Source organism: Kribbella sp. NPDC051586 (assembly GCF_044453965.1).
Taxonomy (GTDB): Bacteria; Actinomycetota; Actinomycetes; order Propionibacteriales; family Kribbellaceae; genus Kribbella.
The window spans coordinates 1,489,697-1,545,544 of the sequence record NZ_JBITDF010000001.1 but is presented as its reverse complement, the minus strand read 5'-3'; the positions used below and the strand labels follow the sequence as shown (position 1 = coordinate 1,545,544).

Below are 55,848 nucleotides of genomic sequence, written 5' to 3'. Positions count from 1 at the left end.
CGCGCCGCCAGGCCCTTCCCGTCCTCGGACGACCCGGCCTGCACGATCAGCGGATGACCCTGTGGCGACCGCGGCAGGTTGAGCGGCCCGCGGACCTGGAAGTGCCGTCCGACGTGATCGATCGGAACCACGCGCTCGTCCAGCGCCCATACGCCCGCGGCCTTGTCCGCGATCGCCGCGTCGTCCTGCCACGAGTCCCACAGCTTGTACGCGACCTCGAGGAACTCGGCCGCCCGCTCGTACCGCTCCGCGTGCGCCGGCTGGTCCGCGAGGTTGAAGTTGCGCGCCGCGTCCGGACCGGCCGTCGTCACCACGTTCCAGCCCGCGCGCCCGCCGCTCACGTGGTCCACGCTGGCGAACCGTCGCGCCAGGTTGTACGGCTCGTTGTACGTCGTCGACGCGGTGGCGATCAGCCCGATCCGCGACGTCACCGCGGCGATCGCGGTCAGCAGCACGGTCGGCTCCAGCGAACCGGCCGGCCGCCGGCCGACGGTGCCGAGCAGGACCGGCGAGTCGGCGAAGAAGATCGAGTCGAACTTCCCGCGCTCGGCCAGCTGCGCCAAGGCCTGGTAGTGCGCCACCGAGGTGTTCGCGAACGGATCGCTGTCCGGCAGCCGCCACGACGCCTCGTGGTGCCCGGTGCTCATCAGGAACGCGTTCAGATGCAATTGCCTACTCACAGCGAGACCCCCAAAGCGTCGAGAAGCCGCGACCGGATCGCGGCGAATCCTGGATCGGCCGAACTCCGCGGCGCGGCCAGTTCGACCACTTCCGCCGCGACGATCCCGCCCTGGTCGAGCACGATCACCCGATCGGCCAGCACGATTGCCTCGTCGACGTCGTGCGTCACCAGCAGTACGGCGGGCTGGTGCGCGGCGCACAACTTCCGCAGCAACACGTGCATCTTCAACCGGGTCAGCGCGTCCAACGCACCGAACGGCTCGTCCGCGAGCAACAGCTCCGGCTCCCGCACCAACGACCGCGCCAGTGCGACCCGCTGCTGCTCACCACCGGACAGCTCGTTCGGCCAGGCCTTCTCGCGGCCCGCGAGCCCGACCTCCGCCAAACTGCGCAGACCGTGGTCGTCCGCGCCGTTCAGTCCGAGTACGACGTTGTCGAGCACCCTTGCCCACGGCAACAACCGCGAGTCCTGGAAGACGACCGAGACGTTCTCCGGTACGGCGAGCTCGCCCGATCCGTCGACGTCGTAGTCAAGGCCGGCCAACGCCCGCAACAGCGTGCTCTTCCCGGAACCGCTCTTGCCCAGCAGCGCAACGAATTCACCCGGAGCGATGTCCAGATCCAGTCCGTCCAGTACGGCGCGATCGTCGTACCGGCGGACCAGCTCCCGGACCTGGACCGTGCTTACGAGGCCAGCGTTCGGCGCCACGACAGGGCCCTCCTCTGGATCAGGCGGACGACGGCGTCGGAGATCAGGCCGAGCGCGCCGTACACGACCAAGCCGACGATGATGATGTCGGTCTGTCCGTACGTGCGGGCCAGTTCCATCATGTAGCCGATACCGCTGGTGGAGTTGATCTGCTCGACGACGACCAGCGACAGCCACGCGCCGGTCACCGCGAACCGCAGCCCGAGGAGGAACCCGGGCAGGGCGCCCGGCAGGACCACGCGCCGGATGAACTCCCACCGGGACAGGCCGACCGTCTGCGCGAGCTCGACGTACTTGCTGTCGATGGTGCGCAGGCCGTTGTGGGTGTGGATGTAGATCGGGATGAACACCCCGAGCAGGATGGTGACGACCTTCATCGACTCGCCGATGCCCAGCCAGAGGATCAACAGCGGTAGCAGCGCCAAAGACGGGATCGCGCGCTTGATCTGGATCGGTCCGTCGAGGACGGCCTCGCCGAGGCGGGACAGGCCGGAGAGCAGCGCCAGTACGACGCCGAGCACGATCCCGAGCGCGAGCCCGAGCAGCGCCCGCTGGGCCGACGTCCACAGGTTCGACTGGAGCCGGCCGTCGGCGATCAGCTCGCCGGCCGTGCTGACCACGGTCCACGGCGCGGACAGGATCCGTTGGTCGATCCAACCAGCCGCGGATCCGATGCTCCAGATCACCAGCAGCAGCACCGGCCCGATCGCCGCCCCGAACCGGATCGGCTTCCCCGGTCCGAGCCGACGACGGCGTACGACAGGACCCGCGGCCGCTCGCGTACGGAGCCCGGGCAGGGTGGTCGCACTCATTTGGCACCCGCCTTGATCGCGTCCGCGGCGACGGTCTGGAACCGCAGGTCGTAGAGATCCTTCGCCTGGATGACCTTGTTGCCGGTCTCCTTGGCGAGGAGCTCGATGGTTGCCTGCTGACGCTGGATCGCGTCGGTCCAGTCGGCCGGGATGTCCGGGTGGCCGGCGTTGTCGACCAGCCACTGGCCGTCGGACCCGGTCAGGCCCTGGTTCTTGACGTAGTACCCCTGGATCCATTCCTTGGGGTGCTTGTCGATCCACTCCTGCGCGACGGCCCAGGCCGCGACGTACGCGCGGATCGCGGCCGCCTTGGCAGGATCCTCGAGCGAGCCGACCGGTCCGTAGAGGTGTCCGGCGTCGTCGCGCAGACCGTGGTCGATCGCGCTCGCACCGTCCTGGCCGTACTTGGCCAGGTACCGCTTGATCTGCACGCCGCCGATCGGGGCGACGTCCACCTGCTTGGACGAGAGCGCGTTCGAGTAGACGTCGCCGGTCGAAGGCAGCTCGATCAGCTTCACGTCGTCCTTGGTCAGCCCGGCCTTCTGCAGCACCTTCAGGACCAGCGCCCCTTGCGCCTGGCCCGGGCTGTACGCGATCTTCTTGCCGCGCAGATCGCTGAGCGTCTTCACCGACACCCCGGGCGCGATGCCGAGCTGGTAGATCGGGTGGGTGAGTGGATCCAGCCGGAACTTGGAGGCGACGATCTTCACGTCCAGACCCGTCCAGGTCGCGTTGATCGGCGGGATCTCGGCGACCGATCCGAGGTCGAGAGCGTGCGCCCGGAACGCCTCGGTGGTCTGCGGACCGCCGCTGAGGTTCGCGAACTGCACGTACCTCGAGACCTGGTCGTACTGGCCCGAGAGCTTCAGTGCGACTTCCGTGGTGGGATCGCCGACGACGATCTTGGCGCCGGCGGGGACCGTGGTCGGCAGCGCGGCGTCCAGCGAGAGCTTGGCGTCGGCGTCCGCCTTACCGCTGCAGCCGGTGACCGTGACAGCGAGCAGGACGACGAGGGTGGAGAGGCGTTTTCTAAACATGGTGTGCTTTCGCGTAGTTGCCGTCGTGGTAGAGCAGCGGCTCGTGCTCACGTCGTTCGGTGTGGGTGGCGAGGCGGGCGACGACCAGGTAGTGGTCGCCGACGGCGAATCGATGCTCGACCTGCGCACGCAGGTAGCTCGGCGCCTCGTCGAGCACGGGCTCGCCGGAGGCCAGCCGGGACCAGCGGGTCGGCTCGGCGAACCGGTCGATCCCACTGGTCGCGAACCGGCCCGCGATCGCGTGCTGGTCGGCGGACAGGAAGTTGATCACCAGGCTGGTCGCCGTACTCACGGTCGGCCAGCTGGACGCGCTGGTGGCGATCGCGAACGACACGAGCGGCGGCAGCAGGCTGATCGAGACCAGCGAGGTCGCGGTGAATCCGACTGGGCCGTAGCCCGCGTCCGCGGTGATCACCACGACACCGGCGGCGTGGCGACGGAAGACGGAGCGGTAGACATCGGCGTCCACCACCCGCTCTTCGGGTCGGTTGGGTACGACGGACAGGGCAGGTCGATGCAATGCGGGAACAGACATGTCACTCCCTTGGGAGGAAGGTGAGCGGCGAGAGTTCGCCGGAGGAGACAGGAGGAGCGCGTCACCGACAGGTGGCGCTCGCCGTCCGCAGCAGATCGATGACGCGACGGCGGGTGAGGAGTGTCGTCGTCATGTCAGCTATCTTCGCACCATTGTCTATCAGCTAACTAGACAATCTCGTGATCTGGACCGGGCACCCTCACAGGCCGGCCGGCGCGTGCGTTCTACTGTCGTGATGACTCGGGAGAAGGTCGAGCTGCCGCCGTTCCAGGCGCTGATCGACGCGCACTGGCGGGACGTTGCCCGGCTGGCGCGGGCGATGGCCGGGCCGGTCGACGGCGACGACGCGGCGCAGCGCGCCTGGGAGAAGGCGTACGCGGCGTACCCGGCGCTGACGTCGGCGAAGAACCTGCGCAGCTGGCTCCTCACCATCACGGCCCGGTGCGCGACCGACGTCCACCGGGCGCGGAAACCGCAGCGTCCGCTGGAGGAGGCGCCGCCGGTCGCGGTCGAAGGCCCGGACGCCGCCACCTGGCCGGATCCCGATCTCTGGCGGGCGGTCAACGAGCTCCCGGAGCGGCAACGCTTCGCGGTCACGCTCAAATACGTCGGCGACCTGGACCACCACGGCGTGGCCGCCGCTCTGGACACCACGCCCGCCGCATCGCGCCGGCTCGTCAGCGACGCGCTCGCGACATTGCGCAGCAAACTCGGAGTAGATGATGACTGATCTCGAGAGCCGGCTGAACCGGCTCGCCATGCCCGACCTGAGCCAGACCGAACCGAAGCGGCCCGTCCTTCCCGACGCCGACGTCGCCTACACACTGCACGACACCCCGATCGGGACGATGCTGCTCGCGATCGCAGGTGGCCGGGTCGTCGCCAGCTCGTTCGGCGACGAGGAAACCATGACCACCCGCCTCGCCCGCGCCGTGTCCCCGCGGGTACTGCGGCAGGCCCGCCCGCTGGACGAGGTCCGGCGACAGCTCGACGAATACCTCGTCGGCCGCCGGCAGGCCTTCGACCTGGAGGTGGACCTCGCGCTGGCGACGCCGTTCCAGCGCCTCGTGCTCACGGACCTGCCGACCCACACGTCGTACGGCGCGACCACGACGTACGGAACCGTTGCCGCTGACATCGACAAGCCCAAGGCGGCCCGCGCGGTCGGTACGGCGCTGGGCGCGAACCCGGTCTGCGTCGTACTCCCGTGCCACCGGGTCGTCGGTGCGAACGGCGCCCTTGCCGGGTACGCCGGGGGGTTGGACGCAAAACGATTCTTGCTGAATCTCGAAGCAAAAAGCTGAGTTTTCCGGAATTGCCCGGAGCGGATTTAGACTCGGAAATACAAGGAGCAGATCCCCAATGTGGAGTGGGGATCTGCTCCTGTTGACATGTCAGGAAGTTGCGGGGGCGTGAATCTCCAGGATGAGCCGCCGCCGGCCGCCCCAGTCGCGTTTGTAGACCTTGTAGTCGTCGATTCCGGCGGCCGCGCAGAGCCGCCCGTAGCTGATCTCGTCGTGGATGAAGTGCACGCCGCTGCGGTTGTCGCTGAACTCGGTCGTGACGATCCGGTGCTCCGGTCCCTGCCGCATCCCGTTCGCGATCTCGGCCGCGGTCGCCGGTCCCCAGGCCGGGCCTTCGATGATCGCGATCCCGCCCGGCTTCAGCACCCGGGAGATCTCGCAGATCGTCGAGATCTGCTCGTCCTCGGCGAACAGTTCGTGGAACGCCGTCCAGAGACAGATCACCGCGTCGAACGAGTCCCACTTGTAGGGCAGATCGGTCATCGAGCCGATCGCCCAGTCGATCGCGAGGTCCTCCTCGGCGGCCTTCGCCTGGCCGGCCTCGACCAGGTTCGGCGAGATGTCCAGCCCGCGGACCACCTTCCCGGCCTTGCGCAGCGGCAGCGCGATCCGGCCGTACCCGCAGCACAGGTCGAGCACCGACTCGCGACCGTCCAGCAACTCCTCGACGGCCTTGACGATCAGCGCGTCCCGTTCGGGCGTGGTACGCGCGGCCAACCCGTCGGCCCCCAGTTCCGCGTACTCGGCCCGGCTGCGCAGTGCGGAATTCAGCATGCCGCAAGTATTCCGGTTACTCCGGGTCAGTGACCAGGGCCCTCCCTTTTTCGAAGAACGCGAGTACGTCGGTCTGCTCGGACAGCGGTCGCGCCGCGCCGAACGACGTGTTCCAGAAATCACCGGTCCGCGGTGTCCACGGACCGACGTACGCGTACGGCTCCGGAATGGCGTCGTCACCCGGCGACACGCCGTAGTTGACCTCGTCGAGGGTGATGCCGACGTCGAAATGCTCCGGCCAGAGGACCGGCGTCTGGTCGGGGGCGAGCTGCCGTAGGGCCACATCGCCACGCGCGAACGCGTCCGCCAGCAGGCGCGCGGCCGCCTGGTCGACCTCCAACTCCTCGTCAGGCAGTACGCCGGGGCCGCCGCCGTACACGTCGTCGAGGCGGGACGCCTCCAGCCCGGCCGCGGCGGCCAGTTCGGCGTAGGTGCCGGTCAGCGGGAGCGGCCCGGCCGGCGTGACCAGGCGGTCGCCGTCCACCCGCAGTGCGGGGTCGGCCAGCGTGGCGAAACCACCCGGTACTACGCGCAGCCTGATGCCACCACCACTGCGGTACTGCGGTCCGGCCAGCACCAGCTCGGCGACGCCGTGCAGGGAACGACGGGTTACGGCAAGCGAACGTTCATCCATGGCTGCAGTTTCCTCCTGTAACGGCTGGCCGCGGAACGGCACTGTTCATCCAAAGGGTTGGTGTCGCGACGGGTGGGAGGCGTTACATGTCGGGCAACTGGCATCGGGTGGACGAGAACGACGTGCCGGCGGACGGTCGGGTCCGCAGTGTCGTCGTCGATGGCCGGAGCGTCGCGCTCGCACGCTGCGGCGCGCGGCTCGGAGCGCTGGAGAACAAGTGCCCGCACCAGGGCGGTCCGTTGGGCGAGGGCTCGATCGAGAAGGGTCTGCTGCGTTGCCCCTGGCACGGGTACGACTACGACCCGATCACCGGGCAGCCACCGGAAGGATTCTCCGACGGTGTTCCGTCGTATCCGGTGGACGAGCGGCCGGACGGCGTCTACGTGCAGCTTCCGGACCCGCCGGCGCCGGTCCGGACGGTAGCCGACGTGCTGGTCGAGACATTGGTTGCCCATGGCATCAGTCATGTCTTCGGCATGGTCGGTCACTCCAACCTGGGGTTCGCCGAGGCGATGCGCCGGGCGGAGGAGCGCGGCGAGCTGACCTACGTCGGCATCCGGCACGAAGGGGCCGCGTCGTTCGCGGCATCGGCGTACGGCAAGCTCACCGGCCGTCCGGCGGCCTGCTTCGCGATCGCCGGACCGGGCTCGACCAACCTGCTCACCGGGCTGTACGACGCCAAGCTCGACGGCTCGCCCGTCATCGCGATCTCCGGGCAGGTGCCGTCCAAGGTCCTCGGCCGCGGCGCTTTCCAGGACCTCGACCTGACCGCGGTCTTCAAGGACGTCGCGGTGTCGAGCACCGCGGTCCAGGCTGGCAGCGATCACGCGGAGCTCGCCGCGCTGGCGGTCAAGCATGCGATCGACGGGCGTGGAGTCGCCCATCTGGTGCTGCCCGACGAGGTGCAGGTGCTGCCGTCCGACGCGGCCGCGAAGACCCCGGCCGGCCGGCTGTCCCGGCGGTGCATCCAGCCCGACTCGGAGACGCTCACCCGCGCCGCCGCTGTGATTCGGGACGCCCGGCGACCGGTGCTGATCGTCGGCCACGGGGCGCGCGGTGCCGAGGCCGAAGTACGCGAGCTGGCAGAGCGTCTGAACGCACCGGTACTGACGACTTTCAAGGCCAAGGGCCTGGTCCCGGACACGCATCCGCTCGGCGCCGGCGTGCTCGGTCGCAGCGGTACGCCGGTCGCGAGCTGGCTGATGAACGAGTCGGACCTGCTGATCGTGGTCGGCGCATCGTTCTCGAACCACGCCGGGATCGCGAACTACAAGCAGATCGTGCAGATCGACGACCACCACGCCGCGATCGGGAGGTTCGACGCGGTCACCGTCGACGTCCTCGGCGACGGCGCACTCACACTTCGTGCCCTGACCGACAGGCTCACCGACACCAAGGCCACCGACCAGCGACCCGACGTCGCCGACCGATGGGCCATCTGGCGTGCGGAGAAGGCGCGCCGGGTCCAGGACGACCGCGGTCGCGGGGTGTCCGCGGCTGCCGTCTTCGATGCCCTCGGCAATCACTTGCCGACGGAGGCCGTCGTCACCGTTGACGTCGGCAACCATGCGTACTCACTCGGCCGGTACCTGGAGTCCAAGGGACAGCCGGTGCTGATGTCGGGGTACCTCGGCTCGATCGGCTTCGGCTACCCGGCCGCTCTCGGCGCCTGGGCGGCCGCACCGGATCGGCCGGTCGTCGCGGTCACCGGCGACGGCGGGTTCGGGCAGTACGCCGCCGAGCTCACGACCGCGGTGAAGTACGGCATCGGAATCAAGCACGTCCTGCTCGACAACCATTCGCTCGGCAAGATCAGCAAGGAACAACTCGCCGCCGACTACCCGGTCTGGCACACGTCGCTGCACAACCCCGACTGGGCCGCGTACGCCGAGCTGTGCGGCGCGGCCGGGATCCGGGTCACCCGCCGCGAGGACCTCGACGATGCGATGACCGAACTCTTCGCCACCACCGGCCCGGCCCTGCTCTGCATCGAGCAGGACGCCGAACTTCTCTAGGAGGAACCGTGCCCGAGTACGACGACCTGCGCGCGCTGTATCTGAACTGCACCCTGAAGCGGTCGCCCGCGATCAGCCACACCGAGGGTCTCATCGACATCAGCCGCAAGATCATGGAGAAGCAGGGCGTCCAGGTCGACGTGATCCGCGCGATCGACCACGACATCGCGACCGGCGTGTGGCCGGACATGACCGAGCACGGCTGGGCGACCGACGCCTGGCCGGCGATCCAGGAACAGGTGATGGCCGCCGACATTCTGGTCATCGCCGGGCCGATCTGGCTGGGCGACAACAGCTCGGTGACCAAGCAGGTGATCGAGCGCTTGTACGGCAACTCCTCGATCCTCAACGAGCACGGGCAGTACGCGTACTACGGCCGGGTCGGCGGCTGCCTGATCACCGGCAACGAGGACGGCGTGAAGCACTGCGCGATGAACGTCCTGTACTCGTTGCAGCACCTCGGGTACACGATTCCGCCGCAGTCCGATGCCGGCTGGATCGGCGAGGCCGGGCCCGGTCCGTCGTACCTCGACGAGGGCTCCGGTGGGCCGGACAACGACTTCACCAACCGGAACACGACGTTCATGACCTGGAACCTGATGCATCTGGCCCGGATCGTCCGGGACGCCGGCGGGATCCCGGCGCACGGCAACCAGCGGTCGGAGTGGGACGCCGGCTGCCGCTACGACTTCGAGAACCCGGAGTACCGCTGACCATCCTGTTGTACCGTCAGCCTGTGGGGGCGGCGGTACTGCCGACGGACGACATCCTCGTCGCCGGGCTCCGGGCCGGGGACGAGGACATGTTCGCCTGCCTGCTGAACAGCTGGTCGGGCTCGATGCTGCGGCTGGCGAGGTCGTTCGTGTCGACCACGGCCAGCGCGGAGGAAGTCGTGCAGGACACCTGGCTGGCGGTCCTGCAGGGCATCGAGCGGTTCGAGGGACGAGCGTCGCTGCAGACCTGGGTCTACCGGATCCTGGTCAACATCGCCCGCAAGCGCGGTTCGCGCGAGCATCGCACCGTGCCGTGGACGAGCCTGGGCCCGGATCACGAGCCGACCGTCGACCCGGCCCGTTTCCGCGGAGCCGACGACCAGTATCCGGGCGGCTGGCGGGCGTTCCCGGAGCGCTGGCCGACCACCGAGGGCGAGGTCCTCGCCAACGAGGTACGGGCCGCCGTGGCCACCGCGATCGAGAATCTCCCTACGCGCCAGCAGGTGGTGCTGACCTTGCGTGACATCGACGGACAGGACGCCGGCGCGGTCTGTTCGCTGCTCGGCCTCTCGGCGGCGAACCAGCGGGTTCTGCTGCACCGGGCCCGCGCCACCGTCCGCGGAGAGCTCGAGCGGTACTTCGCGAGCACCGGAGTCGGCTCATGACCTGCGCGGAGCTGGTCGAGCTCGTCACCGCCTTCCTGGACGGAGCGCTGGATCCAGAGACCGAACGGCGCTTCGTGGACCACCTCGCGGTCTGCGACGGATGCGACATCTACGTCGAGCAACTGCGCCGTACCATCGCCGAGGCCGGACAGGTCGAGCCCGAGAAGCTCAGCGCCGAGACCCGCGACCGCCTGCTGGAGGCGTTCCGCGCGTTCCCGAGGGAGCTGTAACGCCGGGCGGGCTTGCCGGCACTGACCTGGTATGCCGGAAGTCCACTTCACCAGTCTGTTCGTGCTGCTCAGGCAGCCTGCCGACGACCGATCCGGCCGAGCAGAACCGCGGCCAGCATCGAGATGACGATCGACGTGTACGTCGCGCCGAGCCAGCCGGGGACGGCCTGGTGGTCGAAGATCGCCTGCTGCAGCTTGGTCCAGAACGGCGACCAGCCGGAGACTGTGCCGGGGTTGACCAACTGGTACGCGACGAATCCGATCAGCCAGGCGAGCGTCGGTTGCCAGCGGAACTTCGCCGTACCGGAGACGTCCCAGTTCATCTTGCTGACCACGAAGAAGTCCGCGATCGCGACCGCGAACAACGGGATGAAGACCGAGCCGATCAGGTACAGGAACTGCGTGTAGTTGCCCAGGTCAACCACCAGCGCGATGCCGGTGGCGATGACGCCGATCGCGACCGAGATCCACCGCCGGTCGATGTGGCCGATCAGGTTGTGCGCGGCCATCGTGGTCGAGTAGACGTTCGCGTACGCCTCGTCGACCTCGTCGACCAGCAGTACGAACAGCGCTATCGCGCCGGCGGGCAGGGTGACCAGTGCCGTGATCACGTCGTCGCTGTTGGTCTGCAAGGTCGCCACTGCCACGACGCCGAGGGCGTAGTACCCGATCGCTGCCAGGCCGTAGCCGAGCGCGGACCCCGCGAACGCAGCCTTGTTGGTGCGCGAGTGCCGCGTGTAGTCGGCAGCCAGCGGCGCGAACGACACGACACCGGCGGCGGCGAGGTCGACAGCTGGCCAGAAGCCGAAGACGCTGTCCTGCGGCAGTGCATGCACCGGCTTGCTGAGCACCTGCACGAACAGGTAGACCGACGCGATCAGCACCAGCCAGACCATGAACTTCCGCAGGATCTTCACGCTGCCCAGCGGACGGACCGCCATCGTCGTCGCGATGATCCCGGCCAGTACGACGAACAGCCAGCGCCAGCGCTCACTCGTCACCGCGACAGCGGCCTGCGAGATCACGATGATCTCCATCGTGGCCCAGCCGACGTTCTGCGCGATGTTCAGCACGGTTGGCGCGATCGAGCCGCGACGGCCGAAGAGGCCGCGCAGACTCGCCATCGCCGGCGCCCCGGTGTGCGAGCCGAACACGGCCGCACCACCCAGCACGAGCGCCCCGATCCCGCAGCCGACGACGACCGCGAGCAGCCCCTGCCACAGCGAGCCCGTGTACGCCGCCACGAGCGCACCGGTCACCGGGCCGAACAGCGAGATGCCGAAGTTGCCCCAGAGCGTGAACTGGTCGAAGAAGCCGAGCGTCCGCGGCGCGTCCGTGGTGAGGACGAGCGGTGCCTCGGTCGAGCTGGCAGGACGAACAGCGGTATCGGTCATGAGTGACCCCAATCCCTACGCCGGCATTACCCGGTCAGGTTCAGGCGGTCGGCGACCCTGCTGTCGCCCTCTCAGCCCGCGCGTCTCGGTGCGAGCTCCCGCATAGGTTTGTGCCTCGGAGTCTAACGCGTCAGCTGGTTTCGGGGAGGGCCGCTGCCCGTTCTATGAGAGCGGCCAGCTCCGGGCCGTTGGTGACGACCGGCATGTGAGCGCCGGTGTCGAGCGTCCGGGCTTCCCCGTGGCTGAGCTCGGCGAGACGCTCGACCCACTCCGCCGTCGCGAGCAGGTCATGCTTGCCGCGGACGATCAGCACCGGCGCCTTGACCCGGGTGATGACACCGGCCAGGTCGTGGTGGCGGGAGGCCTCTCCCGCCCGGGCGATGGTCGGCAGGGTCGTACGCGCGTACTGCGGGGTGACTGTGCGGACCAGCTTCGGCGCGTCCGGGATGGCGGAGCCGAAGAGGCGGACCGCTCGATCGACCCAGCTCGACATCCGGACGTCGCCGGACGGAGCGGCCAGGACCAGAGCGTGGGTCAGCTCGGGGTACCGGACCGCGAGCTCGACGATGATCTGGCAGCTGGCCGAGTGGCCGACGAGGACGGAGCGCTCGCGGATCTTCCCGGCGAGGGCGACCGCGAGCGCCGTCGGGTGCAGGTCCTCGCGGGCACCGGCCGGTTCGCCGTACCCGGGAAGAGTGACCACGTGGTACGAGGTGACAAGGTGCTCGACGGTCCGGGCGTACGACTCGGGGCCGAGGCCCAGGCCGGGCACCAGGACGACAGGTGCGCTCACTCCCACGGTGCCTTGGCCGGTGGACCCTGGACGACCGGGTTCGGTACGTCGGGCTTCAGTTCGCGGTACCCGAGGAACAGGCCGACGGCGAGGATCAGCAGCCCGGCGCCGCCCCAGCCGTACGCCGTGGGCAGCCGGTGGACCGAGTCGTCGATGGAGCCCAGGCCGGTGGACAGCACCATGATCAGCCAGATGAGGATCGGCACCGCGGACACCGCGACGAAGAGCAGACCGACCAGCTCGGTCGGCTCGGGCCGGCGACCAGCCTTGCGGCGCGCGAGAACGTCGCGGAGCCACATGAACAGCGCAGCGGCGCCGACGACCACGAGCAGCAACTGGCCGATCGCGTCGATCACGTCGGTGCGGAGCGGGTGGTTGAGCGGGGAGCCCGGCGCCTGCGAGATGTCGCGCAGCGAGACCCGCTGGACGGAGATGACGAGCAGTCCGTAGAACCCGGCGACCACGGTGGCCAGGCCGACGACCCGGGCAGCGCGGGGGTCGCGCGGCTGCTCCCGTCCGTACACAGGGAGCTCGTGCGGCTCGGGGCTCGCCGGAGCGCCGTACGGGTGACCGGGACGGTATGTGGGCGGCTGAGGGTGGTGCGCGCTCTGGGGCGGCGGGCCGCCGTACTGACCCGGGGTGGTGCCGTAGGGCTGCGGCTGGGCGTAGGGGCCTTCGGCCGGCGGAGTGCCGGGGCCGACGCCGTAGGTGCCACCGCCGTACGGCGTGGGCGGGGCGTAGTGGTGGTCCTGCTCCTGGGCCTGCTGGTGCTCGGGCTGATCGGGCTGCTCGCCCCGGCCGTACGTCGGGAAGTCCTGTGACGACATCGCTGTGCTCCTTCCCGTCGTACCTAGTTTCTCAGGTGGCCTTGATCGTCGGCCAGGCGTTCGGTAGACAGCCTGCCAGGCCCTTGGTCTGCTGCATCATCACCGGCGCGGGGGTCTTCGGCTTGGTGCAGGTCGAGTGGCCGTGCCCGAGCGCGTGGCCGACCTCGTGGTTGACCAGGTAGCTGCGGTACAGCTCGACGTTCCCGCCGTACGACGGGATCCCGTACATCCAGCGCTTCGCGTTGAGCACCACGCGGTCGTCGACGCGGCAGGACACCTCACCGCCGGTGTCGAGCGGCAGGCAGAGTTTGTCGGTGAGCGCCGGCGTCGCGAGGATGATCCGGAGATCGGCGTCGACCTTGTCGGTCCGCTCGAAACTCACCGGATGCAGCGCCTGCCAACCACGCGGGTCTGTCAGCGTCTTGTGGATCGCCGCGGCGACGGCGGCGCCATTGACCGACAGCCCTTGCTCGATCTCCACGCGGTACGTCAGCTTGTCGCGCACCCCGCTCGCCTTGTTGAACCCCGGCACCACCGAAAGCTTCCCGGTCGACACCAGGACGTTGGGCTTGGCCCCCTTCGGCTTCCGCGTCAAGGTCGGTGCCGGCCGCAACGGAGTGGTGAACTTCTGCGTCGGAGTAGTCACCGGCTTCGGCACAGGCGTCTCCACGGACGGCTCCGCACTCACCGTTTCGCCGGCCCCCGCAACCACCTCAGCCGCCAGGCTGGCCCGATGCGCGACATCCGGATGCGCCACCACCACAGTCCCCAACACGGCCAGCGCAGTAACCGCAAACCACTGCCCTCGATAGGACTTCCGCCGACTGTGCCGCCCACGCGTCCCCACACGCTGGCCGCTCCGCCGGGTGGTCATGACAATCGACCCTATCCAGTACCTGCCACCTCACGAAACCCCAGTTCCGTTAAGCCGTGCGGGTGCGGAGGAATTTTCCGAAGTGGGGGACGGTGAAGGCTACGGTGCCTCGTTCGGCGGAGAAGACGAGGCCTTTTTTGATCAGGCCGTCTCGGGCTGGGGAGAGGGACTGGGGTTTGCGGTTGAGGGTGCTGGCTACCTCGGCGGTGGGGACGGAGCCGTCGTCGACGCCGATGCCCAGCTCGGCCATGGCGCGCATGTACTCGCGTTCGGCCGGGGTGGCCCGCTCGTAGCGGGAGCCGAAGAACCCGACGGTGAGTTCCGCAGAGGCCTCGGGGGCGGCTACGGCAACGTCTTTGATGGTGATGGGAGACGTCGGCGCATGGTCCCAGGTGGAGTGCGCGAAGGCCTGCACGAAGTACGGGTAGCCGTCGGTCTGTGCGTACAGCTCGTCCAGCGCCTCCTCGTCGTACTGCACGCCTTCGCTCTCCGCCGGCACCATCAGCGCCCGGTCGCACGCGTCACGCGCGAGCCGGTCGACGCGGACATACCGGAAGAGCCGCTCGGAGTACGACTTGCTGGCTGACAGTACGGCGGGCAGGTGCGGCAGTCCGGCGCCGACGACCACCAGCGGCGCGCTCTGCTGCGAGATCTCGTGACATGCGGCGCACAGCGCGGACAGGTCGTCCGCACTGATGTCCTGCATCTCGTCGATGAACAGCCCGACCCCGACCGACAGGTCACCGGCCAGATCGGCAGCGTCGGTGAACAGCTCGATCAGGTCCATCTCCAGGTCGCCGGAGTCGGCGCGCCCCTTCGCCGCGGCCACGTCCACCGGCGGATGCCACCGGATGCCCTTGCGGTCCTCGGCCCCGGTCCGCAGCGCGAAAGCCTTGAGTACGGCGCTGAACTGGTCGACCCGCTCATCGTCGCGATGCCGATGCCCCAGCTCCCGCATCGCGGTGTGCAGGGCCTGCGCGATCGGCAGCCGGATGCTCTGCTCCGGCCTCGCCTCGATCTTCCCGGTGCCCCAGGCCCGCTTGATCGCCTGGGAACGCAGCGTGTTGAGCAGCACCGTCTTGCCCACGCCCCGGAGTCCGCTGAGCACCAGGCTCCGCTCCGGTCTGCCTGCCGCGACCCGCTCGAGGACCACCTCGAACTGCCGCACCTCGATGTCGCGTCCGGCCAGCTCAGGCGGCCGCTGACCGGCGCCGGGCGCATAGGGATTCCGGATCGGATCCATGCTTTCACTGTATGAGCCCGTATAGCGTTTTCCGTAGATTGACCAATCAACGGCGAGAGCGTGTCGTGACAGGTCTCTACAGCTTTCTAGCAAAATGACTAGAAAACGATAGACACCACGAGCGACCCGAAGAGCACTATCGTTCCGGCATGCAGGTGGAGTGGGCTCGCCAGGCGGGGACGTTGTACGAGCGGGTGCACCAGCAGTACGTCGGTGGCGCCCGCAAGCTCGAGGCGCTGATCAACGAGCTGATCGGTGAAGAAGAGGGCATCAACTACCTGACCGCGACCGCGCGCGCCAAGGAGCCGGAGTCGTTCCTCGCGAAGGCGTCGAAGTCGCACCCGGACGATCCGGGCCGTCCGAAGTACGACGACCCGCTGAACCAGATCACCGACCTGGTGGCGGCGCGGGTGATCACGTTCCTGGTCGAGGCGGTGGACCGGGTGTGCGAGGTGATCGAGGAAGAGTTCGAGATCGTCGAGCACACCGACATGGGCGCGCACACCCGGGCGCAGGGCGTGTTCGGGTACGCGAGCAAGCACTATCTGGTCCGGTTGAACGCGCACCGCCGCGAGCTGCCGGAGTACGCCGTACTGAAGAACCTGGTGATGGAGATCCAGGTCCGTACCGCGGTCCAGCACGCGTGGGCCGAGTTCGAGCACGACATCCGGTACAAGCTGGACATCCCGCCGGACCGCAAGCCGGAGTTCGACCGGCGGTTCCTGCTCGCCGCGGCACTGATGGAGCTGGCCGACAACGAGTTCACCGAGATCGACCGGCTGTACCGCGAGCTGGCGGCGACCGCGGAGGACAAGGCTCCGCTGGACCTCACCACCGGGACGCTGACGACGTACCTGACCCGCCGCTACCCGGACGCGCCGCACGCCAAGACCACGCACTACGCCTGGATCCTCGGCGTGCTGCACCGCCTCGGCGTCGCCACGGAGGAGCAGCTGACCGACCTCCTCACCGGCATCGACAGCGAAGCAGTCCAGTCCGCCATGACCCACAGGGCCCCGGCCGGCACGGTACGACGCCTCGACGACGACCTCCTCGCCGCCAAGGGCCCCGCCTACCTGGAGCTCTTCCCCGACGAAGAACGCCGGCAAAAGATCCTCCGCGGCCGCCTCAAGGCCCTGACCCGCGCCGGAATTATCCAGTCTTGACGAGAGCGTCCGCGGTGCTCAGTGCCCAGCGGCTCGTCGTGATCAGCCCAAGCACCAACACCAGCAGTCCGCAGGCGGCGATGATGTACCAGCACAGGCGGGCCGCGTCGACGAAGCCTGTCTCCAGTGGTCCCACCAGGCGGGCGGTGAGGACGGTGCCTGCGATCGCCACGCCGAGTGAGGCACCTACCTGGCGGCTGGTCGAGGCGATGGCGGCTGCGACGCCGGCCTGGGCGCGTGGCATGCCGGAGACCGCCGCGTTGGTGATCGGGGCGTTCAGCATGCCGAAACCGAGTCCGAAGACCAGATAGCCGATCAGCAACTGCGCAGTCGAGGTAGACGTCCCCAGCCGGGACAGGATCAGGCCGGACGCCGTCAGCATGGTCCCGGCGACCACCAGCGGTACGCGCGGTCCACGGTGGCCGACCAACCAGCCGGAGATCGGTGCGAACACCACGGTCATCGCCGCCATCGGGAGCGTCAGCAAACCGGCATGCAATGCGCTGAACCCACGCGCCGACTGCAGATAGAGCGAGTTGAGGAAGAGGAACCCCGACAACGCCGAGAACCCACACACCGCGATCAGCGTGGCGCCCGAGAACGGCGCACTCCGGAAGAACCGCGGCTCGAGCAACGGCTCCTCCCGACGGCGTTCGTAGTACACCAGCGTCACCGCGGCCGCCACGCACACCGCGAAACACCCGATGATCAGCGGCGAGCCCCACCTAGCCGCACGCCCCTCGATGATCCCGTACGTCAGCCCGCCGAGCAGCAGTACGACGAGCACCTGTCCGACCGGATCCATCCGACGCGGCACTGCGGCCCGCGACTCCGGTACGAAGAACGCCGTCATCAGTACGGCGGCCACCGTCACCGGCACGTTGATCCAGAAGATGAACCGCCAGCCGGCCGCGTCGACCAGCGTCCCGCCCACCACCGGCCCGACCGCCATGCTCAGCCCGACCACGCCGCCCCAGACGCCGATCGCCTGCGCCCGCTCGCGCGGATTGGTGAACGTGTTGGTGATGATCGACATCGCGACCGGGTTCAGCATCGAGCCGCCGACGGCCTGCAACACCCGGAACGCGATCAACAGGTCGATGGTCGGCGCGATCCCGCACAGCAACGACCCGATCCCGAACAGCACGAGACCCGCCTGGAACGTCCGCCGTCGCCCGATCCGGTCCGCCGTCGATCCGGACACCATGAGCAGACTGGCCAGCACCAGCGTGTAGGCGTCGATCGTCCACTGCAGCTTCTCGACCGAGGCCCCGAACTCGGACCGGATCGCCGGAAGCGCCAGGTTCACGATCGTCGAGTCCAGCCCGACGATGAACAGACTGGAACAGCAGATCCCCAGCACCAGCAGCCGTCGCCGGCGACTCAGCTCCTCCACCCGGCTCCCTTCATGCTTGAAGACTGTACTACCGGCCGGGAAAACGGTTTGACGGACTGTCGGCGGGGCCACCTAGGCTTGTTCTGTTCGCCTGGTCAGGCGCCTCTTTCATCCCTCTATGCCTTGTTTGTGAGACGTCATGTCTTTGCGCCTCCTTCCGTTCGCCGACCCGGGTGTGCCGGACACCCGGTCCGGTCTCCGACTCATTGTCTGGCTGGAGCACCAGCAGCTGCGCGGGCAGGCCCTCGCGGTGTTCTGGGGTCTGGTCTACTTCGGCGGCATCGCCGCCGCTCCGGTTGCCGTCGGCATCGCCGTGCAGGCGGCGATCGATCTGTCCTGGCCCAAACTGATCCTCGCCGGTGCGCTGCTGCTCGCGTTCGGCGCGGCCAAGGCCGCCGCCGACTCGTTCTTCCACCGCGCCGTGGTGACGAACTGGATCAGTACTGCGGCGCGCCTGCAGCAGCTGCTGATGCGCAAGGCCGCGGAGCTCGGCTCGCTGCTGACCCGCCGGATCGCCGCCGGCGAGGTGGTGGCCGTGAGCAGCGGTGACGTCGAGAAGATCGGCTGGTTCGTCGAGGTGCTGGGCCGCTTCGCCGCCGCGCTGCTGACCTGCTTCGCGGTCGTGATCGGTCTGCTGTTCTACGAGCCGCAGCTCGGTCTGGTCGTCGCCGTCGCCGTGCCGGTGCTGGCGTTCTCGATCGTGCCGCTGATGGGTCCCGCGGAGCGCCGTGCGGACGAGCAGCGGGCCAAGGGCGGCCGCGCCACCGAGCTGGCCGCCGACACCGTCGCCGGTCTGCGCGTGCTGCGCGGCATCGGCGGTGAGCAGCTGTTCCTGGAGCGGTACCGCGAGGCCTCACAGCAGTACCGGAGCAGCGCGGTCCGCAGTGCGCGGATGTGGTCGCTGATCGCGGCGCTGCAGGTGCTGCTGTTCGGACTGTTCCTGGTCGTCGTGGTCTGGATGGGCGTCCGGCTGGTGACGTCCGGGCGGATCTCGGTCGGCGAGCTCGTCACGACGTACGGGCTCATCACGTTCATGCTCGTGCCGCTGCACACGTTCGAGGAGACGGCGAGCGCGTTCATCTTCTCGAAGGTGTCGGCCCGCCGGGCCGCGCGCGTGCTGTCGCTGCGGCGGACCGACGAGACCAAGGGCACCGCCGAGGCGCAGCTGCCGCAGGGTGACCTGCTCGACCCGGTCACCGGCCTGCACATCCCGGCTGGGAGCTTCACAGCGGTCGTCTCGGGCGACCCGGATGCCGGTGGTCTGCTGGCCGACCGGCTGGGTGGTCACAGCCCGACAGCTGACGGCGAGGCGTCGGTGCTGCTTGGCGGCGTCGGACTGGACGACATCCCGCTGGAGTCCGCGCGGACCGTGGTACTCGTGCAGGACAAGGACCCAGTGCTGTTGTCCGGGACGGTGCGCGAGCTCTTCGATGTGCCTGCCACTGGTGCGGTCTCTCCGGAGACGGCGCTGGACGCTGCGCAGTGCGCCGACATTCTCGACGTACTGCGGCAGACGCTGCCCGCTGGTGAGTCCGACGCCATGAATGCAGTGCTGACCGAGCGCGGGCGTTCCTTGTCCGGTGGTCAGCGCCAGCGCGTCGCACTGGCCCGCTCGCTGTACGTCGACCCGCAGGTGCTCGTGCTGGACGAGCCGACCAGTGCGGTGGATGCGCACACCGAGGCGCGTATCGCCGACGGTCTGCAGCTGCTGCGCGCCGGCCGGACCACCGTGGTGTTCACGTCGAGCCCGCTGATGCTGGACCGGGCGGAGCGGGTGGTGTTCGTGCCGGACGGCCACGTCGACGCCGTCGGTACTCACCACGAGCTGCTGCACACCAACAGGCGGTACCGCGCCGCCGTAACCCGTGAAGACGAACAAACCGTTGAGGAGTTGGCGTGAAGCGCCCTCTGTACGACCCGGCAGCCCCGCAGGAAGTAGTGCGGCTCCCGGTGGCGGGCAGCGCGACCGTGCGCGCCTACCTGAAGACGCTGTTCCGCCGGCACCGCCGTGCGTTCGGCTGGCTGACGCTGGTGAACGCGGTGGCGGCGCTGAGCGGCATGGTCGGGCCCTGGCTGCTCGGCAACGTGGTCGAGAAGCTCTCGCAGGGCAAGACCGATGTCCAGCTCCCGTACGTCGTGACGGGCTTCCTCATCGCCCTGGTCGTCCAGACCATCTTCGTGCGGATGACCCGGCTGCGCGGTGCGGTCATGGGCGAGGAGATGCTCGCGGACCTGCGCGAGGACTTCCTGGTCCGGTCGGTCGGGCTGCCGCCCGGCGTGCTGGAGCGCGCCGGGACCGGTGACCTGCTGTCGCGGATCACCACCGACATCGACCGGCTGTCGCACGCCATGCGCGACGCCGTGCCGCAGCTGACGATCGCGGTCATCTGGGCGGGTCTGCTGATCGGTGCGCTCGTCGTCACCGCGCCGCCGCTGGCCGTGGCGGTGGTGATCGCCGCGCCGATCCTGATCGTCGGCGGCCGCTGGTACTTCCGGCGCGCACCATCGGGGTACCGGTCGGAAGCGGCCGGGTACGCCGCGGTCGCGTCCGCGCTGGCCGAGACCGTCGACGCCGGCAGGACCGTGGAGTCGCACCGGCTCGGCGATCGCCGGATCAAGCTGGGTGACACCCGGATAGGTCAGTGGGTCGCCTGGGAGCGGTACACGCTGTACCTGCGGATGATCCTGTTCCCGGTGATCAACATGACCCACACGGTCGCGCTGGCGGCCGTGCTGGTGATCGGCGGCGGTTTCGCCATCCAGGGCTGGATCACCGTCGGCGCACTCACCACAGGTGCGCTGTACATCCAGATGCTGGTCGAGCCGGTCAACATGATGATCCGCTGGTACGACGAGCTGCAGGTCGCCCAGGTGTCGCTGGCCCGGCTGGTCGGCGTCCGTGAGGTGGAGACCGAGGCGACGGAGAGCGACGCGGAGCCGGACGGCCGGACCGTGCTCGCCGACGACGTCCGGTTCGGTTACCTCGAGGGTCGCGACGTCCTGCACGGTGTGACGCTGACGGTCGAGCCGGGTGCCCGCGTGGCGCTCGTCGGGCCTTCTGGTGCGGGGAAATCGACACTGGGCCGGTTGCTGGCGGGCATCTACTCACCACGCGTGGGTGACATCACCCTCGGTGGTGCGGCGCTCGACCAGATGTCTGCCGAGCAGGTCCGCAGTCACGTGGCCCTGGTCAACCAGGAGCACCACGTGTTCGTGGGCAGCGTCCGGGACAACCTGCGGCTGGCCAGGCAGGCGGCGACCGACACCGACCTGTGGGCGGCGCTGCGGTCAGTGGACGCCGACGGCTGGGTCGCCGGGTTCGACGACGGGCTGGACACCGAGGTGGGCTCCGGTGGGGTCTCGCTGACGCCGGCCCAGGCGCAGCAGGTCGCTCTGGCTCGGTTGGTGCTCGCTGACCCGCACACGCTCGTCCTGGACGAGGCGACCTCGTTGATGGACCCGCGCGCGGCCCGGCACCTGGAGCGGTCCCTGGCGACCGTTCTGGAGGGCAGGACCGTGGTGGCGATCGCGCACCGGCTGCACACCGCGCACGACGCCGACGTGATCGCCGTGGTCGAGGACGGCAAGATCGTCGAGCTGGGCGGCCACGACGAGCTCGTCGACGCCCAGGGCCCGTACGCCGCGCTCTGGCACTCCTGGCACGGCGAGCGCTGACGCACCGGATGGGTGGATCCAGGGTTATCCACAGGATCTCCTGCGATCCCCGCGGGTCCACCCATCCCCGTGTGAGGATGAACGCGTGCTGCTGACGACGCTGTTCTCACTGCCCACCACGATGGCCCTCGACGTGGACGACGAGGGCCGGATGCTCGTGCTGTACGACGGCACCGGCACCCGCCAGGTCAACGAGGTCGCCCCGGACGGGTCCTGGCGTGCACTCACCGATCTCGGCGACACCTGCCGCGGCGCCCGGTTCGTCCCCGGCAGCAGCCAGGTCGTCATCGAACACGACACCGGCGGCGACGAGCGCAGTCAGCTCTCCGTGGTCGACCTCGACGAGCCCGGCCTACCCACACTGACCCCGCTCGTGCACGACTCGGAGTACATCCACAGCCTGGTCGCCGCCCGGACCGGACGGCTGCTCTACACGACGAACCGGCGCAACGGCGTCGACTTCGACCTGGTCACTCGCGACCTGGCCACCGGTCGCGAGACCGTCCTCTACGACGAGGGCGGCTGGGTCATGGGCGTCAGCCCCTCCCCGGACGACAAGTGGGTCGTCCTGGCCAAGGCGAGCACCCCGGCGAACTCGATGCAGCTGCTGCTGGTCGAGACGTCGAGCCGATCCGTCACCGAGCTCACGGCGGAGGACGCGCACAACGACCAGGGCGCTGTCGCCTGGCTGGAGGACTCGTCCGCGTTCCTCGTGTCGACCAACGCGGACCGCGACCGGATGGCGCTGCGCCGCTACGACGTGGTCGACGCGGCGTGGAGCGACGTACTCGTGGACGAGGCGCGCGACCTGGCCGGATGGCCATCACCGGATGGCGAGCACCTGCTGGTCGCCGCGCTGGAGGACGGTGAGGTCGCGCTGGCGTTGCACCGGCTGGAGGACGGCTCGCTCATCGCACCGCTCGACCTGCCCGGCGGTGGCGTCGCGGCGCTGTCGATGGCAACCCCGGATCCGATCTGGTCGTCGGACGGCTCGTTCGCGGCCATCACCTACAACTCGCCGGTGACGCCGCCGACGGTGTTCCGGTTCGTGCCGAGCGGTGAGGTGACCGCGATCCAGCCGCCGGAGACGTCGGAGGTGCCGCCCCAGCTACAGCATCCGGAGAGTCTGCGCGTGCCGTCGTTCGACGGGGAGCAGGTGCCGGTGTTCGTGTTCCGGCCGACCGCTGCGGACCTGGGTTCGACCGTGGTTCATGTGCACGGCGGTCCGGAGGGTGCGGCGCTGCGGATCTGGAGTCCGATCATCTCCGCGCTGGCCGGTGAGGGGCACACGGTCGTCGTGCCGAACGTCCGCGGCTCGGCCGGCTACGGCAAGCGCTGGTACACGCTCGACGACCGAGAGCTGCGCCTGGACTCGGTGAAGGACCTGGCCGCGATCAACACCTGGCTGCCGACCATCGGCGGCGACCCGAAGAGGGCTGCGCTGTGGGGTGGCTCGTACGGCGGCTACATGGTGCTGGCCGGTGTCTCGTTCCAGCCGGACCTGTGGGCGGCCGGAGTGGACATCGTCGGCATCGCTTCCCTGGTGACGTTCCTGGAGAACACCTCCGACTACCGGCGGTCCATGCGTGAGCGCGAGTACGGCTACCTGGCCACGGACCGCGCGTTCCTGGAGTCGGCGAGCCCGCTCAGCCGGGTCGACGACATCCGTGCGCCGCTGTTCGTCATCCATGGCGCCAACGACCCGCGTGTGCCGTTGTCCGAGGCCGAGCAGATCACAGCCGCCCTGACGAAGCGCGGCGTACCGTGCCAGCTGCTGGTCTACCCCGACGAGGGCCACGGTCTCGCCAAACTCAAGAACCGCCTCGACGCGTACCCGCAGGCGTTCAACTTCCTGCGAGAGCACTTGGTGTGAGGGTTACGGCGGTGGCGTCCAGCCGGACCGGCAGGCCCAGCGGTACGGCGAGGTTCAGCGCCTGGTGGCCGATCGCCGCGCCCTCGACCATCGGTACGCCGAGGGGCTCGAGCCGCTCGCGGACCACATCGACTGGATCCTGGACGCCGCTGAAGTCGCCGATCACCAGACCCGTCACCGCATCGAACCACCCGGCGCGCAGCAGCTGGGTCAGCATCCGGTCCACTCGATAGCCGGCCTCGTCGACCTCCTCCAGCACGACGACACCCGCGGGCGGCACATAGGTCGGCGTACCGAGGCTTGAGGCGAGTAGTGCGAGGTTGCCGCCGAGCAGCCGACCCTCAGCGACCCCACCGACGACCGTGCGGCCGCCATGCGGTGCCAGCAAGTCGGTCACACGCGACGGCTCGAACAGCAACGCCCGCAGCCGCTCCCGGCCCTCCGTGTTCCCCAACTGCTCCACAGCCGCAGCCATCGGACCGTGCAGCGTCACCAGACCACGTGCGTTCAGCGGCTCGTGCAGCGCGGTGATGTCGCTGAACCCGAGGAACCACTTCGGTACGGCGACCAGCTCGTCGAAGTCGACGTACTCGAGCATTCGCTGCACGCCGTACCCACCACGCGCGCAGAACACCGCGGCGTACCGCTCGTCCAGCCACGCGTTCCGCAGGTCCTCCGCGCGGGCCTTGTCGTCCGCGGCGAGGTACTCGAACCGCTCGTGCCCGGCCAGTACGGACGGCATCACGTCCACCTCGACGCCCCACGACCTGAGGTGCTCCAGGCCGATCTCGAGGCGTGCACCGTCCACCCGACCCGACGGCGCCACCACAGCAACCCGATCACCAGTCCGCAGCCGCTGCGGCACCACCACGTCAGTCACGCCGAGGACGCTACCAATCCACTCGCAGCATCGTGCTCTTGGAGACTCCGTTCACCGTCACGCCCAGCTGTGCGGTACCCGGGCGGAGAGCGGTGAGCTGGCCCGTCGCCGGGTCGTACGACGCGACTGCCCAGAAGGGCGCCGCCTTTGCCGGACCGATGTACAGGAAGGTCGAGCCCCACCAGTCCGCAGAGACAGGGAAGGTGACTGGCACCCTCCGGTCCTCCTGGATGACCGTGGCGGATGCTGTCGCGGACTGGCCGCGGCGGAGCGACGCGGGGGCGGTCAACTCGAGTGAGTCGACGTGCGGGCGCAGCTCGACCTGGAACCAGGACCGCTCGGGAGCCGACCAGTTCCGCTCGCCAGCCGGCGCAGCCGTCACATGCGGGTCGATCCCGACCAGCGCCCAGCCGGTGAAGCCGCCCGCGTCCGGCGCGGCCGCCGGGCTCTTACCCGAGTTGCCCGTCAGCGGCAGCAGGACACCATCGGTCCGCGTCGCCGCGAACGTCCCGGCGTGCCCCGCCATGTACGCCGCGCCCTTGCCGGTCGAGGCTCTGAAGTTGGCCAGCCATTGGACGATCATCGCGGCTTCCTTGCGGTCACCGAGCTGCGAGTTCTGTGTCGGCGACGGGTCGTCGATCGGGTGGTGCGCCATGACGACCACGTTCTTGATCGACCGATCGGCAGCCGCTGAGTCGAGCTGCTTGCGCAGATCGAGGATCTGGTCGAACCCACCGGCCCGCAGCGACCCGAGCGACGAGTCGCGCAGGATGAACCGGGTGCCCTTGTGGTCGAACGTGCTGGTCGCCGCCCCGAAGACCTTCTTCCACTCCGACAGGTCACCCGGTCCGTAGGTCTCGTGGTTGCCTGGTACGTAGTGCACCGGCACCTTGCCGGCCACCTCTTCGTCGATGATCTGCTTGGCCAGCGCGATGTCCGGCCCGAAGGCGCGGTCGACGAAGTCGCCGTTGATCACCAGGAAGTCGGGATTCTGCGCGAGCGCCTCGCGGATCGTCCGCCGGGCCTGCTTCACGTAGTCGGAGTTCGGGTCGTCGGAGGTGAACTGCGCGTCCGACATCACCGCGAACCGCCAGCGGCCGTTGCCCGTCACGGTCCCGTCGGTGACGACCATCGGGTCGATCACCTTGGCCGGCGGGTCCACCGTCACCGGCGGCGCGCTGCGGATGGTCAGGTCGTCGACGATGATCCGGCCCGAGTACTGCCGGGTCGGCGAGGTCTCCACGACGTAGATCCGCCAGAACCGCAGCGGGTACGCCAGCCCCGGCGGGATGTCCGCCTCGACATACTTCCAGCCGGTCCAGTCGACCGTGGCGGCGAGGTTCAGCGTCTGCGCCGTACCGCCGGCCGCGTCGTACGCGTTCGCCCGCAGCCATGCGCCCTTGCCGTCGCCGTAGATCCAGGCGCCGAGCTTCTGCGGCTGACCGGGCAGCGTCTGCTGCGGAGTCTGCGACAGGTACGCCGCCCGCGTGGCCGTGCTGCCCGTCAGCGAATAGTCGAGCGCGATCGCCGGCCCGCCGTCATGTCCTTCCGCAGCGGACCTCGACGCCGTCGCCGCACCGACCGGTACGGCGTTCGCCGCCCACTTGGTCAGATCGTCCAGCTTGTCGACCACCGTGCTGGTCAGCCCCGACGTCACGCTCAACTGGGTGCTCAGGGCACCGACCTTCGCGGTGATGACGGTCGAGACCGCGTCGTCGGTGAGCGCGTTCACCTCGAAGCCGTTGCGCTTGGCAACGACCTTGACAGCGGCCGGGTCGTAGTCGAGCTTGACGTCGCTCGGCTCGACCCAGGTGGAGAACCCGTCGGCGTCGTACCCGTCGACCTCGAAGAAGCCCTTGGCGGTCGAGTCGGCGAGCGAGACCTGGCGGGTCGAGGGCGCGAGGCGGGTCGGCGTACCGAGCACTGTCATCGGGAACCTTCCGTTCGCTGCGCCGCGGGTCGCGGTGACGATCACGTCGCCGGCTCGGCGGCCCGTGACGACACCGTGCTGGTCGACGCGGACATTGCTGCCGGCGTACCAGGACGGCGTACCCGTTGCGGGCGCGTAGGTCTCGTCGTAGCCGGTGGCGCTCAGCACCCGGCTGAGGCCGGTGAGCACGCGGGAGCTGCGGGAGATGTCCGCGTCGGGGCCTTCTTCGGAGGTGCCGACAGACTCGACGCGAAAGCCCTTCAGCTTGCCGGAGCCCTTGACCGGGAGGAGTCCCAGACCGTTCGGGATCAGCCGCTCGCCGCCGTCGGACGGGTCGTTCACCACGTCCGGCGCGGCCTTGCCCGGTGTCCGGGCCAGCATCGTGGAGGAGCCGCCGCCGTCCAGGTTGAGCGCGTCGTCAGCCCCGAGGCTGATCATCAGCTCGCCCATCTCCTTCAGCGACAACCCACGCGATCCGGTCGCCCGGCCGTCAACGGTGAGCAGGATCATCCGGCTGCCGTCGGCGTCGAACCCGACCGCGGTCCGCGGCGCGAGATCCGCGTCCGGCACGTCGTCGGGGACCTTGCCGTCCTTGGCCAGCTGGTAGTTGCCGCTGATGCCGACCGCGACATCGGCCGCGTCCGGGCGCAGGCCGTACTGCAGGTCGACCTTGTCGCCGATCGCGAAGGCTGCGAGCGCGTCGGCGCCGGCCTCGCGGCCGATCAGCGCCTGCTCGTTGGCGGCCAACGGGGTGGTTGCCGGAGTGGTGGCCGAGGAGACGACCACACCGTCCCGAAGGATCACCTCGCGTACGGTCGGCAGGCCGTCCACGGTCCGGGTCCGGGCCGCGTCGCCCCACTCCGGGGTGTAGAGGCCGATGCCGCCGGTGTTGACGGCCGGCGAATTGAGGTTGGTGAGCTCCAGCTTCGTCGCACCGTCGACAGCCGTCCCCTGGAGGAACAGCTGGGCGATCGAGCCGAGGCCGTCCTTGCCGATCACCGCGGTGTCGTTGTGGCCCGCGGCCGGCGCGTTGAGCAGCTTGCCGCTCTGCTCGACGCCGACGCCGAGCGGCGCGGTGGTGTCGTTGATGTCGAAGAAGTCGCCGTTCACGCCGGCGATCGCGCCCTTGCGGGCGAGCTGCTGACTGAGGGGCTGACCGCCGGACACCTTGCCGCCGTTGTTGACCAGGTCCACGGTCACGCCGTGCTTGTCCAGGTCGGTGTCGAGGATGTCGCCCCGCTGCCACCCTTTCGGGTCGAGCCGCTCGAACGACGTGTAGTTCACGCCCGGCGCGACCGGGCTGTCCACACGCGACGTCAGCACGCCGTCCTGGGCGATCTCGGCGTCGGTGATGCCTTTGGCGGTCTGCCCGAGGGCCGGATTGACGAGGACGCCGGCAAGTAGGCCGCCGACGCCCACCGTAGTGGTCAACACACGAACGATCGACACAGGAGCCTCCCCAACGGACGGACAGCTGTGACAAACTAACCTTTCGCGGACCGAACCGGAAGGTCTTTCACCTACCGTTCGCCTCGAATGCAGCTCAATGCCGGTTGACGAATCCGGTCTCGTAGGCCACCACGACGGCCTGCACCCGGTCGCGGACCCCGAGCTTGGTGAGCAGCCGCGCGACGTGCGTCTTCACGGTCGTCTCGGCCACCACGAGCTCGGCCGCGATCTCGGCGTTGGACAGCCCCCGCGCGATCAACCGCAGTACGTCGAGCTCTCGCTCGGTCAGCGCGGCCAGCTCGGCCGGCATCCCCTTCGGCTCGACCGGCTCGACGAAGCGCTCGACCAGCCGCCGGGTGATCGCCGGCTCGATCAGTGAGTCGCCGGTCGCCGCTGCCCGGACGGCCGCGATCAGGCGGGTCGACGGGGAGTCCTTGAGCAGGAACCCGGCCGCGCCCGCCCGCAGCGCGCGGTAGACGTACTCGTTCTGGTCGAAGGTGGTCAGCACGATGATCGTCGGCGGGTCCGGCTGCCGGCGGATCTCCTCGGTCGCGGACAGCCCGTCGAGCTCGGGCATCCGGATGTCCATCAGGATCACGTCCGGCGCGGCGAGCTGGGCCTGTCGGATGGCCGCCGTACCCGTGTCGGCCTCGGCGACCACCTCGATGTCGCCCTCGGCCTCCAGGATCACCCGGAAACCGGTGCGCACCAGGGTCTGATCGTCGGCAACCAGCACACGGATCTTTTCGGACACAGCCTGATTGTGCCGGATGCGGGTCATCCGTACGGACGACGCGAATCATCCTTGCGCCAGACGTGGACGACAGAAGCCGGAATCTACCTTCGCGACATGGGGTCAGAAGACCCGGGGACGAAGGGACAAAGCAATGAACGAGATCTTCAAAGGGGTCAGGCCTCTCGACTACGCGCTGGCCGGTCTGGCGACCGCTGCGGGGGTGCTGCTGATGATCGAGAACATCACCGCCGCCGACGCCGACCTGCCGCACCCGCTGTCGACGACCACGTGGGCGATGCTGCCGGTGTTCCTGCTGGTCACGCTGCCGATCCTGTGGCGCCGGCGCAACATCCTCGCGGTGGTCGGCTTCACGGCCGTGGCCACGCTGGCGCACGTGGTCGCGTTCGGCTGGCTGACTCGCTGTGGCGTGCTCATCCCGCTGGGCTTCGCGCTCGCGTACGCCGTTGCGCGGTACGCCGGCTCGTGGGCGAACCAGCTGATCGGTCTCGCGGGAATCGTCGCCGGCCAGCTCGTGATGCTGTGGCGGGACGCGTCGATCGACACCGTCGCCGGCGCGCTGGTGATCGCACTGCCGGGGATCGCGCTCTTCTACGGGATCGGCGTACTCGTGCAGAATCGAGTCACCAAGCAGTCCGCCGCGGTGGCGACGGTCCACGAGCACACGGCCGCTTGAGTAGGAGCTGGTCATGGGTGGGGTCTTCAGAGGGGTCAAGCTCCGCGATTGGGGGATCGCGGGCGGCCTCACCGTGCTCGGTGTCCTGCTGATGGTCGAGAACATCCAGACCTCCGACGCCCAGGTGCGCAACGCCATCGCGGAGGGATCGATGGTGCACGCACAGAGCTCGCACTCGTTCTGGATGATTCCGGTGTTCGCGGCGGCGACGGTTCCGGTGCTGTGGTGGCGGCGAGGCATCCTCGCCGTCGCCACGGTCTCCACGCTGGCGCTGGCCGCGCACGACCTGTTGTTCGGATGGGTGACCCGCTGCGGCGCGGGTCTCCCGCTCGCGTTCGTGCTCGCGTTCCTCGGGGCGCTGGCGGCCAACCGGACGATCGCCTGGATGGTGGGCGGGCTCAGCGTCGTACTGACCGTGCTCGTGGTGGTGGTCGACGCGACCACCGGCCCGAGTGCGGCCCTGCTCGCGCTGCCGATCGTGTGCATCGTGTTCGGGGTCGGACTGGCGGCTCGCCGTCGTACGGCGCTGAACCTGGAGCTCGCGCACCGCGAAGCGGAGCTGCGGCAACTGCGGGACGACCGGGCGGCGGTCGAGGTCGCGGACGACCGGGCCCGGCTGTCGCGGCAGCTCGACGGACTGCTGCAGGAGCGGCTCGCCGACCTGACCACGGCGGCCGAGTCCGCGGACGGGTTGCCGCCCGCGGAGGCGAGGGCGGTGCTGGAGTCGATCGAGTCGGACAGCCGGCGGACGCTCGACGACATGCGGGAGATCGTCGGGCTGCTGCGCGGTGACGACGTCGCGTTCGCGCCGACCCCGACAGTGGCGCATCTCGACACGTTGCTCGCACGGCTGCGTACGGCGCACTCGCAGCTGGTGGTGACGGGCGACCCGCGGGCCTTGCCCGCGACGGTCGAGCTTTCGGCGTACCGGATCGTCGAGCATCTCGTGACCGCGCTGGCCGATCAGGCCGATGCGCCGATCGTCGTGTCGGTGCGCTTCGAGGCCGATGCGCTCGAGATCCGGGTGAACGGGCAGGTCGGCGAGGCGGCCGATCTGAAGGCGGCCGTGGCCCGGGCGAAGGAGCGCGCGAAGTTGCTCGGCGGTTCGGTCGAGGTGAAGGTCACCAAGGGCCGGGCGGGTGCCGTCGCTCAGCTGCCGGTGGTTGGTTGAGCGAGATGAACGCCGCGCGCAGGCTCGAAGCAGTGGGGATCGTGGCGCTGGTCGCCGCGGTCATCGCCCTGCCGACGGCGATCCACGGCTGGCCTACGTCCGTCGTCGGGAACCTCTTCACGGCGGCCCTGATCGGGAGCGGGCTCACGCTGTTGTGGTGGCGGAGCCGTCCCCGGCTGGTCGCCGTACTGGGCGGCGCGCTCGTGCTGGTGCCGGTCGTGCTCAACGCGTACGGGTGGTTCCCGGATACGGCGTTCGCGATCCTCGCGCTGCTCACGCTCGTGGCGGCGCTCGGGTGGTCCGGGCGGGCCTCGTGGGCGGTCGCGGGCGCGCTGGCGGCGTACTTGGCGGTGCTCTGGATGATCCTCGGGGACAACATCGAGGTTCCGTTGATCATGTTCAGCGTGCCGAGTTTCCTGGCCGGGACGGTACTGCGGTTGCACTGGGAGTCGGCAGAGGCGCTCGCGCGGCGTGGGCGCGAGCTCGAGGAGGAGCGCGAGCTGTTCGCGGAGCTCGCCGTACGGCATGAGCGGGCGCGGATCGCGTCGGAGCTGCACGACATCGTCGGGCATGCGATCAGCGTGATGGTGATCCAGGCGGCGGCCGGGCAGCGGCTGGTCGACCGGGATCCGGTCGGTACGTCGCAGGTGTTCGCCGGGCTCGCGGAGTCGGCTCGGCAGGGGCACGAGGACCTGCGCCGGCTGGTCGAGCTGCTCGGTGGGATGGAGGTCGGCGGGCCGGACCTGTCGCTGATCGAGGAGATCGTCACGCGGGCGGCGCGGAGCGGGCTCGACGTGTCGTGCCGGTTCGAGGGTTCGCGCGACGGGGTGTCGGCGCCGGTCGCGCATGCGGCGTTCCGGGTCGTGCAGGAGAGCCTGACGAACGCGCTGCGCTACGCACCCGGTGCTGCGGTCCGGGTCCTGGTCCGTGGATCAGGCCGGGACCTGAGGGTGCGGGTGGAGAACGGCGACGCGGTCCCGCAGCAGTCGCTGCTGTCCGGGACAGGCCATGGGTTGGCGGGACTGCGGGAACGCGTGCAGGACCTGGGTGGTCAGCTGGTCGCGGGACCGGTCGCCGGGGGCTGGCTGGTCGAAGCGACGATGCCCGGCGGCGACCGCCGACGCGCCAGGCGGGCAGTCGGCCGCCGCGGCTGAACGTCAGTTGGTGCTGACCGGGCGGCCGGAGGTCTGCCAGGCGTGCATGCCGCCGTCGAGGTTGATGGCCTCGCGGCCGACCTGGTTGAGGAACTGGGTGGCCATGCCGGAGCGGCCGCCGACCGCGCAGACGCAGAGCACCTTCTGGTCCAGCGGAACCTCGCCGACCCGGTCCTGGAGCTGACCGAGCGGAATGTGCACGGCCCCGTCGATGTGCCCACGGTCCCACTCGTCCGGCTCGCGCACGTCCAGCACGAATGCCTCGGCGAGCAGCTCGTCGTCGAGCTCGGCCACGACCACCGCGGGGATCTCCTGGTTCCGGAACATGCCCCAAGCATGGCAGACCGGTGGTACCCGCACGTGGCCGGTTCCGGAAGGCGGTTGCCCGGAGTCCGGAAAGCTATTGACACCGGGCGGGGGATTTCGGACCGTGGCTCGAAGGGAGGCTGCGGTGGCGCTGATTCAGGGGATCCCGGGAGAGTTCGAACCGCAACCCTGGGGTGAGGCGATCCTGCGGAGTCGTGAGCTCCTGCTGCTCCGGATCGCACGCCGTCCGCCGGACCACGAAGTACGCCTGCCAGGTCTCGCTACGAGTCCACTGCACGTCGTCGAGGACCACACCGGCCGCGCGCTGACCTGGCGCCACGACGGTGACGAACTGGTTGTCCGGCTGCCCGACTCGGCCGAGTCCCCGGTCGTCCGCGTCGCGTTGCAGGGGAAGCTGCGGATCGTCCCACCGGACACGGTCACCGCCAACGCGGACGGCGTCTGGGACCTCACGCCGATCGGCAGAACCGCCCACCTCGTCGCGCGTCGCGCCGCGGATGTCGCCGTGCGGTTCGTCGGGATGGCGGAGCCGGACAGCATGCACCACATCCGCCTGGCGGGTCGTCGGTACGGCGTGAGGGGTCAGCAGCTCACGCGGACCACCGTCGGCCCGTTCCCGATGCCTGCGCTTCGAGTGGTGCCGCTCGCGATTCCCATCGGCGTACGGCGGGTGCTCGTCGCGCCGGTCGGCGCCGTACTGGCCTCGATCCATCCGGGCCGCGACGAGGTCACCGTGGTGGTGACGAACTTCGGCCGGACGCCGGCGCGTGGTGAGGTCGAGCTCGCGCTGCCGCCGGGATGGTCCGCGACCGAGCAGGCCTGGAGCTTCGACGGGCTCGAACCGGGCCGGTCCGTCGGGTGGGCGACGCGGGTCGCCGGCTCGCCCGGCCGGCACGAGCTGCGGGTGCGGTTGGAGGCGGGTCGACGGTCGGCTTCATCACCGTACGTCGTTGCGCTGTGACCGCTTGCATTCTGAGAGCGCTTCACCTGTACTGATCGGGAATCGATCTACCGCCCCGATCGAGGAGTCACGCATGCGCAGAACCACTGTCCGCCTGCTCGCCGCCGGAATCCTGCTCGTCACCGGCGCCGCCGGCGCTCCGGCCGCGGCCGCCTCTGAAGTCATCGCACCGACGACCGCCGTACGCGCGCCTGCACTGCCGCCCAAGGCGCCGGCCGGTGCGTTGGACGCGACCGGATACTGGACCGCGGAGAAGCTGCGGAACGCCATCCCGGCCGATCTGCCGACGGGAACCCCTTCAAAACAAGGGACTTCGACCTCGAGTGGAGTCGCCTCGAAGCCCGTCGCGCCGCGCGGGACGAAGCTCGCGAACGACGCAGTGCCCAGTACGGCGGGCAAGTTGTTCTTCACGGACAACGGGCTGAACTACGTCTGCTCCGCGTCCACGATCAACAACAACTACAAGAACCTGATCATCACCGCGGGACACTGCGTGCACAGCGGCGCCGGTGGTGCGTGGCACTCGAACATCGTTTTCGCGCCGGCGTACTACAACGGGCAGTCCGGGTACGGCCTGTGGAACTGGAGTCAGGCGCGCGCGTTCGACTCCTGGATCAACAGCAGCGACTTCACCCACGACCAGGCGTTCGTCACGCTGCAGCAGCGCAACGGCGCGAACCTGATCGACGCGGTAGGCGGGAACGGACTGGTCTGGGGCAACAGCCAGAGCCAGCCCGGCACGCGGATCTGGGGCTGGCCGGCCGAGCCGCCGTACAACGGCGAGGTGCCGTACTACTGCGACGGCGACACGTACGCGTGGGGCGCGGACGCGGCCCTGACCTGCTCGATGAACGGCGGCGCCAGCGGCGGCCCCTGGCTCAAGGACCGCATCGACGCCAACCTCGGCTACGTCTTCGCGGTGACTTCACGCCGCACGACAAGCGGCACCCCGACCCTGCTGTCGACCCCGAACACGCCCGACGTGAAGACCATGTTCGACCAGATGACTACTTGAGCAGCTTGGACAACCGGCGGTCGGCGAGGGGCTTGCCGCCGGTTTGGCAGGTGGCGCAGTACTGCAGGGAGGAGTCGGCGAAGCTGACCTCGCGGACGATGTCGCCGCAGATCGGGCATTTCTCGCCCTTGCGGCCGTGGACGCGCAGGCCGGACTTCTTCTCCGACTTCAGGTCCTGTACGGCGAGGCCGGCGGAGCGGTCGACCGCGTCCTGGAGGGTCTCGCGCATCGCGTCGTACAGGGTCCTGAGCTCGTCCTCGGACAAGTTCGACGCCGGTTTGAACGGGCTCATCTTCGCGACGTGCAGGATCTCGTCGGAGTACGCGTTGCCGATGCCGGCGATCACCGACTGGCTCCGCAGGACGCCCTTGAGCTGGACCCGGCCCTGGCGCTTGAGGATGTCGCTGAAGTCCTCGAGCGACAGCGTGAACGGATCCGGCCCGAGCCGCGCGATCCCGGGGACCTCGTCGACGTCGCGCACGACGTACACCGCGAGCTTCTTCTGCGTCCCGGCCTCGGTCAGGTCGAACCCTGACCCGTCGTCGAGCACGGTCCGGAGCGCGATCGGGCCCTTCCCCGGTCGCACGAGTCCGGTGTTCTGCTCGTCTTTCCACCGGAGCCAGCCGGCGCGGGCCAGATGGATCACCAGGTGCACGCCCTGCGCGGAGATATCCAGGAACTTCCCGTGCCGCTGCACGTCGTCGATCAGCAACCCGACCATCGCAGACACCGGCGGGTCATACGTCTTCAGCGCACTGATAGCCGTGATGTCAGCGCGCACGAACGCATGCCCCACCGCCCGCTCCCGCAAAAACGCGGCCAGCGACTCCACCTCCGGCAACTCAGGCACCCTCCTAGTGTGCCTGACGCCAGGGACAGTTCCGGCGGATCACCCATGGAAGGGGGTTGTGGCGGACGGTAGCGTCGGGGGCAACAGAGTTTGGGAGGCCCTGATGGGGTTTGTTAAGACGTTGGTGAAGGGCGCTGTCGTCGCCAAGTTGGTGCAGGTTGCGCAGCGTGAGCTGAGCAAGCCGGAGAACCAGCAGAAGATCAAGGAAGCATTCCAGAAGGTCCAGCAGCGCCGCGCTCACTGAGCCTGGTTACCGGGCAGGTTTGTGCGCCTGGAGGGTGTAGGTGGCGGCCAGATGGTGCGGATTCTCCGTGAGGCGCCACTCACCGTCGCCGTCCTCGGTCATGAGGCCGGGGAGGGCGTTCCAGGGTGCGCTGTCGTGTTCGGTGAGTGAGTCGAACACGAGCCCGGCCTGCTGTACCGCGGTGATGATCTCGCCGAGCCCGTGGTTCCACTCGTGCGTGACAGTGGTGGCGAACTCGACCTCGGTCTCGACGTACGTGCCGCCCTCGTCCCACACGATCGCCTCCGCGGTCTCGAAGTACGGGAAGCGCACCTCGGGGACCTCCGTGCCGGCGTCCAGCGCCCACAGCATCGGATGCCCCTCACGGAGGAAGAGCCGTCCGCCAGGCTTCAGCAATCCGGCGACCACCTGCGCCCACCGCTGGATATCGGGCAGCCAGCACAGCGCCCCGATCCCGGTGTAAACGAAGTCGTACGACGCCGCGCCGAGCACCTCCACCGCGTCGTACACGTCGGCCACCTGGAAGTCCATCGCCAACCCGAGCCGCTCCGCCATCGACTGAGCCTGCTCGACCGCCGCCGGTGAGAAGTCGAGCCCGCTCATACGCGCACCCAGCCGCGCCAACGACACGGTGTCCGTGCCGATGTGGCACTGCAGGTGTACGCCGCGCAGTCCGCTGACGTCGCCGAGCCGCGGCCGGTCGAACCGGACCACCTCACTCAGGTACGAGGGGTCCGAGAGGAACTGCTCCACGTGGTAGCTGGGCGACGCCACGTGCGCCGGCACCCGCTCGTCCCAGTTGGCCCGGTTGACGTCCCGATAGTCAGTCACGGGTCCGAGGGTATTCGGGGTAGGGCTAGCTCTACCCCCGGACGGGATTCAGCGCGACTGTGCCCGGGGGGCTGTGCTGGTGTGCTGGAGGGCATGAGCCAGGTACTGGATCGGACGCGCATTCAGGACATCGACGCGCTGCGTGGTTTCGCCCTCCTGGGCATCTTGGTCGTGAACATCACCTTCGCCGCATCCGGGTTCCCGATCCACGTCGCGGACGACCCGGCGTACAACTCCTGGCTCGACCAGACGCTGCGCTGGCTCTCCATGGCCTTCGTGGACATGAAGTTCTACCTGCTGTTCTCGTTCCTGTTCGGGTACAGCTTCCAACTGCAGATGGAGGCGGCGCAGCGAGCGGGCGCAGCGTTCCGGCCGCGGATGCTGCGGCGGCTGGGCGGCCTGTTCGTGATCGGCGTACTGCACGGCGTCTTCCTGATCACCGGCGACATCCTCAGCGTGTACGCGATCATCGGCCTGGTCCTGCTCGGCATGCGCCGCGTCAAGGACCGTACGGCGCTCCTGGTCGCCGGAGCGATCTACGCGTACCTGTTCGTCACGCTGGCAGTCGCAGCGCTGTTCCTGGACACCTCAGCGATCCTCGACCCGAGTACTGCGGTCGCCGCCGCGCAGCAGACCACCGCGAACCTGGCCGGCTCGTTCAGCGAGGTCATCGGCGAGCACGTACGCGCACTGCCGACGTACGGCCTGTCGCTGCTGACGGTGCAAGGCCCGACCACCCTGGCCGCGTTCCTGGTCGGCATGGTGGTCGGACGGCGCCGCCTGCTGAAGAACCTCAACGGCACCGAGGCGGCACTACGGCTCATCCAACTCGTCGGCTTCACCGTAGGGATCACCGGCGGCTTGTACTACGCGTCGCTCGGCGGCAACGGCGACACCAGCGGCGTACTGATCAGCGTGATGACCGCACCGTTCCTGACGGCCGCGTACGTCGCATCGCTGCTGCGGTTCATGCACACCGATCGCGGCGAGGACATCCGCCGGCTACTGGCACCGGCCGGCCGCATGGCGTTGTCGAACTACCTGGGACAGTCAGTGGCGACACTGCTGATCTTCACCGGCGTCGGGTTCGGCCTGGTGGGTCAGGTGTCGCCACTGGAGACCATCGGCTTCGCGGTCGGGATCTTCGTCCTGCAGGTGATCCTGAGCCACTTCTGGCTCAGCACCTTCCGCTACGGCCCGGTCGAAGGAGCACTGCGGGCGGCCACGAACGCGACCGCCCCCAGCTGGCGAAAGGTCGATCAGGCCGCGTGACGGCCGTGGGTGCTGTGCAGCCGGATCGCGTGCACGGATCCGGTGGTCGAAAGGGGCTTGTGGGCAAAGGGCTTGGCCGCTGCGCCGAGCGCGAGCAGGTCGAGCTTGGTCCGGGCCACGTCGCGGTCGTCGGCGACCCAGGTGCCCTTCGGGCCGGCCGCCGGACCGGTCGAGTGGCGCCTGTTGCTGATCTCCAGAGCTGCGATCACAGCCAGCACGAGTACTACGAGAACTACGTATCCGGTCATGGCAGTAATGATTCTACCATTCAGATCCTGCCACCAGTGGCACTATTGACATAGTTCGACAAATTCCTGCCATACTGGCGGCATGCTGCAAAAGGTCGCGGTTGTGCTGATGGAGGACGTCGCCCTGTTCGAGTTCGGCGTACTGGCCGAGGTCTTCGGACTGGATCGCACCGACGACGGTGTGCCACCGTTCGACTTCAAGGTGTGCTCGACCACGCCGGGGAAGTCGATGGAGACGAGCACCCATTCGCAAGTGATCGCGCCGTACGGGCTGGAGGAGCTCGAGGACGCCGACCTGATCGGCATCCCGGCCACCACCCGGCGGCTCGAGTACGACGAGCGTGTGCTGGACGCACTCCGACGGGCCGAGGCCCGCGGGGCGATCCTGCTGACCGTGTGTTCCGGGGTGTACGTCCTCGGCGCGGCCGGACTGCTCGACGGCCGGCCGTGCACTACGCACTGGCGCTACACCGAGGGGTTCCAGCAGCAGTACCCAACCGCGAAGGTCGACCCGGACGTGCTGTTCGTCGACGACGGCAACATCATCACCAGCGCCGGTACGGCGGCCGGCATCGACGCCTGCCTGCACCTGGTCCGGCGCGAGCTCGGCAGCGCGGTCGCGACCCGGATCGCCCGCCGGATGGTGGTCCCGCCGCAACGCGACGGCGGCCAGCGGCAGTACGTCGACGTACCGGTGCCGGAGTCGTCCGGGGAGAGCCTGCAGCCGGTGCTCGACTGGATGGTCGACAACATCAGCATCGATCACACCGTGCCCGCGCTGGCCCGGCGCGCGCAGATGTCCGAGCGCACCTTCGCCCGCCGTTTCGTGGCCGAGACCGGGACCACGCCGCTGAAGTGGGTCACCACCCAGCGCGTACTGCGCGCCCGCACCCTGCTCGAGCAGACCCGGATGGGCATCGAGCAGATCGCGTCCGAGTCAGGATTCGGGACGGCAGCGCTGCTGCGGCATCACTTCCGCAGAGTGGTGGGCGTGCCGCCACAGGATTACCGCCGTACGTTCCAGACCGCCAGCTGATGGTTGCCTACCGCAACGCCGTACTGCGGCTGATCGGCCGCGAGCTGGTCATCCGGGCCGGGGCACGCTTCGCTTCGTACGGCGGGACGCGCGCCGACGCGATGGTGCTCGACGACAACGAGCCGGCCCACCGGGTCTGGTCGACCGCCGGATACGCGCCGCAGCCCGCGTGGTCCCGCTGGGTCAAGCCGCTCTGACCGGAGAACGTGACACCGCACACGTGCGGCCCGTTCGATTTGCGTCCGCACCCCACGCCCTGGCTAGGGTCGGGAGCAGTGAGTGACTCGAAACGCAGGTTGAGCTGGGACGTGGTTCGCGTCGTGTCGGTGCTCGCGGTGATCTTCACCCACGTCACGTACCAGGGCCCGTTCCTCCACCCAGAGCTCGGCGCACCGCTCGGTCGGTACCCGTTCCAGGTCGGGGCCAGCATCCTGCTGGTGATCAGCGCGTACTTCGTCTGCGTGACGATCCGGAAGGGATCGACCTCGCGCTGGTTGTGGCGGCGCGTCTGCCGGGTGCTCCCGCCGTACCTGGTCGCTGTGCTGTTCACGTACACGGCCGTGGTGCTGTTCGGGCCCAGCAATTGGATCCTGCCGACTCGGCGCGACCTGTGGGGCAACCTGACGCTGGCGGCGTCGTTCGACTCGAGCATCCAGCTCATCGACGGCTCGTACTGGACGCTGCCGCTCCAACTGATGGCCTTCGCCGCGGCCGCTCTGCTGTGGCCGCGCGGCATCGGACCGCGGATCACCACGATGCTCTGGATCATGATCATCGCCCCGGTGGCACTGCAGTGGAACGACCGGATCGGCCACAGCCCGCTCTGGGTCCAGCAGACCTGGAACGGTCTCGGGCTGCATCGCCTGCAACTGTTCGCGATCGGCATCGCGATCTGGCTCTGGTCGCAGCGGCGGATCGGCGTACTGCACCTCGGCGCGCTGCTCGCGGCGACGGTCTTCGCCCAGCACGCCCACACCGCAGACCTCCCGTCCTCGTTGGGCATCGGACTGCTGCTCGTCTTCGTCGCCGGCGCGGCGCGAGGGCCGGACTGGACTGCGTTCACCCGGTTCCAGCGTCCGATCCAGTTCCTGGCCCGGATCTCGTTCGGGCTGTACCTGCTCAACCAGGTGGTCGGCTACCTGATCGCGTACCGCCTGATGGAGCTCGGAGCGGACCGGCTCACCCAGATGGCCGGCGCGGTCATCGGTGTGGTCGCGCTGGCCTGGCTGCTGACGAAGTACGTCGAGGAACCGGCGTACCGCGCGTTGGCGGCGCTCGGGGTGCGTGGGCTCCGGGTGCGTGGGCTCGGGGCTCGCGCATTTGCCTGGCTGAATACTTGACACCGGATATTCGGCATCTAATACTCGATTTCGAGTAATCGAGATCGAGGAGGCTCCATGGCCAGGCGCAAGGTCGGCAATCCGCTGGCGTTTGCCGTGCTCGGGAGTCTCAGCGAGCGGCCGATGCACCCCTACGAGATCTCCACGATGCTCCGCGCCCGCGGCAAGGACCAGAGCATCAAGGTCAACTACGGCTCGCTCTACTCGGTCGTGTCGGCGCTGGAGAAGCACGGCTTCATCGAGGCGCTGGAGACGGTCCGGGAGGGCAACCGGCCGGAGCGGACCGTGTACCAGATCACCGACGCCGGGTCGGCCGAGTTCGGCGACTGGCTGAGCGAGCTGGTCGGTACGCCGTCGCGCGAGTTCCATCCGCTGGAGGCCGGCCTCGCGTATCTGCCCGGCCTGCCGCCGGATCGTGCCATCGAGCTGCTCGAGCAGCGGCTGGCGGCGGTCGATGCGGAGATCAAGGAGATGACCGCGCTGCACGAGCACATGACGGCGATGGAGTTCCCGCGGATCTTCTGGGTCGAGTCGGAGTTCCGGCTGGCTCTGCTCCAGGCGGAGTCGGCGTACGTCCACCAGCTGACCGAGGAGATCCGGACGGACTCGCTCGGCGGCGCCGTGTTCTGGCGACGGGCCTGGAAGCACTTCCTGGAGGAGGGGGTCAGTCCGGCCGAGCAGTTGAAGGATCCGGTCAAGTACTTCGGTCAGGAGTTCGCCTGGATGAAGGCGATTCCACCGGAAGCCCAATAGATGCGGCCCTCGACCCACGGTGCGGCAACACCAGGAGTCGAGGGCCGCGGTTCCTCGAGTCGGTCCGAAGACCTGGCACCCAAGGCGCATCCATCAGGATAGCCAGCCCGGACCGGCTCCCAGCACACAAGGGAGTCACCTGAATGGCTACGCATGCCCTCGAAGCGGTCGATCTGGTCAAGACGTACCCGGCCGGCCGGAAGAACCCTCCACTCCGCGCGCTCGACGGTCTGAGCGTCAGCGTCCCGGAGGGGGTCGTCCTCGGCCTACTCGGACCGAACGGCGCCGGCAAGTCCACCACCGTCAAGATCCTCACCACGCTGTCCCGGGCCGACTCCGGTACGGCGCGCGTCGCCGGGTACGACGTTGGTCGCGAGCAGGACCGCGTTCGGCACGCGATCGGGTACGTCCCGCAGAAGCCCAGCTCGGACCCGATGGCGACCGGTCTCGAGAACCTGGTCCTGAGCGGGCGGATCTTCGGTCTGTCCCGGCAGGCGGCGGTTCGCCGGGCGACGGAGTTGCTGGAGCGGTTCGGCCTGGCCGAGCACGGCGGCCGAGCGGTGAAGACGTACTCCGGCGGCATGCAGCGCAAGCTGGACGTCGCGCTCGGTCTGGTCCACCAGCCTCGCGTGCTGTTCCTCGACGAGCCGACGACCGGACTCGACCCGGACGCACGCGCCGATCTGTGGAACGAAGTACTGCGACTGTCCGGCCAGGAGGGTCTGACCGTGTTGCTCACGACGCACTACCTGGAGGAGGCTGATCGGCTGGCGGGTCAGCTCGCGATCGTCGACCACGGCAAGGTCGTTGCCGAGGGCACCCCGGAAGCCTTGAAGTCCGCTTTGCGCGGTGACTCGGTGCAGGTGGAGCTGGTCGATCCCGATACCGACGGCGATGTGCGCGCGTTGTTGCGGCAGTTGTCCGGTGTCGGCGAGATCGTTGTCGAGGGCAACACTTTGCGGGCCCGGGTGGATCACGGTGCGACTGCGGTTCCCGCCGTACTGGGAGTCCTTGAAGACAAGGCGATTCCGGTGGTTGCGGTGACGGTGTCGCGTCCTTCGCTGGATGATGTGTACCTGCAGCACACCGGTCGCTCGTTCAAGGTTGCCGAGGAGGCTGCGTGATGTCCTTTTCACACACGGGATTGGTATTTGGCCGGTGGACGCGGGCGTCGTACCGGCAGCCGGCGTTGATCGCGTTCACGTTGATCCAGCCGGCGATCTGGTTGCTGTTGTTCGGGCAGCTGTTCCAGGGTGTCGTGCACATCCCGGGGTTCGGCGACTCGTCGTACATCGCCTTCCTGACGCCGGGGATCGTGATGATGACCGCGTTGATGACCAGCGGCTGGAGCGGTACGGCGTTCATCCAGGACATGGAGCGCGGCGTGATGGACCGGCTGCTGGCCTCGCCGGTGAGCCGCGGTGGGCTGATGGCGGGGCAGTTGCTCAGCAATGCGTCGACGACGTTGATCCAGACGATCCTGGTGTTCGCGATCGGGATCGCCGCGGGCGCGCGGTACGACGGTGGCGCCGGCGGTTACCTGATCACGATCGTCGCGTCGATGCTGGTCGGGACCGCGTTCGGATCGCTGTCGAACGCCGTCGCCCTGCTCACCCGTCAGCAGGAGGCGCTGATCGGCATCTCGCAGTTCGTCTCGCTGCCGCTGACGTTCATGTCCTCGATCATGATCGACCCCGCGGTGGCGCCGCACTGGGTCAACGTCGCGGCCCGCTTCAACCCGGTCGACTGGGCGACGATCGCCGCCCGCGAGTCCTTGGCAGCGGCCCCGGACTGGTCCTCGGTGGGACGGCATTGCGCGTATTTAGTGGCCTTCACGCTGATCGTCGGCTGGCTTTCTACCCGGGCCTTCCGGACGTACCAGCGATCAGTTTGATGCGGACTCCGCCCCTCCTTCTCTGTCCTTCCTTCAGTTTGCTGCGTACCAAGGCTTGATCACGTTGTCGATGATCGCGAGGCGTTCGTCGAAGGGGATGAAGGCGGACTTCATCGCGTTGATCGCGAACCAGCGGAAGTCCGCCAGCCCGTAGTCGAACGCCTCCGCGAGCAGGGCGAGCTCGCGGCTCATCGACGTACCGCTCATCAGGCGGTTGTCGGTGTTGACGGTGACGCGGAAGCGGAGCTTGGCGAGCAGGCCGATCGGGTGCTCGGCGATCGACGTGGCCGCGCCGGTCTGCAGGTTGGAGCTCGGGCACATCTCGAGGGGGATCCGCCGGTCCCGGACATACGCCGCGAGCCGGCCGAGCTCGATCTTGTCGCCCTCGTGCGTGATGTCGTCGATGATCCGTACGCCGTGACCGAGCCGGTCCGCGCCGCACCACTGGATCGCCTGCCAGATCGACGGGAGGCCGAACGCCTCGCCCGCGTGGATGGTGAAGTGGGCGTTCTCGCGCTGCAGGTACTCGAACGCGTCCAGGTGCCGGGTGGGAGGGTAGCCCGCCTCGGCACCGGCGATGTCGAACCCGACCACGCCGGCATCGCGGTACGCGACTGCCAGCTCGGCGATCTCCATCGACCGCGCCTTGTGCCGCATCGCGGTCAACAGCTGCCGAGCCACGATCGGCCGCTCAGCCACCGCCATCCCGTGCTCGAACCCTTCCCGCACCGCATCCACAACCTGCTCGAGCGTGAGCCCCAGCGTCAGATGCTGCTCCGGCGCGTACCGAACCTCGGCGTACACCACACCGTCCGCCGCCAGATCCTGCACGCACTCACTGGCCACCCGCTTGATCGCCTCAGCCGTCTGCATCACCGCGACCGTGTGATCAAACGTCTCCAAATACCGCTCCAGCGACCCGGAGTCCGCCGACTCGACGAACCACGCCCCCAGCTCAGGCGCTTCCGCCCGCGGCAACGCATGCCCGATCTCCCCCGCCAACTCCAACACCGTCTCCGGCCTCAGGCCCCCATCAAGATGATCATGCAAAAGAACCTTAGGCGCCGCATTCACCAGCTCCGGAGTCATCATCCAGCCATCTTCGCAGCGCCCGGACCGAATCTGCCCCACGCTGCCCCGAGATGCCCCAGGTTGCCCCGCGATGCCCCGGAAAGGCCCTCGGTTTTCGGGGTGTCGCCGCGAAAGCGTTGCTGCCATGAACGACAAGCCGCGCTTCGAGAGCGCCCCCGCCCGATCCTCCCTCCCCGACTGGTACCCGGACCTGCTCGACCGCATCTCCACGCACGTAGCCACTGGGCACCGACGTGCCGTCACCGCCGCGAACCAGGAGATGCTCGCGAGTTACTGGTCGATCGGCCAGGAGATCCTCAACCGCCAGCACGAGGAAGGCTGGGGCAGCAAGGTGGTCGACCGGCTCTCCACCGACCTCAAGTCCCGCTTCCCTGGCACGACCGGCTACTCACCCCGCAACCTCAAATACATGCGAGCCTTCGCCGCCGCCTGGCCCGACCCGGCATTTGTGCAACGCACCGTTGCACAATTGCCCTGGCGTCACCATGTCGCCTTGCTCGACAAGCTCGACGAGGCCGAGCTCCGGCTTTGGTACGCCGCAGCCGCGGTCGAGCGTGGGTGGAGCCGTGACGTGCTCGCGTTGCACATCGACGCTCGGTTCCACGAGCGCGCCGGGAAAGCCGTGACCAACTTCGCCACCGCGATGCCGCCGGAGCGGTCGGATCTCGCCCAGCAGGCGACCTGCGATCCGTACCTCTTCGACTTCCTCGGCAGCACCGAAGGCTGGCGCGAACGCGAGCTGGAACAGAAGCTTGTCGAGCACGTCGGAAAGTTCTTGATCGAGCTCGGCCAAGGTTTCGCGTTCGTCGGCCAGCAGGTCCGGCTCGAACTGGACGGCGAGGAGTTCTTCTGCGACCTGCTCTTCTACCACCTCGAACTGCGTTGCTATGTCGTCGTCGAGCTGAAAGCGGTGAAGTTCAACGCGGCGTTCCTGGGTCAGCTCGGTCTCTACATGGCCGTGGTGGACGACGTACTCGCGAAGGAGGGCGACAAGCCGACCATCGGTCTTCTGCTCTGCCGGAACAAGAAGAAGGTTGTCGCGGAGTACGCGCTGAAGGGATTCAAGGCGCCGATCGGTGTGGCGGAGTGGACGGACGCGATCAACAGCTCACTCCCCGACGAATTCCAGTCCGCGCTGCCGAGCGTCGCCGAGCTGGAGGCAGAGCTCACCACCGAGGAGTGATCCGGCAAATGTTCAAGAAATTGGTCGGCGGGTGGTGACATGGTGAGGGGATGGTGAAACGGCTGCGGCGGCGACCTGAGTGGCAGTTCTTCGGGGTGCTGCCGCGGGCTGATTCGCGGTTGGCCGCGGCTTGGTGGGTGCTGCTGCTGGCGCGCGGGGCCTTGCCGGCGGTGTTCGCGATCGCGATGGGGTTGGTGGTCGGCGCGGTGCAGCATGGTGATGCGCTGGCGGGGCCGTTGAGTTTGATGGGCGTGACGTTCATCTTGCTGCAGGTGTTGACGCCGGTGCATCAGGCGGTCAGCGCCAACCTGGGGAATCGCGTGTCGGCGTACCTGAACGACCGGCTCGCCGAGGCGTGCGTCGGGCCGCCCGGTATCGGGCATCTCGAGGATCCGGAGCTGAGTGAGGATCTGACCGTTGCCCGGGAGTTCGACCACGGGCAGACCGGGCCGCCGATGTATCTGAACGTCGACTTCGTCGCGGGCAGTCTGGTCGAGCTGGTCGGCGGTTTCGCGTCCGCCGTGGTGCTGTTCGGGTTCAGCTGGTGGGCGCCGTTGCTGCTGCTCGTCGCGTGGACGGCGACGCACTGGCTGCTCCGGGAGAGCGGCGTCTGGAAGGACCGGAACACGGCCGAGGTCCGATCGGCGCAGCGGCACGCCAAGTACGCGTACGAGTTGGCCGTCGAGCCGGACCCCGCGAAGGAGCTACGGCTGTTCGGCCTCGCCGACTGGACCGTGCAGCGTTTCACCGAGCGACGCCGCCGGCTGTTCGAGTTGCAGTACGCCGCTACCCGTTTGCGGGAGCGGCCAATGATCTGGAGCCTCCTGATCATCGCCGTGGCCAACGGCGTCGTCTTCTGGTCTCTCGGTGCAGCGGCGATCGACGGCCGGTTGGAGCTCGACCGGCTGGTGGTGTTCGCGCAGGTCGCGATCGGCGTCGGCATGATCGCGTTCGGCGGGCTGAACTGGGCGCTCGACGGAGCAGCCGCCCCGGTCGCCGCCGTCCAGCGCCTGGAGCCCGCGATGGCGCCGGCCGGCGCGCTGTCACCGGGCCACCAAGAGGTACGCCGCGGCGCGGTCGGGATCGATCTCCGCGGGCTGAGATTCCGTTATCCACAGGCTGCGCGGCCGGTCTTCGACGGGCTCGATCTGACCGTTCCGGCCGGGTCGTCGCTGGCTGTGGTCGGGCAGAACGGCGCAGGCAAGACCACGCTGGCCAAGCTGCTGTGCCGGTTGTACGACCCCGACGACGGCACGATCCGGGTCGACGGCGCCGACCTGCGGGACCTCGATGTCGATGCCTGGCGGACGCGGGTCGCCGCGGTCTTCCAGGACTTCCTGAAGCTCGAGCTGCCCTTGCGCGACAACGTCGCCCCGGGCGGTGCTCCCGACGACGACATCCGGGCCGCCCTCGTGGACGCCGGCGCCGCCGACCTGGCCGACCTGGACACCCGACTGGCGACCGGGTACGGCGACGGCACCGATCTCTCCGGCGGGCAATGGCAGCGCGTCGCGTTGGCGCGGGCGCTCTGCGCAGTGCGGCAGGGCGCCGGCCTCGTGCTCCTCGACGAACCGACGGCCCAGCTGGATGTTCGCGGTGAGGCGGCGATCTTCGACCGGATCCTGACCGCGACCCGCGACGTCACCACGATCCTCATCTCGCACCGGTTCTCGACGGTCCGGCATGCCGACCGGATCTGCGTCCTGGAGCAGGGCCGCGTCGTCGAGCTCGGCAGCCACGACGAGCTGATGGCCCTCGGCGGGCGGTATCGGACGATGTTCGACCTGCAGGCCAAGCGCTTCACGGCTGAGGTCGACGAGGAAGGGATGAGCTATGACACGCTCTGACGATCTCCCCAGGGCAATCCCCGCGATGTGGCGGCTCTGCAAGCTCGGCTATCAGCACGAGCCGTGGCTGCTGCTCGCGGCCTTCCTGATGACACTGATCGCTGCGGTCCCCGACGCCTTGCTGGCGTTGTGGCTCAAGGTCCTCGCCGACGGCGTACTGCAGGACGACCGCAGAGCCACTTTGCTCGCCGCCGGCGGATTGGCCCTGTCCGTGACGGCGACCTGGTTCCTGCGGACGCTGTCGACCCGCATCTCCCGGCGGTTCCGGGATCGGGTGACGATCATGCTCGAGGCCCATGTCGCGCGACTGCAGGCGTCCGTCGCCACCGTCGAGCACCACGAACGCCGCGACTACCTGGACCGCCTGTCCGTACTGCGCAAACAGGTGTTCGTGCTCGACCACATGTACATGTCGCTGTTCTCGACCTGCGGCTGGATCCTCCGGCTCGTCGTGACCGTCCTGCTGCTGATGTCGATCCAGCCGATCCTTGCGCTCCTGCTGGTCTTCGCGCTGCCGACGGTCATCAGCTCCAGCTGGCGTCCCGGCGTCGAGCGGCAGGTCGAGGAGCAGTACGCCGCCCACTATCGCCTCGCCGAGCACCTGTTCAAGACTGCAACCACGAGCGCCCCCGGCAAGGAGGTCCGGGTCATCGGGATCGGGGCCGACCTCGTCGCGAACCGGCGCCGCGAGTGGGAGCAGTGGTACAAGCCGATGGCCACCGCCCGATGGGTCAGCGCGGCCTGGCATGCCGTGGCCTGGGCGATCTTCGGCACGGCGTACGTCGGCGCGGTGCTGTTCGTCGCGGCCGGACCGCACGGCTCGGTCGGCAACGTGCTGCTCATCCTCGCGGCCGGCGCGCGCCTGTCGTCGTACATCGGGGCGACCGTCGGCGAGATCGGCTTCCTGCGCGGGATCTGGCTGGACGGATCGCGGCGGCTGGTCTGGCTGGAGAACTACGCGGCCTCGTTCGACCGCGCCACCGATCTCCCCGCGCCCGAGCGGCTCACCGACGGCATCCGGTTGGAGCACGTCTCGTTCACGTACGCCGGGTCCGACCGGCCGGCGCTGGAGGACGTCAACCTGCGGCTGCCGGCAGGCAAGGTGATCGCGGTCGTCGGCGAGAACGGTGCCGGCAAGTCGACCCTGGTGAAGCTGATCTGCAAGCTGTACGAGCCGACCAGCGGACGCGTGCTGCTGGACGATCAGCCGCTGGACCGGATACCGGCCGAAGCGTGGCGGCAGAAGATCGCGGGCGCGTTCCAGGACTTCTTCCGGTTCGAGTTCCGCGCGGCGCACAGCGTCGGGCTGGGGGATCTGCCGCGGCTGGACGACGTACCGGCTGTCACGACTGCGGTCGGGCGGGCCGGTGCCGAGGACGTTCTGGAGCGGCTCGAGTCCGGGCTGGACACCCAGCTCGGTTCCACCTGGCCCGACGGAGCGGAGATCAGCTTCGGGCAGTGGCAGAAGCTCGCGCTGGCGCGTGGCTTCATGCGGGACCGGCCGCTGCTGCTCGTGCTCGACGAGCCGACCGCTGCGCTGGACGCCGAGACCGAGCACGCGCTCTTCGAGCGGTACGCCGCGGCGGCCAAGGACAGCACAGACGGCACGGACGGCCGGGTCACGATCCTGGTCTCACACCGGTTCTCGACGGTGCGGATGGCCGACCTGATCGTGGTCCTGGACGGCGCCCGCATGGTCGAGACCGGGACCCACGACGAGCTGATCGCCCGCGGCGGGCAGTACGCCGAGCTGTACCGCATCCAGGCTGCGTCGTACCACTAGCTGATCTTGAAGACGGGGACGCCGGGAGCGATGTGGTGCAGGACCTCGTCGGGGGAGTTCTTCGAGACGTCGCCGCCGAAGAAGGCGCCGACCTCCCAGGCCCACTTCTTCAGGTACATCCGGAGGGCGGGGATCTTGTCGGCGTCGGCGAGCTCCTCGGCGTGGAAGGTCCCGACCTTGCCGCCGAGCTGCAGGCGACCGGTGCCGCTGGCGCGGAGGTTCTTCACCCACTGGGTGTGGCCGCGCGGTGCGACCAGGTAGCGCCGGCCGTCGACGATCAGCAGGTTCACCGGGGTGCTGCGCCACTCGCCGGACTTGCGGCCCTGGACCGAGAGGACCCGGCTGCCCATCAGGCTCAGACCCAGCTTCGTCAGGCGGGCGACGATCTTGTTGAAGACCCGCATGCTGCCCTCGGAGGCGGTGATGACGCGCTTGCTGTCGTAGGTCTGCTTGTACTCGGTCATCTGAGACTCCTGGTCGTTTGCGAGAGCGGTGCTCTCTGTTGTGATCAGTGAACATCAGATCGATGCTCACTGTCAAGAGCACTGCTCTCGATTCTGTGGCACACTGGCTGCATGAACGCCGGACGTACTGCCCGTGAACGCGCCCGGGCCGAGCTGACCGAGGAGATCAAGAGCGCCGCTCGCCGGCAGCTCGCGACCGTCGGGGCGGAGGCGCTGTCGCTGCGCGCGGTCTCTCGCGAGCTCGGCATGGTCTCCTCGGCGCTGTACCGGTACTTCCCGAGCCGCGACGACCTGCTGACCGCGCTGATCATCGACGCGTACGACGCCCTCGGCACGGCCGCGGAGGGTGCGGCCGACGGGGACGATCTGCTCGCGGAATGGGTCGCGATCTACGCGGCCGTCCGGGACTGGGCGCGCGCTCATCCGCACGAGTACGCGCTGATCTACGGGTCACCGATCAGCGGCTACAAGGCGCCCCAAACGACGGTGGAGCCTGCCGTGCGGGTCCCGCTACTGCTCCTCGGCCTGTTGCAGCGCGCCCAGGCATCGGGTCGTCTGAGGCCGCCGTCCGACGCACCGGAGCCTTCGGGACTACTGGGCCAGCAGGTGGGTGTCCTCGTCGAACTGGCGCCCGGGGTCCCGACGGCGGTCCTGCTCCGGACCGTGATCGTGTGGACCCAGCTCTTCGGCATGATCAGCTTCGAGCTGTTCGGTCAGCTGGTCGGCTCGATGGACCCCGCGGACGAGTTCTACGAGTCGACGTCACGCCAGATGGCCGCGTTCGTGGGGCTCACATGAACGCCTTCGGCAGCGGTACGTCGACCGCGCGCGCGATCCGGCGTACGTAGGTCTCCCGGGGGATCGACACCGCGCCGAGGGTGGCCAGGTGGTCGGTGACCCACTGGATGTCGAAGACCCGGTCCGCGGCGTACTCGTCGTCGAGCAACTCGATCGTCCCGGCGACGGCCGCCTTCGACCCGTCGGTCTTGTGGTGGAACATCGACTCGCCCGCGAACAGCCCGCCGATCGCGACGCCGTACAGTCCACCGGCCAGCTCGTCGCCGTCCCAGGCCTCGACCGAATGCACCCAGCCGAGCCGGTGCAGCTCGGTGTACGACGCGATGATGTCGCGGTCGATCCACGAACCGGGCCGGCGCGGATCCGCACAGGCACGGATGACCTGGTCGAACGCCGTGTTCACCCGGATCTCGAACTTCGCCCGGGCCCGCCGCAGCGACCGGGACGGCTCGTAGCCGGCCACGTCGATCACGCCCCGATCGACCGGCGACCACCACAACACCGAGCCGCGGTGGTCCGGCATCGGGAACAGCCCCCGCCGGTACGCCGCCAGCACGGTCCCCGGCGCCAGGTCCGCACCGCCCGCGACCACATCACTCGCCCCCGCAACTCCCACGGGCGGGAAGTCCCACTGGGACGGGACAGGTTCAACTGGCACAGGACCATCCTGGACCATGCGGATCGCCAGGCCATCACAATGTGCCCATCGGCGCCGAGTCACGCGGCGCGCGGCCAGGGGCGTCGATTGTGATGGCCTGGCGATCCACCTAGGGGACACCAAGGGTTTCTCCCGAGTGGCGAGGATCTACCGGGCACGTACAGTTGAAGCACGTCCGGGTTCTGACGCGTGGGCCGGGCGGGAAGGAGCACCGTGGCCGGAGTAGCCAGGTTCGTCGCCAGTAGTCTCGCGCCCGCCGCCCAGAGGTTCGCCCCGGCAGCAGCGGGCGGTGTGCTGCGCCAGATCCTCGAGATCGCGATCGACGGGTACCAGCGGTTCCCGGGCGCGGAGCGGATCGCGGACAACAAGCTCGAGCGGTGCGGCGGTGACCCACAGCTCGCCATCGAGGCGGTGATCGACCAGCACATCCGCTTGGCCGGCGTGCAGGGCTTCGCCACCGGCCTCGGCGGTCTCGTCACGCTCCCCGTCTCCCTGCCGGCGAACCTGACCGGCATCGCGATCGTCCAGGCCCGGATGGTGGCCGCGATCGCACACCTGCGTGGGTACGACCTGGACGATCCGCGCGTCCGGACCGCGGTCATCACCTGCCTGCTCGGCGAGGAAGGCGTCGCCGACCGGCTGAAGAAGTCGAGCCTGCCGACGTCGCCGCTCGCGATCGCGACCGCCCCGGTGTTCGACCCGGATCTCGACCGGCACGTCTCGAACGAGGTCGTCGCCGAGCTGATCGCACGCATCAGCGGCAAGAAGATGGCGCTCACCATCACCCGCCGGATCCCGCTGCTCGGCGGCGCGGTTGGCGCCGGCGTGGACGGCTGGTCGACGTACCGGGTGGGTCAGTTCGCGGACAAGAGCCTGATCCGGAGGATCCGCCGCCCGATCGAGCCGGGACCCGGGCGGTCCTAGGCTGACTGGCCGGCCGGCTGGCGGCGGGTGAGCGGCAGCTTGGCGCGGGTGTCCTCGTCGGCGGGCGTTTCGACGAAGAGAACCAGGTCCGGGTGGGCCGGGATCGCGAGCTCGGTGACGGTGAAGTGCAGCTCGCCGACGGCCGGGTTGACGATGTGGCGCGCTCGCGGCGTACAGGCGGCGACCTCGTGGCGGGACCACAGTTGCGCGAACTCGGGGCTGATCGCGCGCAGGCGCTCGAGGTCGGTCTCCCAGTCCGGGTCGCCGATGTGCTCGGCGTACGCCGAGCGGAGGCGACCGACGATGTACGGCACTTCGGTGTCGTAGTTCAGCAGCTTGGCGCGGGCGGCCGGCTCGGTGATGATGCACCAGAGCAGGTTCTTGTGGATGCAGGGCAGCTGGTGCCAGTCGTGGAACAGATCGTTGTACGCACGGTTCGCCCGGACGATGTCGAACCGGGTGTTGGTGATCACCGCGGGCAGCGGGTCGAGCGCCTCGACGATCTCGATGAAGACGGCCTCGCTCGCGCAATCCGTCGTACCGGGCAGCCGGACCGGGGTCGCCTCGGCCAGCCGGTACAGATGCTCGCGCTCGACCGGACTGAGCTTGAGCGTCGTCGCGACGGCGTCCAGCACCTGCCCGCTGGCGTTGATCGGCCGGCCCTGCTCGAGCCACGTGTACCAAGTCACGCCGACGCCCGCGAGCTGCGCCAGCTCCTCCCGCCGCAGCCCAGGCGTACGCCGACGCCCGCCGCCGGGCAGCCCCACGTCCTCAGGTGCCACCCGCGCCCGCCGCGCCTTCAGGAACTCCCCGAGCTCAGCCCGCTGCGCACTCACCCCGCCATCCTGACGGGTGCCACCGACAGTTTGTATCCGGTCCTATCCGGCCAGGGCCTGGACGACGCGACTCGGTGACGGCTTGCCCAGCTGTCCGGCCATCCACACGCTCGTCTCGACCAGCTTCTCCAGGTTGACGCCGGTCTGGATGCCCAGGCCGTTGAGTTGCCAGAGGAGATCTTCGGTGGCGAGGTTGCCGGTCGCGCTCTCGGCGTACGGGCAGCCGCCGAGGCCGCCGGCGGAGCTGTCGACGGTGGTGACGCCTGCGCGGAGGGCGGTCAGGGTGTTGGCGAGGGCTTGGCCGTACGTGTCGTGGAAGTGGACGGCCAACTTGTCGACCCCCACCCCGGCTTCACCGAACGCCGTGATCAGCGCGGTCACCTGACCGGGTGTCGCGACGCCGATCGTGTCGCCCAGGGAGAGTTCGTGGCAGCCGAGGTCGATCAGTCGGGAGCCGACCTTGACGACCTGGTCGATCGGTACGTCGCCCTCCCACGGGTCGCCGTAGCACATCGACACATAGCCGCGGACGGTCAGACCTTCGGCCAGGGCGCGCTGGATGGTCGGAGTGAACATCGCGAACTGGTCGTCGAGGGTGGAGTTGAGGTTCTTGGTTGCGAACGTCTCCGTCGCGCTCGCGAAGATCGCGATCTCACCGACATCGGCCGCCAGCGCACGGTCCAGGCCGCGCTCGTTGGGGACCAGGACCGGGGCGCGGACGCCGTCCGGCAGCTCGAGCCGCTCGAGCAACTCGGCTGCGTCGGCCAACTGTGGGACCCACTTCGGGTGCACGAAACTCGTCGTCTCGACCCTGGTCAGGCCCGCGTCCAGCAGCCGCCGGATGAACTCGGCCTTCACGGCGACGTCGACGATCGCCGACTCGTTCTGCAACCCGTCCCGCGGCCCGACCTCGTAGATCGTGACCCGGTCCGGCAACCCCTCGGCCTTCACCAACTGCGGTTCCCGCATCGTGCTGCCTCCGTGGTGTCTGAGCGTGCACGGGATCTCCGCGACAATGCTCGTGATGACAACTCTTGCTGACATTCTGCGTGGCGTCGAAAACGGCGTCTTCCCGGCCCCGGACCTCGGCGTCAGTGTCGTACCGGCACCGTCGGAGCGTGAGTCCGCGGTGGTCGCGTTCACCGGGCACATCGTGATCGCCGCCGACGTCAGCCCCGAGTGGGTGGCCGAGCAGGTACCGGCGGGCGATCTGGCCGCGCCGACGAACCCGCCGTTCCTGACCGCGCTGGCAGACCTGACCGAGCGCCACGTCAGTTCGAACGACGCGATGCTCCTCGCCCCCGCCATCACCGACCCGGCCGAGCGCGCCGCCGCGATCGAGGGCCTCACCGTCCGCACCGACCACGATCATCCCCGCGTCGAGAGGGCGCTCGAGTGCCGGACCGACGTCCAGGTGTACGGCGACCTTCACGGCTCCGTCGTCATCATCGGCCACGGCCTCGCCGGGCGTCTGGAGTGCGCGATCGAGCTCCCCGACCAGATCCACGGCCAAGGTCAGGGCCGCCGGCTCGCACGTGCCGCCCGTGCCCTGATCCCACCGGGCTCGTCGATCTGGGCCCAGATCACCCCGGGCAACGCCGCCTCCCTGCGTGCCTTCCTGGCGGCCGGCTACAAGCCGGTGGGCTCCGAGGCCCTGCTGGTCAAGTGACGAGCAGCTGAACAGGCAGCATATTGTTGCTGACGGCCCCCAATGCACACCTGTGGAAAACCCTGTGGAAAGCTGCGTTCCTACCGTCGGTGGTAGCCGAACTCGGAGCCTTCGTAGAAGTCCGTGCGGTAGACACCGTTGATGATCTCGGACTCGTACCCGTCGAGCTCCGGCATCCCCAGCTCCCGCGCCACAGCCAGCTCGGCGCGGGCGTCGTACGGCACGCGGACGAACTGGATCGAGAGCGGCGCGGGCTCGGGTGAGTCCATGACGCCTTCGAGGATCACGTAGACCGGCGTCGGGTCACCGAGGCTGTTGCCGACCGAACCGGCGTTGAACAACGTCCGACCGCGGTCCTCCTCCAGGTACGCGTCGTGGATGTCGCCGTACCCGACCACCGACGGCCGCGGCCCGTCCCCGGTGGCCGGCGTGTTCTCGAACATGCTGAGGTACTGCGCTTCGTCGTGATCGAACGAGATCCGGTGATGAACGCTCGTCGACGAGGCGTGGAACAGCCGCACCTGCCGTCCGCTCATCAGGAAGTCATGGCAGAACGGGAGTCCTCGCAGCCAGGCCCACTGATCTTCCCGCAGCTCCTTCTTCCACCACCGCAGCCCTTCGCGGTCCAGCACGCGCTCGGGATCGGGCAGGAAGTCGTCCCAGTTGCCGAGGATGTTCACCTCGCAGACCTCGCGACACCGATCCACCACCGCCTGCCCCCGCGGTCCCTTGCCGACGTAGTCGCCGAGGTTGAAGATCCGGGTGATCCCCCGACTCGAGATGTCCGCCAGCACCGCCTCCAAGGCGGTCAGGTTCCCGTGCACATCGGAGATCAACGCCAACCGGTCCATCAGGGCATGTTCTCAGTTGGTCCGGTCACCAACCGCCGGAGGGGCCGGCGGGCTCTGGAGTCCGGTGTTGCGTGGACTGGCTCGAGGTGGCGCGCTGGCCGGCTCTCGCGGACCGAGCGCCGGAGCGACCGGCCATCGGCCCGCTGGCGGAGGGCGGGGTGATCGCACCGCCGCCGGACTCACCCGCCGAGTGTGCCGCCGCTCCGGCCACGCTGCCGCCGAGCTTCCGCGCCGCCCCGAGGCCGATGCCCGCCGGGCCGGCGATCGCGCCGGCCGCCTTCGCCCCCGCTGCCTTCGCGCCGACCGCCTGCGCACCCGTCGCGCCACCTCCCGCACCACCACCTCCCGCACCACCACCGCCACCGGAGGCCCCGGCGGAGCTGCCGGCACCCCGGCCGCTGCCGAATCCCGCGCCGGAACTGCCGATGTTGATCGCGCCGGTCGCCATCCCACCCGGGTCAGCGAGCGAGCTGCCCATGCCCGCGCTGCCACCGGCCGCCGCCGCAGTGACGGGAACCATGAACCGCATCAGCGCCGGCAGCGCGAAGATCGCCAGCAGAAGCATCATCATGCCGCCCATCGCCCGCACGACGGCGTCACTCGTGCTCGAGGGGTGCTCCTGCCCCATCTTCATGGCCGCTGCGTAGACCAGTGCGGCCGCGGGTTTGTAGGCGATGAACGCCAACGACCAGCCGCAGAACTTCTTGAACCAATTGCGCCCGATCTCGGTGTTGGTCGCGGCGGCGGCCAGGGGGAACGCTCCCGCGAGGAGCACAAGCATCGCCGAGCGGATCAGCATCAGGACGATCTGGACGGCCGACGCGGCAATCACGGCCAGGCCGGTCATCATGGCCACGAACCCGGGCATCGCGGCGGCGAACAGCTCATGGGGCGACGTGCCGCCGAAGGCCGTCGTCAGCTTCACGCCGCCGGCCACCTGATCGAGGAGGTAGACCGAGAAGCCGTCCGACCACGACGACAGCACCTGCAGCGTGGCGGTCCCAGCCGCTCCCACCACGACGAAGGTCAGGATGGCCTTGAGCAGGTCCTGGAGCGGTCGCGCCCGCTGCTCCCAGGCGATCCGCATGCCGGCCACGAGCACAGCAACGGCGAACACGGCCGCCGTGACGCTGAGCAGGTTGCTCTGCAGAAACTCGACGGTGCCGCCGTTCGTCCAGGTGTCCCCCTGCTGCGTGCCGAGGGCCGGGGTGTCGGGTCTGAGCCAGAACGTCATCGCGTTCAGCGTGTTCAGGGCGCCTTGCGTGACGGCCTGCTGGAGCTGGTCGAGCGCGCTGGTCGCGACCGACTGGAAGCCGTCCTGGATGTAGCAACCGAGGTCCATTTTCCCGCACATCAGACACCACTCCAGGCAACGAAGTCGGACAGGTCACGGTGCTGGGCGAACGGCGCGCCTACCGGCTCGCCCGGCTCCGGTGGTTGGAGGAGCCAGTCGCCGCTGTGCCAGACGAGCGTCAGGGTGAGGCTCATGTACGCCGAGTTGACCGACGTGGCGAGCATCAGGCTGACGCGGTCCGCGCTGGCGTCGATGACGCGGTACCCGGCGACCTGCGGCACGGCGTACCCGCTCGTCGACTGGTCGGCGTCGAG

At 69.0% G+C, this 55,848-nt stretch carries 57 protein-coding genes and 1 riboswitch (2 of these 58 only partly in view); of the genes, 29 read left to right on the top strand and 28 right to left on the bottom strand.

The window, feature by feature from the left end; translation table 11 throughout:
* The 5 genes in view from ACIA58_RS07660 to ACIA58_RS07640 are tightly spaced (each overlapping or abutting the next) and all read right to left on the bottom strand, a layout consistent with a single transcriptional unit that may run on beyond the window.
* Positions 1-680, bottom strand: partial view of an LLM class flavin-dependent oxidoreductase gene (locus ACIA58_RS07660; RefSeq protein WP_396402780.1) — the 5' portion only. The gene continues 649 nt to the left of window position 1, outside the view; the window shows 680 of its 1,329 coding nt (coding positions 1-680); its start codon is at positions 678-680; its stop codon lies beyond the left edge, outside the window.
* Positions 677-1,390 (bottom strand): ABC transporter ATP-binding protein, encoded by a 714-nt coding sequence (locus tag ACIA58_RS07655; RefSeq protein WP_396402779.1) that lies wholly within the window; start codon positions 1,388-1,390, stop codon positions 677-679. The genes ACIA58_RS07660 and ACIA58_RS07655 overlap by 4 nt, the downstream gene beginning before the upstream one ends.
* Positions 1,366-2,202, bottom strand: coding sequence for an ABC transporter permease (locus ACIA58_RS07650; protein ID WP_396402778.1), 837 nt, complete (start codon positions 2,200-2,202; stop codon positions 1,366-1,368). The genes ACIA58_RS07655 and ACIA58_RS07650 overlap by 25 nt, the downstream gene beginning before the upstream one ends.
* Positions 2,199-3,239, bottom strand: coding sequence for an ABC transporter substrate-binding protein (locus ACIA58_RS07645; RefSeq protein ID WP_396402777.1), 1,041 nt, complete (start codon positions 3,237-3,239; stop codon positions 2,199-2,201). The genes ACIA58_RS07650 and ACIA58_RS07645 overlap by 4 nt, the downstream gene beginning before the upstream one ends.
* Positions 3,232-3,774, bottom strand: a complete 543-nt coding sequence (locus ACIA58_RS07640) for a flavin reductase family protein (protein WP_396402776.1) — start codon at positions 3,772-3,774, stop codon at positions 3,232-3,234. Before ACIA58_RS07640 ends, ACIA58_RS07645 begins: the two co-directional genes overlap by 8 nt.
* Positions 3,775-4,009: 235 nt before the next feature.
* Between ACIA58_RS07640 and ACIA58_RS07635 the strand changes: the two genes are divergently transcribed.
* Positions 4,010-4,504, top strand: a complete 495-nt coding sequence (locus ACIA58_RS07635) for an RNA polymerase sigma factor (protein WP_396402775.1) — start codon at positions 4,010-4,012, stop codon at positions 4,502-4,504.
* Positions 4,497-5,078, top strand: coding sequence for a methylated-DNA--[protein]-cysteine S-methyltransferase (locus tag ACIA58_RS07630; protein ID WP_396402774.1), 582 nt, complete (start codon positions 4,497-4,499; stop codon positions 5,076-5,078). The genes ACIA58_RS07635 and ACIA58_RS07630 overlap by 8 nt, the downstream gene beginning before the upstream one ends.
* Positions 5,079-5,168: 90 nt before the next feature.
* On the opposite strand, the gene ACIA58_RS07625 is transcribed toward ACIA58_RS07630, so the two are convergent.
* Together ACIA58_RS07625 and ACIA58_RS07620 are read right to left on the bottom strand one after the other, a co-directional pair.
* Complete coding sequence (locus tag ACIA58_RS07625) at positions 5,169-5,852, bottom strand: class I SAM-dependent methyltransferase (protein ID WP_396402773.1); 684 nt, start codon at positions 5,850-5,852, stop codon at positions 5,169-5,171.
* A 16-nt stretch (positions 5,853-5,868) separates the two neighbouring features.
* Entirely contained in the window at positions 5,869-6,486 is a 618-nt protein-coding gene (locus ACIA58_RS07620) for a hypothetical protein (RefSeq protein WP_396402772.1), read from the bottom strand.
* An 86-nt stretch (positions 6,487-6,572) separates the two neighbouring features.
* Between ACIA58_RS07620 and ACIA58_RS07615 the strand changes: the two genes are divergently transcribed.
* The 4 genes from ACIA58_RS07615 to ACIA58_RS07600 are packed head-to-tail and all read left to right on the top strand — an operon-like array spanning position 6,573 to position 10,109.
* The gene (locus ACIA58_RS07615) at positions 6,573-8,501 is read left to right on the top strand and encodes a thiamine pyrophosphate-binding protein (RefSeq protein WP_396402771.1); all 1,929 of its coding nucleotides are present in this window, start codon (positions 6,573-6,575) and stop codon (positions 8,499-8,501) included.
* A gap of 8 nt (positions 8,502-8,509) precedes the next feature.
* Positions 8,510-9,214, top strand: a complete 705-nt coding sequence (locus ACIA58_RS07610; protein WP_396402770.1) for a flavodoxin family protein — start codon at positions 8,510-8,512, stop codon at positions 9,212-9,214.
* 23 nt (positions 9,215-9,237) lie between these two features.
* On the top strand, positions 9,238-9,879 hold the full coding sequence (locus ACIA58_RS07605) for an RNA polymerase sigma factor (protein WP_396402769.1): 642 nt from the start codon (positions 9,238-9,240) through the stop codon (positions 9,877-9,879).
* Positions 9,876-10,109: an anti-sigma factor family protein gene (locus ACIA58_RS07600; protein WP_396402768.1), complete on the top strand. Its 234-nt coding sequence runs from the start codon at positions 9,876-9,878 to the stop codon at positions 10,107-10,109. The genes ACIA58_RS07605 and ACIA58_RS07600 overlap by 4 nt, the downstream gene beginning before the upstream one ends.
* Before the next feature lie 68 nt (positions 10,110-10,177).
* Here ACIA58_RS07600 and ACIA58_RS07595 read toward each other — a convergent pair whose 3' ends face one another.
* From ACIA58_RS07595 to ACIA58_RS07575, 5 genes are all read right to left on the bottom strand, one after another.
* On the bottom strand, positions 10,178-11,503 hold the full coding sequence (locus tag ACIA58_RS07595) for a purine-cytosine permease family protein (protein ID WP_396402767.1): 1,326 nt from the start codon (positions 11,501-11,503) through the stop codon (positions 10,178-10,180).
* Positions 11,499-11,615, bottom strand: a riboswitch (TPP riboswitch). Its footprint overlaps the gene before it by 5 nt.
* An 18-nt stretch (positions 11,616-11,633) precedes the next feature.
* Positions 11,634-12,296 carry an alpha/beta fold hydrolase gene (locus ACIA58_RS07590; RefSeq protein WP_396402766.1) on the bottom strand — a complete coding sequence of 221 codons (663 nt, stop codon included), beginning with the start codon at positions 12,294-12,296 and terminating at the stop codon, positions 11,634-11,636.
* The gene (locus ACIA58_RS07585; protein ID WP_396402765.1) at positions 12,293-13,123 is read right to left on the bottom strand and encodes a hypothetical protein; all 831 of its coding nucleotides are present in this window, start codon (positions 13,121-13,123) and stop codon (positions 12,293-12,295) included. Before ACIA58_RS07585 ends, ACIA58_RS07590 begins: the two co-directional genes overlap by 4 nt.
* Before the next feature lie 31 nt (positions 13,124-13,154).
* Positions 13,155-13,898: a DUF3152 domain-containing protein gene (locus tag ACIA58_RS07580; RefSeq protein ID WP_396402764.1), complete on the bottom strand. Its 744-nt coding sequence runs from the start codon at positions 13,896-13,898 to the stop codon at positions 13,155-13,157.
* 148 nt (positions 13,899-14,046) lie between these two features.
* Positions 14,047-15,240 carry an ATP-binding protein gene (locus tag ACIA58_RS07575; RefSeq protein WP_396402763.1) on the bottom strand — a complete coding sequence of 398 codons (1,194 nt, stop codon included), beginning with the start codon at positions 15,238-15,240 and terminating at the stop codon, positions 14,047-14,049.
* 149 nt (positions 15,241-15,389) lie between these two features.
* Between ACIA58_RS07575 and ACIA58_RS07570 the strand changes: the two genes are divergently transcribed.
* On the top strand, positions 15,390-16,406 hold the full coding sequence (locus ACIA58_RS07570; protein ID WP_396402762.1) for a GTP pyrophosphokinase family protein: 1,017 nt from the start codon (positions 15,390-15,392) through the stop codon (positions 16,404-16,406).
* Here ACIA58_RS07570 and ACIA58_RS07565 read toward each other — a convergent pair.
* On the bottom strand, positions 16,393-17,802 hold the full coding sequence (locus ACIA58_RS07565) for an MFS transporter (RefSeq protein ID WP_396402761.1): 1,410 nt from the start codon (positions 17,800-17,802) through the stop codon (positions 16,393-16,395). The two genes, ACIA58_RS07570 and ACIA58_RS07565, sit on opposite strands and share 14 nt — an antisense overlap.
* A gap of 139 nt (positions 17,803-17,941) precedes the next feature.
* Between ACIA58_RS07565 and ACIA58_RS07560 the strand changes: the two genes are divergently transcribed.
* From ACIA58_RS07560 to ACIA58_RS07550, 3 genes are all read left to right on the top strand, one after another.
* Entirely contained in the window at positions 17,942-19,702 is a 1,761-nt protein-coding gene (locus tag ACIA58_RS07560) for an ABC transporter transmembrane domain-containing protein (protein WP_396402760.1), read from the top strand.
* Positions 19,699-21,477, top strand: a complete 1,779-nt coding sequence (locus ACIA58_RS07555; protein ID WP_396402759.1) for an ABC transporter ATP-binding protein — start codon at positions 19,699-19,701, stop codon at positions 21,475-21,477. Before ACIA58_RS07560 ends, ACIA58_RS07555 begins: the two co-directional genes overlap by 4 nt.
* Positions 21,478-21,562: 85 nt before the next feature.
* Positions 21,563-23,350 (top strand): alpha/beta fold hydrolase, encoded by a 1,788-nt coding sequence (locus ACIA58_RS07550; RefSeq protein ID WP_396402758.1) that lies wholly within the window; start codon positions 21,563-21,565, stop codon positions 23,348-23,350.
* Here the strand turns inward: ACIA58_RS07550 and ACIA58_RS07545 are convergent.
* From ACIA58_RS07545 to ACIA58_RS07535, 3 genes are all read right to left on the bottom strand, one after another.
* Positions 23,322-24,230, bottom strand: coding sequence for an LD-carboxypeptidase (locus tag ACIA58_RS07545; RefSeq protein WP_396402757.1), 909 nt, complete (start codon positions 24,228-24,230; stop codon positions 23,322-23,324). The two genes, ACIA58_RS07550 and ACIA58_RS07545, sit on opposite strands and share 29 nt — an antisense overlap.
* 10 nt (positions 24,231-24,240) lie before the next feature.
* Positions 24,241-27,591, bottom strand: a complete 3,351-nt coding sequence (locus ACIA58_RS07540) for a phosphodiester glycosidase family protein (protein WP_396402756.1) — start codon at positions 27,589-27,591, stop codon at positions 24,241-24,243.
* A 112-nt stretch (positions 27,592-27,703) separates the two neighbouring features.
* Positions 27,704-28,363: a response regulator gene (locus tag ACIA58_RS07535; RefSeq protein ID WP_396402755.1), complete on the bottom strand. Its 660-nt coding sequence runs from the start codon at positions 28,361-28,363 to the stop codon at positions 27,704-27,706.
* A gap of 133 nt (positions 28,364-28,496) precedes the next feature.
* On the opposite strand from ACIA58_RS07535, the gene ACIA58_RS07530 reads away from it, so the two are divergent.
* From ACIA58_RS07530 to ACIA58_RS07520, 3 genes are read left to right on the top strand one after another with little or no spacing between them, the layout of a single operon-like run.
* Positions 28,497-29,039 (top strand): hypothetical protein, encoded by a 543-nt coding sequence (locus ACIA58_RS07530; RefSeq protein ID WP_396402754.1) that lies wholly within the window; start codon positions 28,497-28,499, stop codon positions 29,037-29,039.
* Positions 29,040-29,052: 13 nt separating this feature from the next.
* Positions 29,053-30,210: a sensor histidine kinase gene (locus ACIA58_RS07525; RefSeq protein WP_396402753.1), complete on the top strand. Its 1,158-nt coding sequence runs from the start codon at positions 29,053-29,055 to the stop codon at positions 30,208-30,210.
* A gap of 5 nt (positions 30,211-30,215) precedes the next feature.
* Entirely contained in the window at positions 30,216-31,364 is a 1,149-nt protein-coding gene (locus ACIA58_RS07520) for a sensor histidine kinase (protein WP_396403320.1), read from the top strand.
* 3 nt (positions 31,365-31,367) lie between these two features.
* On the opposite strand, the gene ACIA58_RS07515 is transcribed toward ACIA58_RS07520, so the two are convergent.
* Complete coding sequence (locus ACIA58_RS07515) at positions 31,368-31,691, bottom strand: rhodanese-like domain-containing protein (protein WP_396402752.1); 324 nt, start codon at positions 31,689-31,691, stop codon at positions 31,368-31,370.
* A gap of 124 nt (positions 31,692-31,815) precedes the next feature.
* On the opposite strand from ACIA58_RS07515, the gene ACIA58_RS07510 reads away from it, so the two are divergent.
* Positions 31,816-32,652 carry a hypothetical protein gene (locus ACIA58_RS07510; RefSeq protein ID WP_396402751.1) on the top strand — a complete coding sequence of 279 codons (837 nt, stop codon included), beginning with the start codon at positions 31,816-31,818 and terminating at the stop codon, positions 32,650-32,652.
* A gap of 73 nt (positions 32,653-32,725) precedes the next feature.
* A complete protein-coding gene (locus ACIA58_RS07505; protein ID WP_396402750.1) occupies positions 32,726-33,667 on the top strand; it encodes a trypsin-like serine peptidase in 942 nt (313 codons plus the stop codon).
* On the opposite strand, the gene ACIA58_RS07500 is transcribed toward ACIA58_RS07505, so the two are convergent.
* A complete protein-coding gene (locus ACIA58_RS07500) occupies positions 33,660-34,517 on the bottom strand; it encodes a DNA-formamidopyrimidine glycosylase family protein (protein WP_396402749.1) in 858 nt (285 codons plus the stop codon). The two genes, ACIA58_RS07505 and ACIA58_RS07500, sit on opposite strands and share 8 nt — an antisense overlap.
* Before the next feature lie 103 nt (positions 34,518-34,620).
* Here ACIA58_RS07500 and ACIA58_RS07495 point away from each other — a divergent pair, with 103 nt between their 5' ends.
* Positions 34,621-34,761, top strand: coding sequence for a hypothetical protein (locus tag ACIA58_RS07495; protein ID WP_396402748.1), 141 nt, complete (start codon positions 34,621-34,623; stop codon positions 34,759-34,761).
* Positions 34,762-34,767: 6 nt separating this feature from the next.
* Here ACIA58_RS07495 and ACIA58_RS07490 read toward each other — a convergent pair whose 3' ends face one another.
* Positions 34,768-35,592 (bottom strand): class I SAM-dependent methyltransferase, encoded by an 825-nt coding sequence (locus tag ACIA58_RS07490; protein ID WP_396402747.1) that lies wholly within the window; start codon positions 35,590-35,592, stop codon positions 34,768-34,770.
* A gap of 93 nt (positions 35,593-35,685) precedes the next feature.
* Between ACIA58_RS07490 and ACIA58_RS07485 the strand changes: the two genes are divergently transcribed.
* Entirely contained in the window at positions 35,686-36,864 is a 1,179-nt protein-coding gene (locus tag ACIA58_RS07485) for a DUF418 domain-containing protein (RefSeq protein WP_396402746.1), read from the top strand.
* On the opposite strand, the gene ACIA58_RS07480 is transcribed toward ACIA58_RS07485, so the two are convergent.
* Entirely contained in the window at positions 36,852-37,112 is a 261-nt protein-coding gene (locus tag ACIA58_RS07480) for a hypothetical protein (protein WP_396402745.1), read from the bottom strand. The genes ACIA58_RS07485 and ACIA58_RS07480 overlap by 13 nt on opposite strands.
* A gap of 82 nt (positions 37,113-37,194) precedes the next feature.
* On the opposite strand from ACIA58_RS07480, the gene ACIA58_RS07475 reads away from it, so the two are divergent.
* The 6 genes from ACIA58_RS07475 (at position 37,195) to ACIA58_RS07450 (ending at position 42,135) form a co-directional block, all read left to right on the top strand.
* Positions 37,195-38,148: a GlxA family transcriptional regulator gene (locus tag ACIA58_RS07475; protein ID WP_396402744.1), complete on the top strand. Its 954-nt coding sequence runs from the start codon at positions 37,195-37,197 to the stop codon at positions 38,146-38,148.
* Positions 38,148-38,345, top strand: coding sequence for a hypothetical protein (locus ACIA58_RS07470; RefSeq protein WP_396402743.1), 198 nt, complete (start codon positions 38,148-38,150; stop codon positions 38,343-38,345). The genes ACIA58_RS07475 and ACIA58_RS07470 overlap by 1 nt, the downstream gene beginning before the upstream one ends.
* Before the next feature lie 78 nt (positions 38,346-38,423).
* The gene (locus tag ACIA58_RS07465) at positions 38,424-39,488 is read left to right on the top strand and encodes an acyltransferase family protein (RefSeq protein ID WP_396402742.1); all 1,065 of its coding nucleotides are present in this window, start codon (positions 38,424-38,426) and stop codon (positions 39,486-39,488) included.
* 57 nt (positions 39,489-39,545) lie between these two features.
* Complete coding sequence (locus tag ACIA58_RS07460; RefSeq protein ID WP_396402741.1) at positions 39,546-40,241, top strand: PadR family transcriptional regulator; 696 nt, start codon at positions 39,546-39,548, stop codon at positions 40,239-40,241.
* 143 nt (positions 40,242-40,384) lie between these two features.
* Entirely contained in the window at positions 40,385-41,365 is a 981-nt protein-coding gene (locus ACIA58_RS07455) for an ATP-binding cassette domain-containing protein (RefSeq protein ID WP_396402740.1), read from the top strand.
* A complete protein-coding gene (locus ACIA58_RS07450) occupies positions 41,365-42,135 on the top strand; it encodes an ABC transporter permease (RefSeq protein WP_396402739.1) in 771 nt (256 codons plus the stop codon). Before ACIA58_RS07455 ends, ACIA58_RS07450 begins: the two co-directional genes overlap by 1 nt.
* 33 nt (positions 42,136-42,168) lie before the next feature.
* Here ACIA58_RS07450 and ACIA58_RS07445 read toward each other — a convergent pair whose 3' ends face one another.
* Positions 42,169-43,227: an adenosine deaminase gene (locus tag ACIA58_RS07445; RefSeq protein ID WP_396402738.1), complete on the bottom strand. Its 1,059-nt coding sequence runs from the start codon at positions 43,225-43,227 to the stop codon at positions 42,169-42,171.
* 124 nt (positions 43,228-43,351) lie between these two features.
* Between ACIA58_RS07445 and ACIA58_RS07440 the strand changes: the two genes are divergently transcribed.
* The 3 genes from ACIA58_RS07440 to ACIA58_RS07430 are packed head-to-tail and all read left to right on the top strand — an operon-like array spanning position 43,352 to position 48,040.
* Entirely contained in the window at positions 43,352-44,410 is a 1,059-nt protein-coding gene (locus tag ACIA58_RS07440; protein ID WP_396402737.1) for a YhcG family protein, read from the top strand.
* 50 nt (positions 44,411-44,460) lie between these two features.
* On the top strand, positions 44,461-46,257 hold the full coding sequence (locus ACIA58_RS07435) for an ABC transporter ATP-binding protein (protein WP_396402736.1): 1,797 nt from the start codon (positions 44,461-44,463) through the stop codon (positions 46,255-46,257).
* A complete protein-coding gene (locus ACIA58_RS07430) occupies positions 46,244-48,040 on the top strand; it encodes an ABC transporter ATP-binding protein (protein WP_396402735.1) in 1,797 nt (598 codons plus the stop codon). The genes ACIA58_RS07435 and ACIA58_RS07430 overlap by 14 nt, the downstream gene beginning before the upstream one ends.
* On the opposite strand, the gene ACIA58_RS07425 is transcribed toward ACIA58_RS07430, so the two are convergent.
* Positions 48,037-48,504: a nitroreductase family deazaflavin-dependent oxidoreductase gene (locus tag ACIA58_RS07425; protein WP_396402734.1), complete on the bottom strand. Its 468-nt coding sequence runs from the start codon at positions 48,502-48,504 to the stop codon at positions 48,037-48,039. The genes ACIA58_RS07430 and ACIA58_RS07425 overlap by 4 nt on opposite strands.
* 111 nt (positions 48,505-48,615) lie before the next feature.
* Here ACIA58_RS07425 and ACIA58_RS07420 point away from each other — a divergent pair, with 111 nt between their 5' ends.
* The gene (locus ACIA58_RS07420; RefSeq protein ID WP_396402733.1) at positions 48,616-49,302 is read left to right on the top strand and encodes a TetR/AcrR family transcriptional regulator; all 687 of its coding nucleotides are present in this window, start codon (positions 48,616-48,618) and stop codon (positions 49,300-49,302) included.
* Here ACIA58_RS07420 and aat read toward each other — a convergent pair.
* Entirely contained in the window at positions 49,295-49,960 is a 666-nt protein-coding gene (gene aat / locus ACIA58_RS07415; protein WP_396402732.1) for a leucyl/phenylalanyl-tRNA--protein transferase, read from the bottom strand. The genes ACIA58_RS07420 and aat overlap by 8 nt on opposite strands.
* 213 nt (positions 49,961-50,173) lie before the next feature.
* On the opposite strand from aat, the gene ACIA58_RS07410 reads away from it, so the two are divergent.
* Positions 50,174-50,884, top strand: coding sequence for an EcsC family protein (locus ACIA58_RS07410; protein WP_396402731.1), 711 nt, complete (start codon positions 50,174-50,176; stop codon positions 50,882-50,884).
* On the opposite strand, the gene ACIA58_RS07405 is transcribed toward ACIA58_RS07410, so the two are convergent.
* Positions 50,881-51,720, bottom strand: coding sequence for a helix-turn-helix transcriptional regulator (locus tag ACIA58_RS07405; protein WP_396402730.1), 840 nt, complete (start codon positions 51,718-51,720; stop codon positions 50,881-50,883). The two genes, ACIA58_RS07410 and ACIA58_RS07405, sit on opposite strands and share 4 nt — an antisense overlap.
* Before the next feature lie 42 nt (positions 51,721-51,762).
* The gene (locus tag ACIA58_RS07400; RefSeq protein ID WP_396402729.1) at positions 51,763-52,689 is read right to left on the bottom strand and encodes a hydroxymethylglutaryl-CoA lyase; all 927 of its coding nucleotides are present in this window, start codon (positions 52,687-52,689) and stop codon (positions 51,763-51,765) included.
* Positions 52,690-52,744: 55 nt separating this feature from the next.
* On the opposite strand from ACIA58_RS07400, the gene ACIA58_RS07395 reads away from it, so the two are divergent.
* A complete protein-coding gene (locus ACIA58_RS07395) occupies positions 52,745-53,389 on the top strand; it encodes a GNAT family N-acetyltransferase (RefSeq protein WP_396402728.1) in 645 nt (214 codons plus the stop codon).
* 80 nt (positions 53,390-53,469) lie between these two features.
* Here ACIA58_RS07395 and ACIA58_RS07390 read toward each other — a convergent pair whose 3' ends face one another.
* The 3 genes in view from ACIA58_RS07390 to ACIA58_RS07380 are tightly spaced (at most 25 nt apart) and all read right to left on the bottom strand, a layout consistent with a single transcriptional unit that may run on beyond the window.
* On the bottom strand, positions 53,470-54,240 hold the full coding sequence (locus ACIA58_RS07390) for a metallophosphoesterase family protein (protein ID WP_396402727.1): 771 nt from the start codon (positions 54,238-54,240) through the stop codon (positions 53,470-53,472).
* Positions 54,241-54,265: 25 nt separating this feature from the next.
* Positions 54,266-55,582, bottom strand: coding sequence for a hypothetical protein (locus ACIA58_RS07385; RefSeq protein ID WP_396402726.1), 1,317 nt, complete (start codon positions 55,580-55,582; stop codon positions 54,266-54,268).
* Between the two features lie 11 nt (positions 55,583-55,593).
* Positions 55,594-55,848 carry the 3' end of a hypothetical protein gene (locus ACIA58_RS07380; protein ID WP_396402725.1) on the bottom strand. 510 nt of this gene lie beyond the right edge of the window, so only the last 255 of its 765 coding nucleotides appear in the window; its start codon lies beyond the right edge, outside the window; its stop codon occupies positions 55,594-55,596.

Coding starts and splice junctions, on each gene's coding strand:
- ACIA58_RS07525 (WP_396402753.1), top strand. CDS start 29,053: ATGGGTGGGGTCTTCAGAGGGGTCAAGCTCCGCGATTGGGGGATCGCG.
- ACIA58_RS07485 (WP_396402746.1), top strand. CDS start 35,686: ATGAGCCAGGTACTGGATCGGACGCGCATTCAGGACATCGACGCGCTG.
- ACIA58_RS07575 (WP_396402763.1), bottom strand. CDS start 15,240: ATGGATCCGATCCGGAATCCCTATGCGCCCGGCGCCGGTCAGCGGCCG.
- ACIA58_RS07505 (WP_396402750.1), top strand. CDS start 32,726: ATGCGCAGAACCACTGTCCGCCTGCTCGCCGCCGGAATCCTGCTCGTC.
- ACIA58_RS07645 (WP_396402777.1), bottom strand. CDS start 3,239: ATGTTTAGAAAACGCCTCTCCACCCTCGTCGTCCTGCTCGCTGTCACG.
- ACIA58_RS07600 (WP_396402768.1), top strand. CDS start 9,876: ATGACCTGCGCGGAGCTGGTCGAGCTCGTCACCGCCTTCCTGGACGGA.
- ACIA58_RS07650 (WP_396402778.1), bottom strand. CDS start 2,202: ATGAGTGCGACCACCCTGCCCGGGCTCCGTACGCGAGCGGCCGCGGGT.
- ACIA58_RS07530 (WP_396402754.1), top strand. CDS start 28,497: ATGAACGAGATCTTCAAAGGGGTCAGGCCTCTCGACTACGCGCTGGCC.
- ACIA58_RS07460 (WP_396402741.1), top strand. CDS start 39,546: ATGGCCAGGCGCAAGGTCGGCAATCCGCTGGCGTTTGCCGTGCTCGGG.
- ACIA58_RS07390 (WP_396402727.1), bottom strand. CDS start 54,240: ATGGACCGGTTGGCGTTGATCTCCGATGTGCACGGGAACCTGACCGCC.
- ACIA58_RS07395 (WP_396402728.1), top strand. CDS start 52,745: ATGACAACTCTTGCTGACATTCTGCGTGGCGTCGAAAACGGCGTCTTC.
- ACIA58_RS07630 (WP_396402774.1), top strand. CDS start 4,497: ATGACTGATCTCGAGAGCCGGCTGAACCGGCTCGCCATGCCCGACCTG.
- ACIA58_RS07475 (WP_396402744.1), top strand. CDS start 37,195: ATGCTGCAAAAGGTCGCGGTTGTGCTGATGGAGGACGTCGCCCTGTTC.
- ACIA58_RS07595 (WP_396402767.1), bottom strand. CDS start 11,503: ATGACCGATACCGCTGTTCGTCCTGCCAGCTCGACCGAGGCACCGCTC.
- ACIA58_RS07455 (WP_396402740.1), top strand. CDS start 40,385: ATGGCTACGCATGCCCTCGAAGCGGTCGATCTGGTCAAGACGTACCCG.
- ACIA58_RS07435 (WP_396402736.1), top strand. CDS start 44,461: ATGGTGAAACGGCTGCGGCGGCGACCTGAGTGGCAGTTCTTCGGGGTG.
- ACIA58_RS07445 (WP_396402738.1), bottom strand. CDS start 43,227: ATGATGACTCCGGAGCTGGTGAATGCGGCGCCTAAGGTTCTTTTGCAT.
- ACIA58_RS07640 (WP_396402776.1), bottom strand. CDS start 3,774: ATGTCTGTTCCCGCATTGCATCGACCTGCCCTGTCCGTCGTACCCAAC.
- ACIA58_RS07450 (WP_396402739.1), top strand. CDS start 41,365: ATGTCCTTTTCACACACGGGATTGGTATTTGGCCGGTGGACGCGGGCG.
- ACIA58_RS07495 (WP_396402748.1), top strand. CDS start 34,621: ATGGGGTTTGTTAAGACGTTGGTGAAGGGCGCTGTCGTCGCCAAGTTG.
- ACIA58_RS07515 (WP_396402752.1), bottom strand. CDS start 31,691: ATGTTCCGGAACCAGGAGATCCCCGCGGTGGTCGTGGCCGAGCTCGAC.
- ACIA58_RS07470 (WP_396402743.1), top strand. CDS start 38,148: ATGGTTGCCTACCGCAACGCCGTACTGCGGCTGATCGGCCGCGAGCTG.
- ACIA58_RS07570 (WP_396402762.1), top strand. CDS start 15,390: ATGCAGGTGGAGTGGGCTCGCCAGGCGGGGACGTTGTACGAGCGGGTG.
- ACIA58_RS07420 (WP_396402733.1), top strand. CDS start 48,616: ATGAACGCCGGACGTACTGCCCGTGAACGCGCCCGGGCCGAGCTGACC.
- ACIA58_RS07400 (WP_396402729.1), bottom strand. CDS start 52,689: ATGCGGGAACCGCAGTTGGTGAAGGCCGAGGGGTTGCCGGACCGGGTC.
- ACIA58_RS07425 (WP_396402734.1), bottom strand. CDS start 48,504: ATGACCGAGTACAAGCAGACCTACGACAGCAAGCGCGTCATCACCGCC.
- ACIA58_RS07635 (WP_396402775.1), top strand. CDS start 4,010: ATGACTCGGGAGAAGGTCGAGCTGCCGCCGTTCCAGGCGCTGATCGAC.
- ACIA58_RS07615 (WP_396402771.1), top strand. CDS start 6,573: ATGTCGGGCAACTGGCATCGGGTGGACGAGAACGACGTGCCGGCGGAC.
- ACIA58_RS07430 (WP_396402735.1), top strand. CDS start 46,244: ATGACACGCTCTGACGATCTCCCCAGGGCAATCCCCGCGATGTGGCGG.
- ACIA58_RS07440 (WP_396402737.1), top strand. CDS start 43,352: ATGAACGACAAGCCGCGCTTCGAGAGCGCCCCCGCCCGATCCTCCCTC.
- ACIA58_RS07625 (WP_396402773.1), bottom strand. CDS start 5,852: ATGCTGAATTCCGCACTGCGCAGCCGGGCCGAGTACGCGGAACTGGGG.
- ACIA58_RS07560 (WP_396402760.1), top strand. CDS start 17,942: ATGTCTTTGCGCCTCCTTCCGTTCGCCGACCCGGGTGTGCCGGACACC.
- ACIA58_RS07480 (WP_396402745.1), bottom strand. CDS start 37,112: ATGACCGGATACGTAGTTCTCGTAGTACTCGTGCTGGCTGTGATCGCA.
- ACIA58_RS07385 (WP_396402726.1), bottom strand. CDS start 55,582: ATGGACCTCGGTTGCTACATCCAGGACGGCTTCCAGTCGGTCGCGACC.
- ACIA58_RS07620 (WP_396402772.1), bottom strand. CDS start 6,486: ATGGATGAACGTTCGCTTGCCGTAACCCGTCGTTCCCTGCACGGCGTC.
- ACIA58_RS07585 (WP_396402765.1), bottom strand. CDS start 13,123: ATGTCGTCACAGGACTTCCCGACGTACGGCCGGGGCGAGCAGCCCGAT.
- ACIA58_RS07520 (WP_396403320.1), top strand. CDS start 30,216: ATGAACGCCGCGCGCAGGCTCGAAGCAGTGGGGATCGTGGCGCTGGTC.